Source organism: Paenibacillus stellifer, assembly GCF_000758685.1.
In the GTDB taxonomy this organism is placed as follows: Bacteria; Bacillota; Bacilli; order Paenibacillales; family Paenibacillaceae; genus Paenibacillus_AQ; species Paenibacillus_AQ stellifer.
The window spans coordinates 261,735-319,405 of record NZ_CP009286.1 but is presented as its reverse complement, the minus strand read 5'-3'; the positions used below and the strand labels follow the sequence as shown (position 1 = coordinate 319,405).

General features: G+C 55.4%; 45 protein-coding genes, 1 tRNA gene, 2 pseudogenes and 1 riboswitch (2 of these 49 cut by a window edge). Of the genes and pseudogenes, 16 read left to right on the top strand and 32 right to left on the bottom strand.

Annotated features, from left to right (window positions below):
- The 5 genes from PSTEL_RS01660 to PSTEL_RS01640 all read right to left on the bottom strand — a co-directional run.
- On the bottom strand, window positions 1–1,225 hold the 5' portion of the coding sequence (locus PSTEL_RS01660) for a Zn-dependent hydrolase (RefSeq protein ID WP_038693072.1). 5 nt of this gene lie to the left of the window's left edge; only the first 1,225 of its 1,230 coding nucleotides appear in the window; it begins with the start codon at window positions 1,223–1,225; its stop codon lies beyond the left edge, outside the window.
- 226 nt (window positions 1,226–1,451) lie between these two features.
- Entirely contained in the window at window positions 1,452–2,723 is a 1,272-nt protein-coding gene (locus tag PSTEL_RS01655; protein ID WP_038693071.1) for a PucR family transcriptional regulator, read from the bottom strand.
- Window positions 2,724–3,058: 335 nt separating this feature from the next.
- On the bottom strand, window positions 3,059–4,192 hold the full coding sequence (gene ald / locus PSTEL_RS01650) for an alanine dehydrogenase (protein WP_038693070.1): 1,134 nt from the start codon (window positions 4,190–4,192) through the stop codon (window positions 3,059–3,061).
- Between the two features lie 112 nt (window positions 4,193–4,304).
- On the bottom strand, window positions 4,305–5,399 hold the full coding sequence (locus PSTEL_RS01645; protein WP_038693069.1) for a threonine aldolase family protein: 1,095 nt from the start codon (window positions 5,397–5,399) through the stop codon (window positions 4,305–4,307).
- Window positions 5,396–5,734 carry a DsrE family protein gene (locus PSTEL_RS01640; RefSeq protein WP_038693067.1) on the bottom strand — a complete coding sequence of 113 codons (339 nt, stop codon included), beginning with the start codon at window positions 5,732–5,734 and terminating at the stop codon, window positions 5,396–5,398. Before PSTEL_RS01640 ends, PSTEL_RS01645 begins: the two co-directional genes overlap by 4 nt.
- Window positions 5,735–5,918: 184 nt before the next feature.
- Here PSTEL_RS01640 and udk point away from each other — a divergent pair, with 184 nt between their 5' ends.
- The 4 genes from udk to PSTEL_RS01620 all read left to right on the top strand — a co-directional run bounded on the left by udk (window position 5,919) and on the right by PSTEL_RS01620 (window position 9,161).
- On the top strand, window positions 5,919–6,554 hold the full coding sequence (gene udk, locus PSTEL_RS01635; RefSeq protein ID WP_038693065.1) for a uridine kinase: 636 nt from the start codon (window positions 5,919–5,921) through the stop codon (window positions 6,552–6,554).
- A gap of 267 nt (window positions 6,555–6,821) precedes the next feature.
- On the top strand, window positions 6,822–7,448 hold the full coding sequence (locus tag PSTEL_RS01630) for a TetR/AcrR family transcriptional regulator (protein WP_169744522.1): 627 nt from the start codon (window positions 6,822–6,824) through the stop codon (window positions 7,446–7,448).
- A 76-nt stretch (window positions 7,449–7,524) separates the two neighbouring features.
- Complete coding sequence (locus tag PSTEL_RS01625) at window positions 7,525–8,454, top strand: ABC transporter ATP-binding protein (RefSeq protein WP_038693062.1); 930 nt, start codon at window positions 7,525–7,527, stop codon at window positions 8,452–8,454.
- Window positions 8,451–9,161, top strand: a complete 711-nt coding sequence (locus tag PSTEL_RS01620; protein WP_038693061.1) for an ABC transporter permease — start codon at window positions 8,451–8,453, stop codon at window positions 9,159–9,161. Before PSTEL_RS01625 ends, PSTEL_RS01620 begins: the two co-directional genes overlap by 4 nt.
- Window positions 9,162–9,319: 158 nt before the next feature.
- Here the strand turns inward: PSTEL_RS01620 and PSTEL_RS01615 are convergent, their stop codons facing one another.
- The 7 genes from PSTEL_RS01615 to modD form a co-directional block, all read right to left on the bottom strand.
- Entirely contained in the window at window positions 9,320–10,039 is a 720-nt protein-coding gene (locus PSTEL_RS01615) for a YebC/PmpR family DNA-binding transcriptional regulator (RefSeq protein WP_038693059.1), read from the bottom strand.
- A gap of 118 nt (window positions 10,040–10,157) precedes the next feature.
- Window positions 10,158–10,943 carry a PaaX family transcriptional regulator C-terminal domain-containing protein gene (locus PSTEL_RS01610; RefSeq protein ID WP_038693058.1) on the bottom strand — a complete coding sequence of 262 codons (786 nt, stop codon included), beginning with the start codon at window positions 10,941–10,943 and terminating at the stop codon, window positions 10,158–10,160.
- A gap of 203 nt (window positions 10,944–11,146) precedes the next feature.
- The gene (locus tag PSTEL_RS01605) at window positions 11,147–11,878 is read right to left on the bottom strand and encodes a metal-dependent hydrolase (RefSeq protein ID WP_052098116.1); all 732 of its coding nucleotides are present in this window, start codon (window positions 11,876–11,878) and stop codon (window positions 11,147–11,149) included.
- A gap of 20 nt (window positions 11,879–11,898) precedes the next feature.
- The gene (locus PSTEL_RS01600; RefSeq protein ID WP_038693057.1) at window positions 11,899–13,122 is read right to left on the bottom strand and encodes an MFS transporter; all 1,224 of its coding nucleotides are present in this window, start codon (window positions 13,120–13,122) and stop codon (window positions 11,899–11,901) included.
- Window positions 13,115–13,849, bottom strand: a complete 735-nt coding sequence (locus PSTEL_RS01595; RefSeq protein ID WP_038693056.1) for an L-threonylcarbamoyladenylate synthase — start codon at window positions 13,847–13,849, stop codon at window positions 13,115–13,117. The genes PSTEL_RS01600 and PSTEL_RS01595 overlap by 8 nt, the downstream gene beginning before the upstream one ends.
- On the bottom strand, window positions 13,846–15,012 hold the full coding sequence (locus tag PSTEL_RS01590) for a citrate/2-methylcitrate synthase (RefSeq protein WP_084064567.1): 1,167 nt from the start codon (window positions 15,010–15,012) through the stop codon (window positions 13,846–13,848). Before PSTEL_RS01590 ends, PSTEL_RS01595 begins: the two co-directional genes overlap by 4 nt.
- A 320-nt stretch (window positions 15,013–15,332) precedes the next feature.
- Window positions 15,333–16,181 carry a ModD protein gene (modD, locus tag PSTEL_RS01585; RefSeq protein WP_038693055.1) on the bottom strand — a complete coding sequence of 283 codons (849 nt, stop codon included), beginning with the start codon at window positions 16,179–16,181 and terminating at the stop codon, window positions 15,333–15,335.
- 456 nt (window positions 16,182–16,637) lie between these two features.
- Here modD and PSTEL_RS01580 point away from each other — a divergent pair, with 456 nt between their 5' ends.
- From PSTEL_RS01580 to PSTEL_RS01570, 3 genes are all read left to right on the top strand, one after another.
- Window positions 16,638–18,539 (top strand): PrkA family serine protein kinase, encoded by a 1,902-nt coding sequence (locus tag PSTEL_RS01580; RefSeq protein ID WP_038693054.1) that lies wholly within the window; start codon window positions 16,638–16,640, stop codon window positions 18,537–18,539.
- Between the two features lie 74 nt (window positions 18,540–18,613).
- A complete protein-coding gene (locus tag PSTEL_RS28260; protein ID WP_038693053.1) occupies window positions 18,614–19,990 on the top strand; it encodes a DUF444 family protein in 1,377 nt (458 codons plus the stop codon).
- 82 nt (window positions 19,991–20,072) lie between these two features.
- Window positions 20,073–21,317: a SpoVR family protein gene (locus tag PSTEL_RS01570; protein WP_038693052.1), complete on the top strand. Its 1,245-nt coding sequence runs from the start codon at window positions 20,073–20,075 to the stop codon at window positions 21,315–21,317.
- A 198-nt stretch (window positions 21,318–21,515) separates the two neighbouring features.
- Here the strand turns inward: PSTEL_RS01570 and PSTEL_RS28790 are convergent, their stop codons facing one another.
- From PSTEL_RS28790 to PSTEL_RS27305, 4 genes and pseudogenes are all read right to left on the bottom strand, one after another.
- Complete coding sequence (locus tag PSTEL_RS28790; RefSeq protein ID WP_342666574.1) at window positions 21,516–22,040, bottom strand: radical SAM protein; 525 nt, start codon at window positions 22,038–22,040, stop codon at window positions 21,516–21,518.
- Window positions 22,029–22,724 (bottom strand): annotated as a pseudogene (locus PSTEL_RS28255) (ABC transporter permease); the annotation flags it as partial. The gene PSTEL_RS28790 and the pseudogene PSTEL_RS28255, both read right to left, overlap by 12 nt.
- Before the next feature lie 36 nt (window positions 22,725–22,760).
- Window positions 22,761–23,609 (bottom strand): ABC transporter ATP-binding protein, encoded by an 849-nt coding sequence (locus tag PSTEL_RS01560; RefSeq protein WP_052098114.1) that lies wholly within the window; start codon window positions 23,607–23,609, stop codon window positions 22,761–22,763.
- A 13-nt stretch (window positions 23,610–23,622) separates the two neighbouring features.
- Window positions 23,623–23,781, bottom strand: a complete 159-nt coding sequence (locus PSTEL_RS27305; RefSeq protein ID WP_156995741.1) for a hypothetical protein — start codon at window positions 23,779–23,781, stop codon at window positions 23,623–23,625.
- 258 nt (window positions 23,782–24,039) lie between these two features.
- Here PSTEL_RS27305 and PSTEL_RS01550 point away from each other — a divergent pair, with 258 nt between their 5' ends.
- Window positions 24,040–24,843: a glycosyltransferase family 2 protein gene (locus PSTEL_RS01550; protein ID WP_052098113.1), complete on the top strand. Its 804-nt coding sequence runs from the start codon at window positions 24,040–24,042 to the stop codon at window positions 24,841–24,843.
- 14 nt (window positions 24,844–24,857) lie between these two features.
- Window positions 24,858–25,952, top strand: coding sequence for a glycosyltransferase family 4 protein (locus tag PSTEL_RS01545; protein ID WP_052098112.1), 1,095 nt, complete (start codon window positions 24,858–24,860; stop codon window positions 25,950–25,952).
- Here PSTEL_RS01545 and PSTEL_RS01540 read toward each other — a convergent pair.
- From PSTEL_RS01540 to PSTEL_RS01530, 3 genes are all read right to left on the bottom strand, one after another.
- Complete coding sequence (locus tag PSTEL_RS01540; protein ID WP_038693050.1) at window positions 25,847–26,422, bottom strand: NifB/NifX family molybdenum-iron cluster-binding protein; 576 nt, start codon at window positions 26,420–26,422, stop codon at window positions 25,847–25,849. The two genes, PSTEL_RS01545 and PSTEL_RS01540, sit on opposite strands and share 106 nt — an antisense overlap.
- Window positions 26,423–26,706: 284 nt before the next feature.
- Window positions 26,707–27,120, bottom strand: coding sequence for a thioredoxin domain-containing protein (locus PSTEL_RS01535; RefSeq protein ID WP_038693049.1), 414 nt, complete (start codon window positions 27,118–27,120; stop codon window positions 26,707–26,709).
- 99 nt (window positions 27,121–27,219) lie between these two features.
- Entirely contained in the window at window positions 27,220–28,584 is a 1,365-nt protein-coding gene (locus tag PSTEL_RS01530) for an MATE family efflux transporter (protein WP_245625049.1), read from the bottom strand.
- Window positions 28,585–28,775: 191 nt separating this feature from the next.
- Here PSTEL_RS01530 and PSTEL_RS01525 point away from each other — a divergent pair, with 191 nt between their 5' ends.
- Window positions 28,776–29,567, top strand: a complete 792-nt coding sequence (locus PSTEL_RS01525) for an ABC transporter ATP-binding protein (RefSeq protein WP_038693047.1) — start codon at window positions 28,776–28,778, stop codon at window positions 29,565–29,567.
- Window positions 29,568–29,701: 134 nt separating this feature from the next.
- Here the strand turns inward: PSTEL_RS01525 and PSTEL_RS01520 are convergent.
- Together PSTEL_RS01520 and PSTEL_RS25940 are read right to left on the bottom strand one after the other, a co-directional pair.
- A tRNA-Leu gene (locus tag PSTEL_RS01520) sits at window positions 29,702–29,786 on the bottom strand.
- 79 nt (window positions 29,787–29,865) lie between these two features.
- Window positions 29,866–33,474, bottom strand: a pseudogene (locus tag PSTEL_RS25940) (alpha-L-arabinofuranosidase C-terminal domain-containing protein); the annotation flags it as partial.
- Window positions 33,475–34,046: 572 nt separating this feature from the next.
- Between PSTEL_RS25940 and PSTEL_RS25935 the strand changes: the two are divergent.
- Window positions 34,047–38,012 (top strand): S-layer homology domain-containing protein, encoded by a 3,966-nt coding sequence (locus PSTEL_RS25935; protein WP_052098111.1) that lies wholly within the window; start codon window positions 34,047–34,049, stop codon window positions 38,010–38,012.
- A 201-nt stretch (window positions 38,013–38,213) separates the two neighbouring features.
- Here PSTEL_RS25935 and PSTEL_RS01490 read toward each other — a convergent pair whose 3' ends face one another.
- The 4 genes from PSTEL_RS01490 to PSTEL_RS01475 form a co-directional block, all read right to left on the bottom strand.
- Entirely contained in the window at window positions 38,214–41,000 is a 2,787-nt protein-coding gene (locus PSTEL_RS01490) for a glycoside hydrolase family 3 C-terminal domain-containing protein (RefSeq protein ID WP_038693042.1), read from the bottom strand.
- Window positions 41,001–41,316: 316 nt separating this feature from the next.
- Window positions 41,317–41,508 carry a hypothetical protein gene (locus PSTEL_RS01485; protein ID WP_038693041.1) on the bottom strand — a complete coding sequence of 64 codons (192 nt, stop codon included), beginning with the start codon at window positions 41,506–41,508 and terminating at the stop codon, window positions 41,317–41,319.
- 79 nt (window positions 41,509–41,587) lie between these two features.
- Complete coding sequence (locus PSTEL_RS01480) at window positions 41,588–42,163, bottom strand: RBBP9/YdeN family alpha/beta hydrolase (RefSeq protein WP_038693040.1); 576 nt, start codon at window positions 42,161–42,163, stop codon at window positions 41,588–41,590.
- A 26-nt stretch (window positions 42,164–42,189) separates the two neighbouring features.
- Window positions 42,190–42,399 carry a hypothetical protein gene (locus PSTEL_RS01475; RefSeq protein WP_169744521.1) on the bottom strand — a complete coding sequence of 70 codons (210 nt, stop codon included), beginning with the start codon at window positions 42,397–42,399 and terminating at the stop codon, window positions 42,190–42,192.
- A gap of 331 nt (window positions 42,400–42,730) precedes the next feature.
- Here PSTEL_RS01475 and PSTEL_RS01470 point away from each other — a divergent pair, with 331 nt between their 5' ends.
- Window positions 42,731–43,360, top strand: a complete 630-nt coding sequence (locus PSTEL_RS01470) for a YfbR-like 5'-deoxynucleotidase (protein WP_038693038.1) — start codon at window positions 42,731–42,733, stop codon at window positions 43,358–43,360.
- A 196-nt stretch (window positions 43,361–43,556) separates the two neighbouring features.
- On the opposite strand, the gene atzF is transcribed toward PSTEL_RS01470, so the two are convergent.
- The 4 genes from atzF to PSTEL_RS01450 are packed head-to-tail and all read right to left on the bottom strand — an operon-like array spanning window position 43,557 to window position 50,421.
- Window positions 43,557–45,293, bottom strand: coding sequence for an allophanate hydrolase (gene atzF, locus PSTEL_RS01465; RefSeq protein WP_038693037.1), 1,737 nt, complete (start codon window positions 45,291–45,293; stop codon window positions 43,557–43,559).
- Window positions 45,290–49,036: a 5-oxoprolinase/urea amidolyase family protein gene (locus PSTEL_RS01460; protein ID WP_038693036.1), complete on the bottom strand. Its 3,747-nt coding sequence runs from the start codon at window positions 49,034–49,036 to the stop codon at window positions 45,290–45,292. The genes atzF and PSTEL_RS01460 overlap by 4 nt, the downstream gene beginning before the upstream one ends.
- Entirely contained in the window at window positions 49,029–49,697 is a 669-nt protein-coding gene (locus PSTEL_RS01455; RefSeq protein WP_038693035.1) for an urea amidolyase associated protein UAAP2, read from the bottom strand. Before PSTEL_RS01455 ends, PSTEL_RS01460 begins: the two co-directional genes overlap by 8 nt.
- A 1-nt stretch (window position 49,698) precedes the next feature.
- The gene (locus tag PSTEL_RS01450) at window positions 49,699–50,421 is read right to left on the bottom strand and encodes an urea amidolyase associated protein UAAP1 (RefSeq protein WP_038693034.1); all 723 of its coding nucleotides are present in this window, start codon (window positions 50,419–50,421) and stop codon (window positions 49,699–49,701) included.
- Between the two features lie 101 nt (window positions 50,422–50,522).
- Window positions 50,523–50,636, bottom strand: a riboswitch (guanidine-I (ykkC/yxkD leader).
- 257 nt (window positions 50,637–50,893) lie between these two features.
- Between PSTEL_RS01450 and PSTEL_RS01445 the strand changes: the two genes are divergently transcribed.
- Window positions 50,894–52,219 carry an APC family permease gene (locus tag PSTEL_RS01445; protein ID WP_038693033.1) on the top strand — a complete coding sequence of 442 codons (1,326 nt, stop codon included), beginning with the start codon at window positions 50,894–50,896 and terminating at the stop codon, window positions 52,217–52,219.
- Window positions 52,220–52,412: 193 nt separating this feature from the next.
- A complete protein-coding gene (locus PSTEL_RS01440; protein WP_052098110.1) occupies window positions 52,413–53,207 on the top strand; it encodes a hypothetical protein in 795 nt (264 codons plus the stop codon).
- Window positions 53,208–53,501: 294 nt separating this feature from the next.
- Here the strand turns inward: PSTEL_RS01440 and PSTEL_RS01435 are convergent, their stop codons facing one another.
- Window positions 53,502–54,809, bottom strand: coding sequence for a nucleobase:cation symporter-2 family protein (locus PSTEL_RS01435; RefSeq protein WP_038693032.1), 1,308 nt, complete (start codon window positions 54,807–54,809; stop codon window positions 53,502–53,504).
- Between the two features lie 498 nt (window positions 54,810–55,307).
- Between PSTEL_RS01435 and PSTEL_RS26625 the strand changes: the two genes are divergently transcribed.
- Together PSTEL_RS26625 and PSTEL_RS01425 are read left to right on the top strand one after the other, a co-directional pair.
- On the top strand, window positions 55,308–55,538 hold the full coding sequence (locus PSTEL_RS26625) for a ribbon-helix-helix domain-containing protein (protein ID WP_156995739.1): 231 nt from the start codon (window positions 55,308–55,310) through the stop codon (window positions 55,536–55,538).
- Between the two features lie 26 nt (window positions 55,539–55,564).
- Window positions 55,565–56,374: an alpha/beta fold hydrolase gene (locus PSTEL_RS01425; RefSeq protein WP_038693030.1), complete on the top strand. Its 810-nt coding sequence runs from the start codon at window positions 55,565–55,567 to the stop codon at window positions 56,372–56,374.
- Between the two features lie 52 nt (window positions 56,375–56,426).
- Here PSTEL_RS01425 and PSTEL_RS01420 read toward each other — a convergent pair whose 3' ends face one another.
- Window positions 56,427–57,068: a response regulator transcription factor gene (locus tag PSTEL_RS01420; RefSeq protein WP_038693029.1), complete on the bottom strand. Its 642-nt coding sequence runs from the start codon at window positions 57,066–57,068 to the stop codon at window positions 56,427–56,429.
- 30 nt (window positions 57,069–57,098) lie between these two features.
- Window positions 57,099–57,671: the end of a GAF domain-containing sensor histidine kinase gene (locus tag PSTEL_RS01415; protein WP_052098109.1), read on the bottom strand. Its footprint extends 1,560 nt past the window's final position; only the last 573 of its 2,133 coding nucleotides appear in the window; its start codon lies off the right edge, out of view — the gene reads right to left on this strand; its stop codon occupies window positions 57,099–57,101.

Below are 57,671 nucleotides of genomic sequence, written 5' to 3'. Positions count from 1 at the left end.
CTTCAGCCAGCAGAGTCAGCACGGTATCCAGCATGACGTTAACGCCTTTTTCACAATCTTCGTACGGTGTAAATTCCTCTTCGCAGTGGCTCTTCCCCCGTACGCTGGGCACGAAGATCATTGCCGACGGCAGGTAGCTGGCGACGAACTGGGCGTCATGTCCGGCGCCGCTGGCCATTTTCCTGGAGGAATAACCGAGCGTCTCAGCCGCCTTCTCAACAGCTCCGCACACCCGTTCATCGAACCAGACTGTATCCCGGCCCCACAGCTTCTTCTTACTCACCTCGCAGCCGCCAAGGGATTCAGGAAGTCCGTTAATGATCCTCACCACTTCCTCGATCACCGATTCATCCTTGTGACGCGCCTCGACTGTGAACACGACCTTGTTCGGAATGACCGTATGCACATTGGGATAGACATTGACCCGGCCCATTGTGAACACCAGCTCGGAGTCCAGACCGCCCAGCTTGCTCCGCAGCTCCGCCACCAAGTCGGTTGCGGTGAAGAAAGCATCATTCCGCATATCCATCGGCGTCGTACCGGCATGATTCGATTCCCCGGTCACTTCGATCTCGTAGCAGACCATGCCAACAACGCAGTCGACCAGCCCGATCGACAGGCCTTCTTTTTCAAGGACAGGCCCTTGTTCGATGTGCAGCTCCAGATAAGCCGAAGCTTCCTTGATGCGGTTGCTCTCGTCGCCTTGATAGCCGCTGGCTTCCAGCGCTTCGCCGAAGGCTACGCCTTCCCGGTCCTTGCTCTTCAGCATGGCATCCTTATCGAACTTGCCCGACAGCACGCCGGAAGCCATCATGGACGGCTCGAACCGGGCGCCTTCTTCATTCGTAAAGTTCATGACGGTGACCGGAATCTTCGGCTTGATGCCGTGATCCACGAGCGTCCGAACCACCTCAAGACCCGTGATAACACCGAGCACACCGTCGAAACGGCCGCCTTTGACCACCGTATCCAGATGGGAGCCCATCACAATCGGAGGCTTATCCTCGGTACCCTCAAGCGTTGCGTACATACAACCCATATCATCCACCTTGACGGTCATGCCCAGACTCTCGCAGCAGGAGCGGAAGTAGTCCCGCACCTTGATATCCTCTTCGCTGAAGCACAGCCGGGTTACCCCGTTCGCGGGCGTGCGTCCGAAATCGGCAAAGGCCTCTATAGTTTCCTTGAGACGGGCTCCGTTAACGAAAATGTTTTGCGTCTGCATTCGATCTCCTCCGTCCAGTCTTAGTCATACCTCAACTCTATGTTACGGCCCGTATCCTCTCATTTCATTGTACAGAATGTAATAAGATTGACCCGGAGGGAGTATTTTTATGTGACATTCATGTATAGATTTTCTTCCACCAGTAGCTTGAATCCGCCACACATGACACATACCCTACATGTAAAAGAGGCAGGTTGCCCATCGAGGCGCGTTATTGCGCATATTTTTACAGCGAAGCCCCATTCTGCGCGAACCACTGATTCAACTGACGGGTCTCTTCCGTTAAAATATCAAGGTAAATCGAGAAGCGGTAATGGGTATCCTTCAGCTCGCGGCCCGTAATCTCCGCAATCCGGTTCAGCCGGTACATCAAGGTATTCGTATGGATATGCAAAAAAGACGCGGACTCCTTCAGATTCCCGTTAAACGTCAGGTAGACGGCAATTGTCTTGACGAAGTCCGTCTTGTGCAGACGGTCATGCTCCTTGAGCGGATAGAGCAGCGGACTGCGGCGTCCCCGGCTTCGCTTCTGTTCTATGATAGCGGGAAGATGGGCCCAGAACCCTATACCTTCATACAGCAGAAGCTCCCGCGCCTGAAAAGGCAGCAGCCGCTTAATCTCAACGATGGACGCCGCCTCCGTATAGGCAACAGCCGCCGACAAATACTCTCCGTAGTACAGGCTGCAGCCGCCGGAGATGCGGCAGTCCTCGCTTTTGCCAAGCTGACCGGCGATACTCTTCATATAAGAAGAAAGGCCTTCCGACTCTTCCACATGCGGCTGCAGGGTGAACAGCAGGATCACCCGGTTATGCTCGGTGGTAAGAAAGACCGGCGTTACGCCCGGGATACCGCCCGCCGCCTGCCGGAACTTCATCAGGAACGACTCATCTACAATTCTGTCCGTCTCTGGCTCGAATACACCGATATAGAACCCGCGCGGAAGATCAATGCCGTCCTCGGCGGCGTCCCTGCGAATATCCTGTTCTGTGCCATAATGCGAAGTCAGAAGCTTCCAGAAGAAATCCTCGCGCGCCTGGTTCTGCTTGCTCTTCCAGCCCCGCTGCTTCAGCAGATAGCGCGCAGCGGTCGATGCCGCCCGCTCCACGATCCCCTCGGCATAGCCTTCGGCCAGATTGCCGGCATCCACTACCCAGATATAACCCAGCACTTCCTTCTGATGCTTGATGCACATGGCCAGTCGTGGGCCGAGCCCGATCTCCATCACGCCGGGAATCCGGATGGGATGGGGGGTATTTTCAAGCTGACGCATAATTCCCTTCTTGCGCAATCCAATGATGACCGAATCTGGCACCCGTTTGCCGATAATCGTTGAAATCCGCGCCGGATCGCTCTCGAACTGATGGGAGCTGTAGCCGACCACATGGTGATTGTCGTCCTCAATGGTCACCTGGGACCGCAGCGATTCGCTGATCGCATCCGCCAGTGACTCCATATTGTCAAAAAAACGGTCAAAGGATACGCCCGCTTCTGTCATAATCCCCCTCCAGCCTTCAGAGAATGCCAAACCTTATAAGTACGTAATAGGTTTTTCTATTATAGTACGGCGAGCCCCGGCCTGACTATAACCGGAAGGGCTGTCGTGGCAGAAAATCTGCCATCATTATATAGCGACGGGCCGTGATGGCCGTTAATGCGACCGACCGGTGACCAGGCTCCGGATATGAACGCCCCTTTTCCCGGAAAAAAAGAACAGCGCCGCATAGCGGCCGCCGTTCTTCATGGGTTCCTTCTCTTCATTGGAATCGTCCGATCATCTCTGGACTCTCTCTGTATATTAGGGTTCTCTTTATGGGGTTCTCTCTATATGTGTTAAATCAAGGTGAACTCTTGGGACATCGCCTGAGCGACCGTAAAGCATTCTTCGCCGAGCGCTTCAGCTACGGCCTTACAGGTGATCTTGCCGTTCGCAATGTTAACGCCGTTCAGCAGGCCTTCACTCTCCTGTACGGCTTTCAGCGCGCCCTTGCCCGCGATTTGCAGCGCGTAAGGAACGGTTACATTCGTCAGAGCGATAGTCGAGGTCTTGGCTACAGCGCCCGGCATGTTGGCTACGGAGTAGTGCAGTACGCCATGCTTCTCGAAGACCGGATTGTCATGTGTAGTAACATGGTCGATCGTCTCGACGATACCGCCCTGGTCGATCGCCACGTCGACGATAACGGAGCCCGGCTTCATCGTCTTGACCATTTCTTCCGTCACCAGCTTCGGTGCTTTGGCTCCCGGAATCAGTACAGCGCCTACGAGCACATCGGCTTCGGCAACCGCTTTGGCGATGTTGTACGGGTTCGAGATCAGCGTGTTGATCTGCGCTCCGAAAATATCGTCAAGCTGGCGAAGTCTGTCAGCGCTGAGGTCAACAATCGTTACTTCCGCTCCAAGACCGATCGCCATCTTCGCCGCATTCGTTCCGACCACGCCGCCGCCGATGATGCTGACCTTGCCTCTGCTTACACCAGGAACGCCGGCAAGCAGGATGCCCTGTCCACCGTAGTTCTTCTGCAGGAATTGGGCTCCGAGCTGTACGGACATGCGTCCAGCCACTTCGCTCATCGGAGTCAGCAGCGGCAGAGTGCGGCCTTCAGTAACCGTCTCGTAGCCGATTGCGAACACGCCTTTCTCTTTCAGTGCAGTCGCCAGAGCGGGCTCCGGAGCCAGATGCAGGTAAGTGAACAGAACGAGACCGGCACGGAAGTAGCCGTATTCGCTCTCAAGCGGCTCCTTCACCTTCATCACCATCTCGGCGCTGCTCCATACATCGGCGGCGCCTGCAATCAGTTCCGCTCCCGCAGCTGCGTATTCCGCATCCGTAAATCCGCTGCCAAGGCCCGCGCCCTGCTCGACCAATACCTTGTGACCTTCCTTGACAAAGCTGACGACTCCTGCCGGCGTAATGGCTACACGATTCTCGTTATTCTTGATTTCCTTAGGTACTCCGATGATCATTCTACACATCTCCTGTCTTTGTGGATGTCTCTTATGTGAAGAATGATAACATACCCTGCGGCTTTTCCTTTTGGTGAAATCTCAAAACTTTATCTGCCATGATTGTGTTTTATCACAATGCGGCGGTTAGCCGGTCGTTCAGAAGCGAGAATGACGAAGCCAATTTGTCCTTCGGAATCCCTTCGTAACGGTCACCGATACTGACCTCGAAATAACAGGAATTCTCGCCGTTTTCCCGCAAATAATGCGTAATACCAAGGCCTGTCTCTTCATACAGCCCGATCAAGAGAGGCTCCACCGCCTGCTTGGACAGGCCAAAATGCACATGGAACATGTTGGACACCGGAGTCTCTGGAAGCGTGGTCACACCCTTGCATTTGTGAAATAAACCCGCGAGCTCCCGAGCCCCCTCGTAGTACCTTTTCATGTTAGGTAATCTCTCTTCAAAGTAATAATCGGCCGAGAGAATATACGGATACAAGCTGATGAGGTCGCCGCCATGTCTTCTTTTCCAAATCTTCGATTCCTCCGTCAGCCCGGCGTCTCCTGCCAGAATCGCTCCGGCAATTCCGCCAATCCCCTTGTAGAAGGAAATATAGACGCTGTCGAACAGGGCGCACACCTCAGCTGCGGTCTTCCGGTAATAGGGCAGCACCTCGAACAGTCTTGCTCCGTCGAGATGCAGAGCGATTCCGCGCCCGCGGCAGTAAGCAGAAATCGCTTCAAGCTCGCTGTAATCCGGAAGCTGGCCCCCGATTTCCCGCTGGGGCAGCTCCAGGAGCAGGCAGGATATCGACTCGTCCAGCGCCCGGACATCATCCAGGGTAATCAGCCGGTCTTGGCCGCCAAGCAACACCGGCTCAATGCCGTGCAGCTCGTGAAGCCCCCGCTGCTCGTGAATTTCCAGATGGCACAGCGGGTGATAGGCAACTTTCTTGACGCCTTGGCGGTCACACCAGATCCGCAGCGCAATCTGCTGCGCCATAGTGCCGCTGGGGAAGAACACGGCCGCTTCCTTGCCGAGAACACCGGCCATTTTATTCTGAAAATCTTCAATCAGCTTCCCCGAGCCGTATACGTCGCTGTCCAATCCGCCATCCCAGGCTTCCAGCGCGTTCTTCAGCATCTGCACATTCCGTCTTCCATGACCGCCCAGGGCATATTCCGCCCGATTGAACGCTTCCAGAAGCGGATTCGGGCTTGTCATGACAAGGTCACCACTTCATACTTCGCCGACAGCTCGATAAAATGCCCCATGCTGGACACTTCACCCGCATAGAGCTGATCGCCCACGCCATAATAGTTGACGCAAGTGGAGCAGGCCAGCACGGGAACGCCCCGTTCCTGAATTTCCTTCAGATGCAGAGAAGCCATCGATTTGCCTGTCAGCGCCAGCACGCCCCGGTTCACGCAAAAAATCGCGGCCGGCAGCGTTTCCTGCTGCTTCAGCAGGGTGAAATAGGTCTCAAGCAGCTGTTCGCCGAGCCGGCTGCCTCCCGTTCCCATTGTATCGGTTGTCAAAAAGATTACTTTTTCGTTCACAGAGAATCATCCTTCCGTCAGTTATGGCATTGAAGCGCTTATCCGCGCACATGCCGATGTTACTAGTATATAACATGCTTTATGGCTGCGGGACGGTAAAGCTCATAGATGAAAATTCGGGGCCGCTGTGCTACAATACTGGAATTGGCTAAGGGAAAGTCTTAGGGAGGTTTATTAATACGCCATGCTTATTATTGGGATCGCCGGCGGAACAGGGTCCGGCAAAACAACGGTCGCAAGGTCGGTAATCGAACGGCTAGGGGCCGGTGAAGAAGTCACGTTCATCTCACAGGATAATTACTATAAGGATCATTCGCATCTCAGTATGGCCGAACGCGGAGCAATCAATTACGATCACCCCTTCGCATTCGACAATGAGCTTCTGATCGAGCATTTGAAGCAGCTCAAATCGGGACAGGCCGCCCATGCGCCGGTCTATGATTTCACGGTCCACGCCCGCTCCACCACCGAAACAACCCTGCTCCGGCCTAATCATATCATCATTATCGAGGGGCTGCATGTGCTGTCCGACGAGAATCTGCGGCAGCATCTCGACATCAAGGTGTTCGTCGACACCGATCCCGATGTCCGCATTCTCCGCAGAGTGCTGCGGGATATCGAGGAGCGCGGCCGCACAATCCAGTCGATCCACCAGCAGTATTTGACGACAGTCAAGCCGATGCATGAAGCGTTCATCGAGCCCTCCAAGAAATACGCCGATCTCATTATTCCGGAAGGCGGACATAATGAAGTCGGCATCCAGCTTCTCGCCGTTCTGACAGAGAAATACTTGACCGGCGAGAAGTGGACAGGCGCCTAAGCAGCAGCACGGGCAGCACGCCTCCAATGAACGGCATCTGCGAATATCGCCTGCTGCATACAAGCCCCGCCGCGTTCCTCCACAATTGGGTAGTGCCACAATTGGGAGCTGGAAGCAGCGGGGCTTGTTTTGGGATCAGCAGAAATCAGGGTTACCGGCGCCCCCGTTCTCCGGCTTGCTCACCCCACGGAGATGTGATTTGACTTGGGCCTCAGGAAGCACTATTATTTACTCAACGATCGTTTAGTGAAAGTGAGGATGCTTGCTGTGTCTGAACCAAGAAGCAAAAGAATGACCAACCGGGATATGCAAGCTGCAGAGCGAAAGCAGCAAATCCTTGAAATCGCCAAGCGTTTGTTCGCGGAGAAAGGCTACCACGCGACCTCCATGCGTGAATTAAATAAAGAAATCGGCATGGCGGAAGCTTTGACCTATCATTATTTCCCCGGAGGAAAGCTCGAAATACTGAAATCCGTTCTCCAAAGCGCCCAGGAAGAGAGAATTTCCAGCTTCGTAGCGTTGTTCGGCGAGGCGTTTGATGATGGCGGGCCGCTTGATCGGATCCTTCTGGACCTGATCGATGGGATTGCCGGACGGCTGATGAAGGACCAGCAGTATTTCCAGATTCTGATCCGGGAACGCAGCTTGCTGGATCATGAGCAAAAAGAGGCTCTGGAGTCGCTCACCAGACAGCCGTTCCGTACCATGTCCGCCTGCTTAATGGAGCTTGCCTCCCGGGAGCAGCTGCGCCCTATGGATTTTGAAATGGCCGCCTCCCAATTTTTGTCCCATGTCGTGGTCCTTATCGTTCAAGAAATGATCAACGGACGGGTCATGCCGCATGCGGAAATGAAGCGAATTGCTGATTTTTATGTCCAATTGTGGTCCAAGTAATTTTTTTAAGAATTTAACTCAACGATCGTTCGGTAAGTTAAATCTTTGAATTCAACAAGAAAGGGAGAGCTGCAGCATGAAGGAAATGATCCGGACGGAGCGCCTGACCAAACGCTATGGAAACAGAACCGTCGTTGACGAAGTATCATTATCGGTTAGCCAAGGGGAAATCTACGGATTCCTGGGACTGAACGGCGCGGGTAAAACAACGACAATCCGCTCCCTGCTCGGAATGATCAAGCCCACATCCGGTGAGGTGTATCTGCTCGGGCAGCGGCTTGCCGAAGGGGGAAAGCAGCTCTGGAACCGGGTTGGCTATATGGTAGAGGCTCCTGCCGCGTACCCCGATTTTACAGTGAGGGAGAACCTGCGGCTGTTCGCAAGAATGCGTCGAATCCCGGAGCGCAGAGCCGTCGAATCCGTTATGGAGAAGCTTCGCCTGAGTCCCATGGCGGATATCAAAGCCAAAAATCTATCCTTGGGCAACATGCAAAAGCTGGGGTTGGCCAAGGCTCTCATGCATGATCCGGATATCCTGATTCTGGATGAGCCGACCAATGCGCTTGATCCGGCGGGTATTGTCGAAATCCGGGAATTGCTTATCCACCTCGCCGCTCAGCAAGGGATTACGGTCTTCATTTCCAGCCACATTCTGGAGGAAATTGCGAAGATGGCTTCAAGGATCGGCATTATTCATCAAGGCGCACTCCTTCAGGAATTGACGACGAAGGAATTCGAGGACATTCGCCAAAAACGGCTGTATATCGGGGTATGTGATCAAACAGCCTCCGCCCTTTCCACGCTCAAGGAGAACGGTTATCGCGCACAAATCGGTGAGGGCGGATGGCTGGAGGTATATGACGAGCTAGCTGTACGCCATCCGGAAGCTGTATCGAAGCTGCTGGCCGACTCGGGCCATCCGGTATCCATGCTCAAAGTGGAGGAAGAAGAGCTGGAGTCCTATTTTCTAAAAACAATCGGTGCGAAAGGAGCATGGGAGGCATGATGTCCTGGCTTGCGGCAATCCGCGTGGAAAACACCAAATTATATCGTTCCTATGTCTTCATTGGCATTCTGGCATTCTTTCTGTTCGTGACTGTTATTCGCGCAGGTGAGAGTGATTGGACGGTCTATCTGCAAAATGTTGTCTTTATGTTCAGCAGCGTGTTCGGGATCATCGGCTTTGGCGCGGTCGTGAGCTGGACGTTCGGACGCGAATACAGTGATCGGACCTTCAAGGATTTGCTGGCCCTTCCCGTCTCGCGCGGGACGATTGTGATGGCCAAGTCGGCAGTTGCCGCTTCCTGCTGCTTCATTCTTGCCCTGATTACTTTCGGTTTCGCTATAATGACCGGATTCATCGCGGGCATGCAAGGCTTCTCGACGGTCGAGGTGAAGCATTATTTGATCCAGCTATTAATTGCAGTCTGTCTTCATGTGGTGCTGTGCGGTCCTGTCGCCTTCATCGCAAGCGCATCACGCGGTTATCTGATGCCGATCGGGTTCGCTTTCACCACTCTTATGGTCGCTTTGATTGCAGGCTCGACGCCACTGGGAGCTTATCTGCCCTGGTCTATACCGGCACTTCAGCTAGCCGGAAGCAGCATCTCGGCGTTCCCGCTAAATGCGGTGAGTTACATGATTCCCGTTATAGCCGGTACGGCTGGCCTGGCAGCGACCTGGGCCTGGTGGCGCTCGGCAGATCACAAGTAGCACAGCGGAGAGCACAACGGCATGAAAGCAAGAGGTTACGGAGCCATCGGCTAAATGTTACTGCTAAAAAAAGAACCGTCGGGTATTCCCGAACGGTTCTTGAGTATGCGCTAGTCCCCTGTTCCGCCGCGCCCGCAAGACGGTGAACGGCTGGCTGTTTAGTCTTCGGAATCGACGTTGTGATACACCTGCTGCACGTCTTCCAGATCCTCCAGCACATCGATCAGCTTCTCGAACTGGGCAACGGAATCTTCCGGCAGCGTCACATAGTTCTGCGGAAGCATCGACAGTTCAGCCACCGTAAATTCGGTGACGCCCGCATTCTTCAGCGCTTCCTGCACTGCATGGAACTGCTCCGGCTCGGCATAGACGATGACAGCTTCATCCTCTTCGAGGATGTCGCGCGCGTCAACGTCTCCTTCCATCAGAATTTCCAGCACTTCATCGGCGCTCTTGCCAACCAGGCCGATAACGGCCGTGGAGTCGAACATATAGGAGACCGAGCCGCTGACGCCAAGGCTGCCGCCGTTCTTGCTGAACGCGGCACGGACTTCGGAGGCGGTGCGGTTGACGTTGTTCGTCAGGGCGTCGACGATGATCATCGAGCCGTTCGGGCCGAAGCCCTCATAACGAAGCTCGTCATAGGTCTCGTCGGAGCCCCCCTTCGCCTTCTCCAGCGCGCGGTCGATAATCGCCTTCGGCACGTTATAGGTCTTCGCGCGTTCCAGCACGACCCTCAGCGCACGGTTCGATTCCGGGTCCGGCTCTCCCTGCTTGGCCACCACATAAATTTCACGGCCAAATCTTGCATATATACGACTTGTGTTGGCGTCCTTCGACGCTTTCTTCTCTTTAATATTGTTCCACTTGCGGCCCATACGTATCGCTCTCTTTCAACTGATATGATTACCAAAAATTAAACGCAGTCCTATATATTATACTCCTGTCATTATATCTATTAAAGGGGGAGCCGGGCAAATCGTCCGACTTTTCCCCTTATACGTTCACATATTTGCGGTATACCGAATCACTGTGAATCGCCTCGCCGATCCGGCGCATGGCAGCGAACATCTCATTCAGCAGGTCATTCCCCTTCCAGGAATCAGGGAGCAGACAAGCAGGCAGGACAGGATCAAGGAGGCCGATTTCGCTGATGACATTGCCGATTTCCAGAAACAGCAGGAACGCCCCGCGGTCATCGGCCGGTATATTCTCCGCCTTGGGCAGAAATTCTTGGCGGAACCAGGCTTCCTTCTCTTCATAAATAAGGCGAATGTCCCCGATCGGCCAGATTTCGCCCGCTCTGCCGGGAGCATCCAGGCCGGGGACCGCGCAGCCCGACGCGACCGACAGACAGGAGGCCAGACGATTCTCGGCCGCATACTGCGCCAGATTATCCGAGTGGTCCCATGGAGATATGTAGACGCTATCATACAGACGCCCAAAGCCAAGGTCGCGCAGGTGATTGACCAGCATTTGGCGCTGCCTCCTCAGACCGTCCGGAAATTCGAACATGACAATCTGCCATTTATGATCCCACTCGGCCGCCGGCAGCTGCGGCTTCCGGTTAAATGAAAGGACGAACGACTTGCCGACCTCGGTAATGCGGTAGCGCGAACGCTCTGCGGACTCAATGTACCCCATCTTCTTCAGCCGGGCCAGCACATTGCGGATGTACTGTCCGGACCGGCCGTCCGCTTCATACAGCCGGACCAACTCCTGCGCTTCAATCACATCAGCACAGGAAATCAGATAGACAATCTGCTTCTCGATGGACAGCATGGACAACCTCCGGAATACAACACACCATTTTCAACCAGTATACCCGATGAACAGGGGTAAAGAAAACCACTACCATGCAGGCGGCCAACCCGTAAGTCCTCCGATGCGGCCATCGGCTTCCGGTTGATAGAGGACGTCCGCCTGTCCGAGGGCGCACCAAAGCCGGCGGATTGCTCCGCCGGCCGGCTTGTTGCAGTTCTATGCTATTCAGCCGTGGCGCTTCCGCTCAAAGTGGTGAGTCCTCCCGCACCCAGTCTGCATGACTCTCCGGGTGCAAGGACCGCTCCTTTCCGTCCCTGGCTCTCCAGGCGCTTCAGCCAGGCGGCTGCGTCCTGGATAATCGGCGGAAAGGTATTATAATGCATAGGGATATATGCCCCCGCCTGCAGCCATGACGCCGCAATGAGGGAGTCGTCCGGCCCCATTGTGAACACATCGCCGATCGGCAGCGCCGCCGCATCGAGCCTGTTCAGTTCGCCGATCAGCTTCATGTCGCCGAACAGGGCCGTATCCCCGGCATGGTAGAAGGTGAAGCCGCCCATCGTGAGCACGATTCCGGCCGGCATGCCGCCTTCCTTCACCCCGCCTCCCTCAAGCTCGATGCCTGAGCCATGAAAGGCTTGCGTAAGCTTAACCGTGCCCCAGGGGAACGAACGGGTACCCCCGATATGCATTGCTTCCGTTGCCACCCCCTGCTCAGACAGGTGGAGACACACCTCATAATTCGCGATAACCGGACATCCGCAGCGGAGCGCGATAGCGGCGGCATCCATCATATGGTCCATATGACCGTGTGTCACCAGAACGGCATCAACCTTAATATCCTCCGGCTTCGCAGCCGCGAGCGGATTGCCCGACAGGAACGGGTCGATAATGACAGCATAGGATTCATGGCTGACCAGAAAGCAGGAATGCCCCAGATAACGAATATTCATCATAATCTCTCCTCGGAATTTTAAGATGGCAGTTCTCCGGATACGGAGTGCGGAGCCGAAGAACCGGTGCGGCGCATCACATAGGACACTGCAGATACCAGCAGGAAACCTGCGGCCAAGCCGAGCATCAGAACGCGGAAGCCGAACTCATCCAGCGCGAACCCGCCCGCGACGAGCAGGAAGGCGTTCCAGAATCCGTACATCCGCTCCATGGAGCTCAGCACGGCCGTACGTTCAGCCGGCTTCATTCCCGGGCCGCTGAGCTGCCCGACAGCCAGCGGCCTCGCCCCTCCCGAGGCGAGCCCCATAACCGCTACGGCCAGCGCCGCGCTGGCAATATGCGGAGAAAGAGCGAGCAGAAGCATAGACGAAAGCGACAGTACCGTCGTGAGTATAACAAGCTTGTTCTCGCCGATGGCGGCTCCTACGCGGACGGCGTATCGGGCCGATACGAAGCCGAGCAGAGTGAACAGGCTGAGCACAAGGCCGAATTGCAGCATCCCGATGTTCAGTGTCCGGTTCAGCAGGAACGGGATAAAGCCGACAAAGGGAGCCAGCGTAAAGGCCCGGACAAGAGAGTAATATCTCCTCCAGAACCGTTGGCCGCTTGTCAGCTCCAGAGCAGGCCGAGCTGCCGCGCCCCCCGTCTCCGGCTTGGCTGCCTGTGCTGCTTCTGCGCGCGGCGCAGTCCGGCTCCCCGACGACCCGGCTTCCCGAATGCCGAGAATGACAGCAGCCGATACGGCATTGGCTGCGATCGACAGATAGAAGGGAATGCGCATGCCGCTCTCCATCAGGACGCTTCCCACAATCCCCGCCAGAAGAACGGACAGGAACATGAAGCTCGCCGACGAAGATTCGGTTCTGCGGTATTTCTCCTGATCCCCTTCCTCGAAGAGCGATCGCAGCAGGCTGGAGTCCGTTCCGGCTGCCAGACTGTACCCAAGTCCGCAGACGATCTGTCCAGCCAGAAGAACGGCGGGATGCGGAGCCGTGATCAGCAGCACAAGCCCCAGCCCCTTCAGGCACTCGCCGAGGGCGATGACCTTCGGCTGCGCCATCCTGCGCATGGCCTTCACGTTCCATTTCGCGGTCAGCATGACGACCAGGCCGTAGGCCGCGAGCATCAGCTCGATCACAGGCAGAGACAAATCCTGTCTGTAGAAGAAGATAAACAGAATCGGCAGATGGAAGTAACAGCGCGAGACAATTCGATATACATAGAAAAGAGCGACATTACTCATGGGTGCCTTCTCCCCGGGAGCTGGAGGCGGCGTTGCGCGCCCGAAGCAGCTCCGGGTACACGGACGGATCTTCGATCAGACCAGGGAACCGGCCGCGGACCCGTTCCAGCGGAACCAGCCCCTGCCGCACAAGCACCGGCGGCTGAAACGACAAATCGATGATCGTATTGCCTTCAATCTCTTTTCCCGGCGCCTTATCGGGACTGGCGGGTGGACCCTGCAGAATGAGGTCGACTTTGCCCCTCATATGCGCCAGCGCCTGCTCCAGGTCAACCAGGCCTGTGCCCATGCCCGACAGATTGGCTGACGTTACGGCAATCGGATGACCATAGGCCGCGGTCAGCGTCTGCATTGCGGACTCGCCCTGCCAGGTCAATCCCACGGTTGGCGCGCCGCAGGTAAGCCGTTCAGGGAACGGATAGTTTTTGAAGAAGATCAGAGTGAGCTCGCTCGGCCACACTTCCTGCAGGACGCCTGGGTCGAGCGTGTCAGGCAGGGTTACCAGATCATCAAGACCCTCAAGTGAGGCGATCGACACAGTCAGCGGGCCAAACTTGGTCCGCTTCTTCACCTCGAATACGCGCTCGACGGCCTGTTCATTTCTGGGATCACACATAATATTGTAGTTGGACCGGGACGGGCCGATCACCAGGCCGCCCGCCTTAAGCACCGATACTGCCTGCTCAATGGACTGCCCGCTTACGGGAAGGAGTTGCTCCTGCATCATAACACCACCTCCGGCGCAAGGACCTCGCCAGCGCGTCCGGCAAGCGCATGACCAAACCACGTATCCGGTCTTCGCTTCTGGGTCTCGCTCCTGTAGATGGCTTGCGGATAAATAAGCCGATTGTGCACTGCCTGCTCCATAATGTGGGCGCACCAGCCGACGCAGCGGCTGACGGCAAAGGACGGAGTAAACAACGATTCGTCAAGCCCGACGATATGAAGCACCACGGAAGCGTAATAATCGACATTGGTGACAAGCTGCCGGCCTGGCTTATACTCCTCCAGAAGGCGATGCGCCGTCTCTTCCACCGACACAGCCAGCTTCAGCAGCGGATGCTCCGGCGCATGGCGGAGAGCCAGCGCCTTCAGCATATCCGAACGGGGATCGCGGTTCTTGAAGATCCGGTGGCCGAAGCCCATGATGCGGCGGTCGCATTCCAGCGCCTCGCGAATCCATCCCTCCGCACGCTCGGGGCATCCGATCTCGCGGAGCATTTCCAGAACCTCGGCGGGTGCGCCGCCATGCAGCGTCCCCTTCAAGGCTCCGATAGCCGCCGAAGTAGAGGAGATCAGATCGGACCGGGTCGATGCGACTACCCGGGCAGTGAAGGTAGACGGGTTGGAGCCCAGCTCCTGGGTCAGCACCAGATAGGTCTCAAGCATCTGCCGCTGACTGTCTGACGGTTCTTTTCCGAATAACATGTAGAGGTAATTGGCAGTATGGTTCAAGTCCAGCCTTGGCTCAACAGCTTCCCGGCCCTCCAGCCGGGCTCTGCGGTAGGCAATGATGGCCGGGATTTTGGAGACAATGCCGGAGGCCTGCTCCCATGACGGAGGCCAGACGCTCTCGCAATCCTTCAGCGCAGAGACGGCGGTCTGCAGCACACTCATCATGTCGACCTCCTCCGGAAGCTGATCCAGTGTCAGCTTGACATGCCGGGGAAGAAAACGGCGCGCCGCGAGAATGCGCTGGAACTCCTCCAGCTTATCGGCAGCGGGCCATTTACCGTACCAGAGCAAGTAGGCTACTTCTTCAAAATTCCGGTTATGCTGTAGTTCCTCCGCCGGATATTCCCGGTACATAATCCGGCCTTCGTCACCGTCGATACAGGATAATCCCGTTTCAAAAGCGGCGACTCCCTCCAAACCCTCGGCAACTAACATTCCTCTCTGCACCTCTACCACTCCCACTCGCCCTTTTTATAATTAATAATAAGTCTGCAGACTCGTTTCGGATTATATTATGCCGGGTTTCAGGTTGTCAATAATTTCCTTTACATATTTTAATCATGTACACTCTTTCTTCCAAATTTCATCCCAACAAAAAAGAGCGCTAAGGTCTCCCCTAACGCTCTCCTTGTCATATCGCCCTATGTATTAAGGGCTGCACCCTTGATGATGTGTAGTTCAGGCCATAGCCCCCATCAGGCTCGGCCGGTCCGCCCGGCTGTGAAATCCGTGGGTGCCGGGTAACGTCTAAGGCCCTACTCGGCCGGCAGCAGACGCACGCTCATATCGAGCGGCTTCGCGAAGAACAGCGCCGTCGTCACCAGCACATCGACGCCGGAGGCCGCATAGCTTGGCGCATTGTGCTCGTCGATGCCGCCCGCCGCCAGCAGCACGACTCCGGGGTTAATCTCCCGGAGCCTGGCGCTGGCCGCAAGCAGCTCCTCCGGCGGCAGCTTGTCGAACTGCAGGCAGTCCGCCCCCGCCCGGCACAGGGCCAGTGCGTATTCCACGGAATCGGTCTCGACGACCAATTTCTTCTCCGGAGCCTTCGCCTTGATGCCGGGGATCACGTCCAGCAACGCCTCCGGACCGCCGCAGAACGCCGCGTGCTCTTTGAATACGAGCACGGTCTCCGACAGCCCGAGCCGGTGAGGCGAGGCGCCTCCGCACAGAATGGCCTTCACGCTCAGCGCCTTCGTACCAGGGAAGCTCTTGCGGGTTGAAGCCACCGACACTTCCGGGTTAACAGCCTTCACGCTATCAACAACGCGCTTTGTCTTCGTCGCAATGCCCGAGCAGCATTCGAGCAGGTTCTGCGTCACTTTCCAGGCCATCTGAAGCGCGCCCGCCGTGCCTTCGGCCGACAGGAACACCTCTCCCGGTCCGACTTCCGTTCCCGAGGGAAGGCTGAAGACCGGCGAAACGCCCAGCTTGGCGAAGATGCGCAGCACCTCCTCCGTTCCGCATAGAACCGCTTTTTCTCTGGAGTAATACTCAATCTTCCCTTTGTAATCGCCGATGCCAAGAGCCCATGTGGTCAAATCCAGGTAAGGAATATCCTCTCCGATCATCTTGTCGATGGACTCATCGGGTATGTATATCATGATCCCGCCTCCTTTCGCCGCTATCGCTATCCAAACGTTATATCATGAGGTATGGCAACATTGTATTATCCCGGTCCAGAAGAACAAATGAGCTAACTCATACTCCGTCCCTAAATGTCAATTATTCTGACTTCGGATTCGTGAACGAGGCGGAAGGCTCCGTGTTTTTTCCATATAATCAGAAATCTCTGTTATTCTATATCACATCAAACCTTAAAATTATTTAAATTTTTTGTGAAATGCGCCATTTGCCTGTAAATATTGCTAATCGTATTACTTTTTTGTTGTCGCTAGATGATAGAGTTTATGCTACACTTTATAGACAACTTCATATAGCAAGAACCAATGTCTCTACTGCTCTGTCGGCATGGACGCGCCTTATCGATAGCACGGCGCTGCATCTGTCACCTGTACCTTTTCACGAATGACATTTTCACAAAAAGGGAGGCGGTAAGCATGACGTTCTTGGAAAAATTGTTAACGTATCGGGACAAAGAGAACGACCTCAATTGGGAGGGCTCTTTTCTCGATTACTTGCAGCTCGTTAGAGAGAATCCGCGAATCGCCGGGACATCGCACGAACTGGTCTACCGGATGATCGAGGCGGCAGGTATCACCGAGCTGGGAGACGGACGAAGAGAGTATGCGTTCTTCAGCGGAACACTCTTCGGTCTCGAAGACGCGATTCAGCTGCTTGTGGAAGAATACTTCCGGCCTTCAGCCCAGCGGCTTGACGTCCGCAAGCGCCTCCTGCTTCTCATGGGGCCGGTGAGCGGCGGCAAGTCAACGCTCGTCACGCTGATGAAGAACGGTCTGGAATCCTTCACCCGCACGCCGGAAGGCGCGGTGTATGCCATTAAAGGCTGCCCGATGCAGGAGGAACCGCTTCATCTGATCCCCCGCGAGCTTCGCGAGGAATTCCGCAAGGAATACGGGGTGCATATCGAAGGCGACCTCTGCCCGGTCTGCAGGATGACGCTGGAGCAGGAATACGGCGGACGAATCGAGGAGATGCCCGTTGTCCGGGTGCTGTTCTCCGAGAGCGACCGGACGGGAATCGGGACCTTCGCTCCCTCCGATCCGAAGTCGCAGGATATCGCCGATCTGACCGGCAGCATTGATTTTTCAACCATTACCCGTTACGGTTCGGAATCGGACCCCAGAGCCTACAGGTTCGACGGGGAGCTTAATAAGGCCAATCGCGGCCTGATGGAATTTCAGGAAATCCTGAAATGCGACGAGAAATTTCTATGGAATTTGCTCTCCCTGACGCAGGAAGGCAATTTTAAAGCGGGACGCTTTGCGCTCATCTCCGCCGACGAACTGATCATCGCCCATACGAACGAAACCGAATACCGCGCATTCATCTCCAATAAGAAGAACGAAGCCCTCCACTCCCGCATGATCGTCATGCGCATTCCCTACAATCTCAAAGCCGGACAGGAAGAACGCATTTACCGCAAGCTGGTGGACGCCTCCGGGCTGAACAACCAGGTGCATTTGGCGCCAGGCGCGCTCTGGACCGCCTCCGTTTTTACCGTCATGTCCCGTCTCAAAGAACCCAAGAAGCCCGGAATCGATCTGGTCAAAAAAATGTATCTCTACGACGGCGTCGAAGTCGACGGCGTCAAGAAAGCCGATGTGGACGAGCTCATGCGCGAGCATCCCGACGAAGGCATGTCCGGCGTTGATCCCCGGTATGTCATCAACCGGATCTCCAGCGCCCTTATCAAAGGCAGCAAGTCCTGCATCAATGCGCTGGATGTGCTCCGCTCGCTCAAGGAGGGGCTTGACCAGCATCCGTCCATCTCCAGAGAAGAGCGCGAGCGCCTGCTCAATCTCATTACCCTGGCCCGCAAGGAGTATGACCATAAAGCCAAGACCGAAGTCCAGCGCGCATTCGTCTACTCATTCGAGGAGTCGGCGCACACGATGCTCAACAACTATCTGGACAATGTCGAGGCCTACTGCAGCGGCCATAAAATGAAGGACCCGATCACCTCCGAGGAGCGTGATCCCGACGAGAAGCTGATGCGCTCCATCGAGGAGCAGATCGGTGTCACCGAGAACCAGAAACGGGCTTTCCGCGAGGAAATCCTGATCAAAATTTCGTCGTTCGCCCGCCGCGGACGGCAGTTCGAATATACGTCACACGAACCGCTGAAGGACGCCATCGAGAAGAAGCTGTTCGCCGACCTGAAGGACGTCATCAAAATCACAACCTCAACCCTCAACCCCGACGAAACCCAGGTGAAGCGAATGAACGAAGTCTCGAAGCGTCTGATTGAACACCACGGGTACTGCGCGACCTGCGCCAATGAGCTGATGAAGTATGTGGGAAGTCTACTGAATCGGTAACGGGCAGTATAGCCCGGTCCGTATTCAGTCTGCTGAATCGGTAACATCACATGATAATCCGGGAGGTGGGCGGCATGGACAGCAGCAGCAACCGCTTGTTCGTGATCGCGCGCGACGACTGGTCGCTGCACCGCAAGGGAGAAATCGACCAGGAGCGTCATAAGCGCAAGGTAAAAGAAGCGATTCGGCATAACCTTGCCGATCTCGTAAGCGAAGAGTCAATCATAATGCCCCAGGGCGATAAGGTGATCAAGGTTCCGATCCGCAGCCTGGACGAGCCGAAGTTCCGGTTCAATACGCGGGACAAGCCCCAGGTAGGGCAAGGGCAGGGCGGCACACAGGTCGGCGATGTCATCGGCAAAGCCGGCCAGGGCGATCCCGGCGCGCCGGGACAAGGGCCGGGGAAGGGTCCCGGCGAGGCCGGCGACCAGCCCGGCGTCGACTACTACGAAGCCGAGCTGACGATCGACGAGCTGGCCGAGCTCGTATTTGAGGATTTGAAGCTGCCGAGGCTCAAGCCGAAGGCGGCGCCCGATATGACCGTGGAGGATGTCCGGTTCGATGACGTCCGCAAGCAGGGCATGATGTCGAATGTCGACAAAAAGCGCACGCTGTTCGAGGCGATCAAGCGTCAGGCGCTGAGCGGCGGCCTGTCCGGCGGCGGGGCGGCCGCCTGGTCCGATTCCGGCGGCTGGGAGCCGGCGGAGGATGGCGGAGCCGCGCCGGGTGGCAGTGGATACCAGGGCGACTTGACCGCCCTCGGTCTCACTCTCGGGCTTGGGTCAGCTTCCGCCGGCGTCCCCTCCTTCCCCTCCGCCTTTGCTCCGGAGGCCTCGGCATCCGTCCCTGTCCTCGGGCCTATTATCGGGGACGACCTCCGCTTCAAGACCTGGGAGGATATCCAGAAGCCCCAATCCTCGGCCGTTGTGCTGGCGATGATGGACACCTCGGGTTCCATGGGCACCTTCGAGAAATATGTGGCCCGGAGCTTCTTCTTCTGGATGGTCCGCTTCCTGCGGACCAAGTACGAGAACGTGCAGATTCGCTTCCTGTCGCACTGTACGGAGGCAAAGGAGGTCGACGAGGAATCCTTCTTCCGCAAAGGCGAAAGCGGCGGAACGAAATGCTCCTCGGTCTACGATCTGGCCCTGAGCATTCTGGAAAGCGATTATCCACCCGGCCAGTTCAACGCCTATGCCTTCCATTTCTCCGACGGGGACAATCTGGACAGCGACAATCCGGTGACCATGAAGCGGGCAGGTGAACTGCTGGAGAAGGTCAACATGCTCGGCTACGGCGAGATCCGGCAGCATATTTACGGAAGCAAGCGGCTGTGGGAATCGCTGGCGGGCATCGATTCACCGTCATTCGTCCGATCGGTGCTCAAGGAGAAGGAAGATGTCTTCAAGACGCTGAAGGCGTTCTTCGGCGACGAAGTGGCGGCAAGCTGACCATCTAAGCTGACTATACAAGCTGACCATACCCGAGTATTGAGGCTTACCAAAACGTACGTGTCAGGAGGGACAGGCGATCATGTTGGAACAGGATGCACAGCAGCTGGAGCAGGCGGCGGACCGCCTGACGGAGCTTGCGCTTGCAAGCGGGCTTGATTTCTTCCCGATGCGCTATCAGGTATGTCCGGCCGAGGTGCTGTACTCCATCGGGGCCTACGGCATGCCGACCCGGTTCGCGCACTGGAGCTTCGGCAAAGCCTACCAGCGCATGAAGATGGAATACGATCACGGCCTCAGCAAAATCTATGAGCTCGTCATCAACTCCGACCCCTGCTATGCGTTTCTGCTGGACAGCAACACGCTGCTGCAGAACAAGCTGATTGTGGCCCATGTGCTGGGCCACAGCGATTTCTTCAAGAATAACGCGATGTTCGCCGGCACCGACCGCAAGATGGTCGACCGCATGGCTGTCTTCGCCGACCGGATTGAGTCGTTCAGCCATGATTACGGCGCGGATGAGGTCGAAGCCTTCCTGGATGCCGGAATCGCCATCCAGGAGCATGTCGACCCCTTCGTCCGGTTCGGCACAAGCGACGGATTTCGTGAGAACGACGGCGGGATCAAGGACGTGATCGGCTACATTGCCGGCAACAGCCGGTATCTGGAGGAGTGGCAGCGGGAGATTCTGTACATGCTGCGGGCGGAAATGCTGTACTTCTGGCCCCAGATGGAGACGAAGATCATGAACGAAGGCTGGGCGAGCTACTGGCATCTGAAGCTCGTCCGGGAGCTTGAACTCAGCGACTCGGAAATCGTGGAGTTCGCCAAGATGAACGCCGGCGTCATTCAGCCCTCTCCGGGAAGCATCAATCCGTATTATCTCGGCCTGATGATGCTGCGGCATATCGAGAAGAAGCAGGGCCAGGACGCTCTGTTCGAGATCCGGGAGATCGAGTCGGATGTCTCGTTCATCCGCAACTATTTGACGAAGGAGCTGGCCGAGGAGATGGATCTGTTCGTCTTCAAGCGGGAAGACAGCGTCTACCGGGTGACGGCCAAGGATGTCGATGAGATCAAGGACAATCTGATCCGCTCCCGCACCAACGGCGGCTTCCCCTACCTCACGGTCAAGGACGACGACCTTCACGGCCGGGGCGAGCTCTTGATCGACAACCGCTTCGAGGGCCTGGAGCTGGACCGCAAATACGTGGAGCGCACGCTGCCGATGGTGTACCGGCTCTGGGGCCGGAGCGTGCATCTGCGCACCGTCGTCGACGGCCAGGAGAAGACGTACGTATATGACGGCAAGCAGCTGGCGGGATAAGGGCAATGCAGGAGATCAGGGGATTCTGGCCCATGGAAGGACAGCGGCGCCCCTGCATCCGATAGCCCCCGGGCTTTCCGATTCAGCCGCATATAATAGGCCAACCAGAAGCCTCTGGCGGTCCTGATAATACGAAAGAGGCGCTCCGCCGGGACTCCGCCGGGCGCCTCTTTCTTTTGTGGCTAAACCATTGCTCCCTTAGACCGCCGCCGATTCGCTGCGGAAGACGGGAAGCCGCTCCTCCTCGATTTTGTAAATATCATGCCACAGGCCGTCCGCCGACGCGCTGCAGTCGTACAGCTGCTCGTACGTGAAGCCCGCATTTCGGAAAATATCGACGATTTTATACGCCACATCCAGATGCCACTCCGGCACAGGCGACCGGTGGCCTTCATATTCGGAGCCAAGATTCGGAATCCACGAACCGGCATAGGCGATGACGCCCTGGGAGGCCAGGTAGGAAATCCCCTCCAGCAGCGATTTCTTGGGCTCAATGCCGCCGACGATGTTGGAGCGCACGCGCCCGTGTCCGAAGACGGCAGCCGCCCGCTCCAGCGCCTTCACCCAATGCTCCCACCCGCCGCAGTGGATGACCTTGCCGGGGCAGACGGAATTGAAGATATGTTTATCCCAGATTTCGATATTCATCGCAATGGTGCGGTAGCCAACCTCCTTGTACTGCTCGATGATGCCAAGATCCAGCGGAGCGCCGATAAAGCCCATCAGCCCCAGCAGCAGCAGGCCGACGAAGATCCAGTCCGTCTTTGAATACAGTCTTGAGGTCCAGATCAGATAGCCTACGCCCTCATTGGCTGCGATCATTTCCGCGCCGACAATGGCCATAAAAGAATTGCCCATCGCCAGCCTTACGCCGGTGAAGAACGCCGGAACGGTAGCGGGAATGATCACATGCAGCATAATCTGGCGTTCCGACGCCCCGAGCGAGCGGGCCGAACGGATTTTGTCATCGTCGACGTTCACCACACCTGCGGCTGTGTTCAGCACGACAATGAACAGCGTCGCATACATAATCAGGATGACTTTAGACTGCTCCCCGATGCCGAACCAGAGAATGAACAGCGTAATAAACGCGAGCGCCGGAATGAAGCGGAAGAAGTTCAGATACGGCTCGACCAGCTGGCGCAGCCATTTGAAACGGCCGATGAGGAGACCTGCCGGTATGCCGAGCAGACTCCCCAACGCCCAGCCGAGCACAACCCGTCTGAAGCTGATGAAGATATATGACAGCAGCGAGTTATCGCTAATCAGCTCGCCTGCTCCCCGAACCGTCTCGACCGGCGTAGGAAAATAGTCGGGATTCGATCTCATCGCGATCAGCTGCCATAACACCAGAAACAGCAGCCAGGAGAAGATCCCCGTCTTCAGACCCTTTCGGACAAAGCGCATTGGTGCGCCCTCCCTTCTTCTAACAATGATTTAAAATTACAGGTGAAAATAGAGATCATCCTGAAAAATACCCTGCAGCTTCTTCTGAATGAGATTAAATTCCCGCGAGGTCAGATCGCGCGGATAGTCAAGGCCGTTCTCCATAATCTCAAATACACGGGAATCCGGGCCTATGGACATAATTCCGATCCGGACTCCGAGAAGCACCGCCTCCTGAATATCATGGGTGACGAACAGAATCGTCTTCTTCGTCTCGCCCCATATCCTCACCAATTCCTCCTGCATGACCCTGCGGGTAAAAGCGTCCAGCGCGCCGAGCGGCTCATCCATCAGCAGAATATCCGGCTCGTTCGCCAGCACCCGGGCAATCTGTACCCGCTGCTTCATTCCTCCCGACAGCTCGCGGGGGAATTTGCGCTCATGGCCCTTTAGCCCCGCCAGTTCGATATAGCGGGCGGAGATTTCGGCCCGCTCCTTCTTCTTCATGCCGCGCATCCGAAGCCCGAATTCGATATTCTCCCTGACGTTCAGCCAGGGAAACAGGGAAGCGTCAGCATGCTGAAACACCATGGCCCGCTCCTTCTCCGGGCGGCCAATGGGCCGGCCGTGTACGAGCAGCTCGCCCTCGGTCTGCTTCTCGAACCCGGCGATGAGGTTCAGCAGCGTCGATTTGCCGCAGCCGCTGGGCCCAAGAAGAATGAAGAACTCACCTCTCCGGATTTCCAGATCGACATCCTTCAGCACCTGGTAACAGACCGTCTTCCGCCTGCTCCCGGTTTCAAACGACTTTCCAAGTCTGCGGATCGAAATGATTGATGACTCATTATCCTTGTTAGACGAACTATCATTATCCGAACCTGGCGACCACACCGTATTGCTCGACATCGGCCCACTCCTTTCAAATGACGGGAACAGCGGAAGCGGCGCCGCCATTATCGGACTGATCCGGGAGAGCCCAGCCCCGAAATCCGATATCAAAAAGGCCGAGCCCCGCTTCCCGGAAGGAAGGAGATTCGGCCTGCGGCGATCCGCTCAGACATCCCTGTTTTATATCCAACTTACTTGATAGGATTATATATTTGATTTTCATCCCGTCAATTACACGTCAAGGAAAATAGTGATATTTTCAGGAAAATTGTTACAACTATGTGATTAGGCCCAAAATCCGATATACAGGAGCAAAATCCTATACCTAGGGGGTAAATAAGGTGCACTATGGAGGTATATACCCCGCCTCGTTCAAGCTTTAAACTAGAGTTAAAACACGTTTTTCGGGTATCAAAAAATCCCAAGAACCAAAGAGGTGAACCAAACATTGACTGACTGCAAACCATTGTCCGTCGTCATCATCACACAGAATGAGGAGGAAAAAATCGAGCAGGCTATCCTGTCCTGCCGTCCTTTCGCGGACGAAATTGTCGTCGTCGATGGAGGAAGCACGGATGGAACGGTTGCGATTGCGCAGCGGCTGGGCTGCGATGTCTATCATAACCCGTGGCCGGGCTACGCCAAGCAGCGCATCTTCGGGGCTGACCGGGCCCGGAACAACTGGATCTTTTTTATCGATTCGGATGAAGAGGTCAGCGCAGAGCTGCAGAAATCGCTTCAGGATTGGATGACCCGTCCGGAGGATGACATCAAGGCCTACAACATTTACCGGATCGGAGACTTCATGGGTAAATGGATGCCGAAAGGCGAAAATATCGTACGGCTCTACAAAAAAGACGAGGTTGCGATGAAGGACGTGCTTGTGCACGAGGGCCCAGATGTCGACTCGTCCAGCGTCCCCGTTCTGGAGGGGGTGCTCTGGCACCACGGTTACCGCAGCATTCAGGACCATGTGCAGCGTTTTAACAAGTATACCGACCTGGAGGCCCGGAAGGATTTCGACAGACGACGCCCATTCAGTCTGATGAGACTGCTGTTCAGACCCCCGGCGAAGCTTGTGTACACCTTGTTTTTCCGGAAAATGATAACAAAAGGCGTTGCCGGATTCAGCGTCGCTTTCTTCTGGATGTACTATGAGTTCCTGAAGGAAATCAAGCTCTATGAGCTGCACCGCACGGAGAAGAAGCAGAAACCCGTGTACATCGTCGAAAGCGAGAAACATCCGGTATAAAGGAGGAGAACCTGATGCGTATTCTTCACATTGCCAATCATGTCAAGGAGACAGGCAACGGTATTGTCAACGTCATGGTCGACCTGGCTTGCGAGCAGGCGTCAAGAAATCATCAGGTGGCGGTCATGTCGGCTGGCGGCCATTACGAGGATCTTCTGGCCAAGCATGGCATCCGCCATTTCCGCCTCGACCAGACACGGAAGCCCGCTCAGATCATGCGGGCTGTTTTTCATTTCCGGAAGATGGTCGCCGATTTCTCGCCGGACATCATCCATGCCCATATGATGACGGGCGCGGTGCTGGCCCGCTACCTCAAGGGGTTCCGCAAGTACAAGATCGTGACCCATGTCCATAACGAATTCCAGAAGAGCGCCGACTTCATGAAGGTGGGCGACCGGGTAATCGCGGTGAGCCAAGCGGTATCGCAAGCGATGGAAGGACGGGGCGTCCAGAAGGACAAGCTGCGCGTCATCCTGAACGGAACGATCGGCAGTCCGCGCGATTCGGACCCCGCCCCCGTTCAGCTGGAGGGCCGGCCCATTGTAACTGTAGCCGGCATGTATGAGCGCAAAGGGATCGCCGACCTGATCGACGCCTTCAACCTGACGGCCCAGGAGCATCCCGACGCCAGGCTGTATATCGTCGGCGATGGACCGGACCGGGCGAAGTTCGAGGAGCGGGCCGCAGCCTCTCCCGCGGCAAGCCGCATTATCTTTGCGGGCTTTCAGCCCGATCCGCGCCGCTGGATGAAGGGGGCCGAGATCTTCGTGCTCGCCTCGCACAAGGAGCCGTTCGGGCTTGTGCTGATCGAAGCCCGGGAATCGGGCTGCGCCATCGTCGCCAGCGGTGTGGACGGTATCCCCGAGGCGCTCGATCACGGCGAGGCCGGGCTGCTCGTGCCGCCCCGCGAGCCGAAGTCGCTAGCCGGAGCGATCAGCAAGCTGCTTGGCGACGATGTGCTGCGCCAGCGCTACCGGACCCGCGCCGCCGCGAACCTGGAGAACTACCACGTCGGACGCGTGGCAGAGGAGATGCTCGGCGTGTACGGCGAGCTGCTTCCGGCGGCTGCCCTGCCGGCCCAGGCAGCGGGAAGCAAACCGGGCATGTAATAGCCGGGCCATATAACGGCAGAACACATAACGGCAGAACATATAACAGCAGAACATGTAATGGCAGAACATGTAATGGCAGAACATGTAATGGCAGAACATATAACGGCAGGCCGGAGGCTGCCCGCCGCCGGCTGCATACAGTGAACCCAAATCAGCTTATCCTGCGCATGCTTCAGGGAGATGTAATCGGTGCTGAACGCGATGCCGCGCTCCTTCAGTTCCTCTCCCACTCCCATGCCGATCCGGCTGACCAGCACAAGGCCGCAGTCAGACACCAGCTCCAGCAGCTTCTTGAGCTGCTCCTCGCTGTGTCTGCCGCTGAAGCCGTCTGTCCCGGTCTGGCGAACCTCCACGAGCTTCCACTCTGCTTCCTCCGAAATGTCGTACACGACAAACTGCTCGCAGCTTCCGAAATGCTGATCGATCCACTCTCCGTCGCTGCTCCCAAGCGCTACCCGCTTCGCCATATGGTCTCTTCTCCCCTTCCTGTATCCTGGTTATGAACAACACTATATCGCCTGAGCATCCAAAACCCAAGACCGTTCAAGAAAGCGTTGGAAAGAGCGGCAGCTATGCTGACATTAGGACCTGTCTCCAGGCAAGGATAAACGCCTTACGGCGTCACTAGACGCCATGCGTTTACCGAGAAATTGAAGGCTGTGATAAGCACGCAGCTTATACAATCTTATAATTCAGCAAGAAGGCCAGCCGGATGCTTCCGGCCAGCCCTTAAGTCTGCATTGAAGTTGAATCAGGAAGAACAAGCTCCGGCCTGATCGTTCATCTGGCAGCCGGTCTGATAGCCCTGGGGCACCTCACCTAGTCCCGACGACTTGATCTGATCAGCATCAAAGCCGGCCACGAGCCGCCCTTCGATATTCATCAGCGGACGCTTGATCAGAATCGGATCGCCGCACAGCTGCAGGAGCGTCTCCTCCGGCGGCAGGGCTCCCGGAATCACCCGGCCTTCCTTGACGGCAGGAGCGTTCGGATTGAACCATTCCTCCACAGCCAGCCCGTCCAAATAAGGCAGCAGCGTCTCCGGAGTCCATGTCTCGTCCAGCAGAGAACGCTCCTCCACCGTATGCCCGAAGCTTTGGAGCAGTTCTTTCTGCCGAATGCCTCCCCGGCATCCCGTTTTGGTATAGAAAATAATATGCGCCACCCTGACACCTCCCTAAGACGGTTGATCTTCCCATCTTAAGAGTTGCCGCCGGGCGGCGCAATGAAGCTTCTCATATGTTATCCGCTGAAATACGAACGTTTAGATAACGCGGTGTCTGTACCATTTTTGACCAAGGAACCGTTTGAAGAAAATACCGCCCCTGATCGCCCATTCACAATCCATCGCGAGCCATACGCCGAGAATCCCCATATTGAACACGATGCCGAGCAGGTAGCCGAGCACGATGCGGAACAGCCACATGGACAGCATGGAGACTAACGACGTGAACTTGGAGTCCCCAGCCGCCCGGAGTGCGGAAGGCACGATGAAGCTGATGGACCAGAGCGGAACCTGCGCAATCGTATTGATCAGCACAATCAGGAAGATGTCATCCACAATTTCGGCGGGCGGGTGGAACAGGGACAGAATTGGAAGAAAGAACGGAAGAACGAGCAGCCCCATGACCACAAAGGAAAGCGAGGACACCCCGACAAAGGATTTGACGAACTTCTTCGCATCCTTGACATCTCCCCGTCCCATGCATTGGCCGACCACCGTAATGATCGTAATGGACAGCGCATTGGCCGGAATCTGCATGACCCCCGCGAAAGAAGCGGCTATCGCATTGATGGCAATGGCGTACGTGCCCATGCTGACGATAAAGATTTGGGTCAGGATTTTGCCTCCATTGAAGAACATCTGCTCTGCGGCGAACGGCAGCCCGATGAACATGATCCGCTTGAGCATGGACAGATTGACGGCGATAATGTCCCGGAGCTGGATCCGCAGGGTGCTGTCCATCCGGAGCAAATAGAAGAGTGCACAGAAGGCCGCCAAATAGCGGGCAATATTAATGGAAAGAACCATGCCGTGAATGCCCATATGCATCAGGTTAATAAAGACCAGGTTAAGCGCTACATACACCAGATTCATGATCAGCGACAGCACGAGCGACGCCCGGGTCCGGCCGATGCCCCGCATCGCGCCGCAGACCGCCTCCACAACCGCAATGCCAAGATAGGAGATGCTGCTTCCGATCAGGTATACGCGAGCGTTGGACATGACATCCGGCTCCGCCGCCCCGAACAGAATATTCAGCAGCGGACCATGAAACACAATGCCGAACAAGCCGATGACGAACGCGAGCAGGGACACGGAGGACACGGTTCCGGCAGTCGCCTTGGAGACCATGGCATCGTTGCCGCTGCCTTTATATTGAGCTACCACCACAGTACCGCCGGTCGACACTGCAATGAACACGCTGATCAGAAAAATATTAATCGAATCGATCATATTGACCGCGCTGATTGCCGCAACGCCCGCCGAGCTGATCATGGCCGTATTGATCAGGTTAAGCCCTACTACAAAGATCTGGTCGATCAGAACCGGAATAAAAAGCGCGATGACCTGCCGGTAATCGATCGCTTCGCCGGAGAAATATTTGTCCAGGAATCCTTGTTTCACGTTTGCATTTGGCTGTATCAATGCCTTCACTTCTTTTCTGATTGAATTTGCAGGTTCCGAAGTCCGTCATGGTTAACGCAAAGTCCGATCTTTCAGCCGCTCTGTAAAACATTGTTCATATTATATTAATTTCTATATCATTATATTTAATTATAATTAAACATATTTAGATTCCGGAAAAGAGTGATTCGATGAAACTCGATATCGTGAATGCAACCTGCGGCTATAATGGAACGGAAATTGTCCGGAATATTACCTTTTCGGTGCAGACCGGAGATATGGTCTGTCTGCTCGGACCGAACGGTGCGGGCAAGACAACCCTGTTCAAGAGCATTCTGGGCTTCCTGCCGCTGATCCAGGGAGAAATCCTGCTGGACGGGCAGAACATGACTTCCTTGCCGCCCCGTGTTCTCGCCAAAAGTGTCAGCTATGTGCCTCAGGCCCATACACCGCCTTTTGCCTATAAAGTGCTGGATGTCGTCCTGATGGGCAGAACCGCCCACATTGGAATGCTGTCCTCTCCGTCGAGCAAAGATAAGGAACTGGCCGCGCGGATGCTGGATGATCTTCGCATTTCTCATCTGGCGGGCAAAGACTATACGCAGATCAGCGGGGGAGAACGGCAGCTTGTTCTGATCGCAAGAGCCCTCGCCCAGGAGCCCAAGCTGCTCATTATGGACGAGCCCACCGCCAATCTGGATTTTGGCAATCAAGTACGTGTATTGGAGGAAGTTCAGAGGCTGTCCCGTAAGGGGCTGGGAATCCTGATGACCTCCCACTCCCCCGACCACGCATTTCTGTGCTCAACCAAAGTCGCGCTTATGATTTCAAATCAAGGCTTTCTCTTCGGCGAAGCGGCGGATGTGGTGACGGAACAAAATCTGAAAGCAGCCTATGGGGTAGAGGTTAGATTGACCGAGGTGAAAGACTCACTCGGACGCACGATCCAGACATGCGTGCCTCTGCTCAATCAATCAATATAGGGAGCGGGTTCCGGCGCGCGCACGCTTCCCGGCATGCGGGTGCCGCCTCCATTCCCTTCCTGAGTAAGGATAAAAAACGTGCAAAAAAAGCAAAAACCCTTCATCATCAAGAAGGGTTTAAGGTAATACTTGAATGCGGTCGAGAGGACTCGAACCTCCACGGGGGGTTAGCCCACACGGACCTGAACCGTGCGCGTCTGCCAATTCCGCCACGACCGCTCGCAGGAGCACTAATCATGCAGCCACGAGAAATAATATAACATAATTCATAGAGAAGAACAATAGGAATTTTTCGTAGCAAATTAAGCAGTGAAGCTTCGCCGGTTAAGGTGATCAGCTCCGCCTCCGCCTGAACATCCAGAGTCTCCAGAATCAGCTCGATTCTCTTATCCACCCCGTCCGCATTCACCAGCTTCACGTAGATTTGGCGGTCATCCTTCGTAACCGAATGGAAGACTTCCCGGTTGTAGGCTTCCAGCTTATAATCCAGAACGCGGCTCTCCGTCTCTCCGTCCGTGTAGGAGCAGATCAGCCGGTCGCCTGACTTACCGCCGTAATTGACTGTCACTGTATAGTCCGTCATCACGGCAAGCGGTTCGTAACATGCCGCTCTTAGATTGCCCGCCGCGGTGCTGGAGGAATAATCGCCGAGCGTATAGGCCTCAACGCCTTGCTTGAACACCTTCACACCTGTGGTGTTGCCGCCGTATCCGACCGCATACTCCAGCACATCCTTGTTCGCCGGGGCAATATCGGTCAGGCCCGCGCCGATGGTGAAGCCGTCCTGACCGCTTATTTTGGACAAAACCACCGTAACGGTGTAATCCGACCAGTCCTCATTCAGGATATACAGACCGTTCAGCCCGTTGTCCTGGGCTTTCAGCACAATTCCTTCGCCTTCCTGGACCGTGTAGCCGGCCGATCCGGGAATGGTCTGCCACAGCGGATTCAGCGGCTCGGCAAAATGCTGATCGAGCAGCACGCCGCCATCCTTGTTCGAAGTAACCGTCACACGCTTCACCAGCACCTCCGCGCTGCCTGTTGCAATCTCGATTCCGCCATGCGGCTTCAGCTCTGTCTGCCGGCCCTGCCGGTAAGTGGAGAAGGATGTTCCAAGCACCGTGTGCCCAATGTACTTGGCGTAGAGCTGCTGCACATAGTAGTTCGGCGTGAACCATACTGTCTCATCATCGAACCAGATGCAGTCCGGGGTCCAGCGGTAGGTGCCGTCCGTCAGCACCTTGTTGAACAGCGGAGCGTAGGCCGCCAGGCGGACAACGTCGGCATTGTTCTCAAAGCCCGTCATTAATGCCGCTTCAGCCACCGCGCCTGCGAGCGTGTTTTTGTCCGTGGACGCATACTCTCCGACGAAGACTTTGGAGGTCTCCTTCCAGTTGAGGCTGCCGTCCCTGTTGTACGCCCGGTAATAGTAGTTGTAGCGGTCCGCATTGCGCAGCAGATAGTCGTTGGAGCGGTAGTAATGCTCATCTGCAATGGTATCCATATAGTTCGGCTGCTTGGCGTACCAGGTTACCGTCTCTTCGATGACCTCATGGCCGTCCGCAAAAGCGATCTTCGCCGATCCTTTCAGATCGCCGCTCAGGAACTTCCAGCCCTGCTGATAGGCATCATCGTCCGCCTGGGCGCCAACAGTAGAGATAATATGCAGCTCGTAGCCGGGATAATGCTCCTCCATATACGCGTCAATCGCCGTCTTGAACACCTCGAAATTGGCAAAAAACTCGGTGCCCCAGTTCTCGTTCCCCACGCCGAGATAGTGAAGCTTGAAGGGATCCCCATGCCCCATCTCCCTGCGCAGCGCCGCCCATTCATTATTTTGAAAATCAGTGCTGATGGCAAAATCGATCAGGTCCGTAAAGTTCTTGATGTAATAATCCCGCAGTCTGCCCCCGGCCGGATGGGCGTAATCCGAACGCGCCTGGCACAGCACTCCGCAGGCCATGACGGGCAGCGGCAGGGCGTTCAGGTCCTCGGCGAGCTGGAAGTATTCCATATACCCGAGACCCATCGTCATCATATAGCCCCAGACGTTATAGTTCTCCTTGCGGAGCTCGATGCGTCCGACGGAATCCTTCCAGTCATAGACGTTCTTCCAGATGAAGGAGCCTTCGGAGATGCAGCCGCCCGGGAAGCGCAGAAACTTCGGATGCAGATTGACGAGTGCGTTCACGAGATCCGGACGCAGACGATAGTTCGGATTGCTGAGATAGTTGGCATGAGCCGACAGAGAGTGTTCTTCCTTCCTCGCGCCCCATACCTCCTGGGGCATGAGCGAAACCATGTCGATGGAGATGTCTCCGGCAAAAGTCAGTGCAAGCTGGCCCAGCGTGGTGCTTGTTCCGGTAAGGACGAGCGTGCGATCTGTGCCGTATTTTTTCCACTTGCCGCCGCCCTCGACTTCGAGCGCAACCGCAACGCTGATGGGAGAGCCGTCCGGTCTCTGAAGCTGGAGCGTAATGCTTCCCGCCGACTCGGCCTTTGCCCATATGGTAAAGTCATACCTGGCGCCTTCCCGGATCGACATCGCGCAGTGTCCGTTGGCGTCGGCGAAGCCCCGGTTGCGGATGGTCGCTCCATCCGCAACCGTGACATAATAGGCGTTCGCGTCCGGATCGTTCACGCCGAAGAGTTCATTTAAGCCGCCGGAGGATTGCGGCGTCATCTTGTCCGTGTCGCCGGACCAGGCGAACAGCGGATCGCGGGTCCGGCCCGTCGAGCAGCCGCATTCGCCCGATGCATGCGAATACGTGTCGAACGCGAAGGACTCGAAGGAGCGGTTCTGCACAAGCTCCGCATAGATGCCGCCGTCCGCCGCGTTGTTGATGTCTTCATAGAACAAGCCGTACATGACTTCGCTGACATCGGTGATTTCTTTATCGCCGTGGATGGTCAGCGTATAGGGCGGCACGTCCTGCGGAACGACCGACACCTCGAAGCTCTTCTCCAAAGAGCTGGAACCCCGGGTCAGTACCGCCGTAAGCGTCACTGCGGCAGCGGAACCAATCGGCTGTACCTGCCCGCTGTGAAAGAGCGCCTCCGGCTGGCTGGAGGTCCAGTGGACGCTGACCTTGCCGCCCATCAGCGTCTGAGGCAACGCCACGTCCCTGGTTATGATATTCGCCGAGAACGTCAGGTATTTGTCGCGGGCCAGCCGGATAATCTCGTCATCGCTCAAGGAGTCGCACATGACTTCGATCACTTCATCCTCGGATAAGCCCGCAGCATAGATGCGCACGTCCGACAGAGCCCCGGCCAAATCGTCATCGGCCCCGTACTGCGAGCGGCCCAGATAATTCCGGCTGTAGCTGTCCCGATCTTCAAAGGTCGCGAACCAGCGGCGAAGCTGGGCGTAGTTGCCGCTCGAGGTCTGGCTGATCGAGCCGTCGGCGATCAGTTCTCCGTTCACGTAAATAACCGGACCCGCGCTGCTGAGCGTTCCGCCTTTCGTGCCGGTAACCGACAGCGCAACATGCAGCCATTCGCCGGACGGGAAGCCCCTGCCGGGGTCCACCGTCAAATCCCCGCCGGAGGACAGCGTGCCGCGCAGATTGCGGGTCAGGAACAAATAGGGCCCTTGTTCGCCCTTGCCGAAATCGAAGAGGCGCTCCCACACGCTCGTTCCCCTGCTCAGATTAATCCAGGCCGTTACCGACATGCCCGTGTTATCGCTTACACTTTGCAGCAGATCAGCAGGCAGCTCAAGATAGGATGAACCGCTTCGTCCTCCCTTTAATATGACAGCCGGTCTGCCAGCGACGGCCCCGATCTCCGGCGGATTGCTGCCGCCAGCCTTTCCGTCTCTCCCCTGCCCCGAGCTGTCCTTGCCCGTTTGGCTCACGTCGTCGAACTTGTAATGCGCAATCAGTTGATCCCGGTAACTCGTCATTCGCTTCTCCTCCATTTATTTAAAATATATATGAAATGATTCATGTTTTTATGACTTATATCCCTATAGTACTCTATTCATGTAGAATATCAAGAGAAACTGTACGAAAAATGAGATTTCATTCTGTTATGTTCACAAAGTTATAAAATAAAAGATCACCCCATCCCTTTCCGGCAATGAGACAACCCTGGGAATCACCGTTAGACCATGCCCGAACATGGCATTTAATATGCATTTTGTAGCTCAACCTTCCCATCATTCGATGATGACGCATTTTTTTTGCATAAATATTTAATTCCTTTTTATTTCATTCATTCTATTGTTTTATTATTTTGAGAATATATAGAGCAAAATTCTTTACATAATATAAACAATCCATTCACACGTTGTTGACGAATCCGCACTAGTATTAAAATAGGCCTTTGAAATTTTATGTAAAATTCTGTATAAAGATTGAGTCAGAGAATCCTTTTTACAAAGTTTTCAGAGGGCTGGAGAAATGCCTTTGCCCGAATGGGCAAGAGCAGCATCAAAGGACTACATATCATTACAACTATGTGGGAGGTAGAGTTTTGTTTACAAAGCCAAGGTTTCACAAAGTATTTGCAATCGTTTTGATCAGCATGTTGTTGTTAGGTGTATTGACGCCGGGAGGACTTCAGAGAGTCCACGCTGCCGATGGCGGCGGAACCGTAACCAGCCCGGAGTTTAACGGAGATGGAACGGTTACCGTGAGCACCTATTCCCCCAAGAGCGAGATGTATATCAATGGTAATTTTACGAATTGGAGCACATTTAAGCCCATGTCCTTAACGGGCACTGTCTTGGTAGACGGCGTGCAACAGAACGTATTCTCCTACAACCTGAGTACTCAGGACTTCAATAATACAGGAGGAGTCGTTCAGTACAAATACATTCCGCAGGCTTCCTGGTCGGGAGATTATACTGACTTCTTGAATGCCAGCCCGAAGGTTAGCGGAAACTCTGCGGTCTATTTTTTGAAGCTTGCCCTTAATCAGAAGCAACTGCAACCGGGTCAAAGCACACCGGCTGAGGCATTTCGCTACTTGTCAGACGGAAATAAAGCCGATTTAACTGGTTCTGTAAATTGGACAAGCAGTGAGCCGGCTTTTGTTACAGTCTCGAATGGAACTGTCCTGGTTGCCCCTAACGCTCCACTGGGAACGGTGACCATTACCGGTGTTTATCAAGGGGTTAGCGCGACAGCTACCCTTGAAGTTGTTGAATCATTGCCTGTTCCGAAAGTAAAATCAGTAGCCGACCTGACGGATTTAAATGACCGGCTGATGATTGGTCAACCGACTCCGGAGATCACAGGTGAGGTTGAGGTCGAGGATATCACGAACGGTGCCGGCAAGGGGAATAACCTTATCGCCCAACTGGGATATCGTTTCGAAACAGATCCGGATTATACATGGGTAAATGCGGTTTATAAAGACGATGTTGGCAACAGTGACCGGTTCAGCGCACAGTTTACTCCTGATCGTGCAGGCAAGTGGTATTATGCCATGCGCTTTTCGTTGGACAACGGCTTAACATGGGATCAGAAAATATTGGGCTACAAGGTTAATAAGTTCTTTGACGAACAGACTATTGTCAAACCGTTCGACGTTATGCTGACTTGGACTCAAGACGCGAAAACTACCCAGACCATTACCTGGAAAACCGAGTCGAATGTTAGTGAAAGCTACGTCCAGTATGCCGAGAAGTCCAACGAAGGGTCTTTCCCTGGTGTGAACACCTCGGTGATGGCGGAAGGAAAAGGGTACAAAACGCAATATGTAAACGTTAGTGCAAGTGTGCATACCGCTACACTGGCGGGTCTGAAGCCGGGTACAGCTTATGTATACCGGGTTGGAACGGGTACGAATTGGAGCGATACCGCCACCTTTACAACAGAGGCTTCTATTGCCGCGCCATTTCAATTTCTGATCTTTGGTGATAGTCAAAGCGGAAGACAAGAAGAGTCGGATTATGCGAAATGGGGAGAAACGGTTAACGCGGCTTATCAAGCGAATCCAGAAGCCAAGTTTATTATTAATAACGGTGACCTGGTGGAAAAAGGAAGCTATGAGCATTGGCATAAATGGTTTGAAGGAGCAGAAGGTGTAATCGAGAACATTCCCGAGATGCCTGTCACGGGGAATCATGAATATTACTCCACCTATGGTGTGAATGAACAGGCGGATAATTTCAAGATGCAATTCAATCTCCCTCAGAACGGTCCAGATCGCTTGAAGGGCCTGGTCTATTCTTATGACTATGGCGATGTGCATATCTCCGTACTGAACTCGCAGAATACAGAAGCTAACACAGACCAGACCGAGAAAATGGGTGACATTCTTGCGGAACAAGCGGCTTGGCTGGACCAAGACTTGATGAGCACGGATAAGAAGTGGAAAATCGTATTCTATCATAAGGCATCCTACTACAGCAGAAGCAGTCGTGCAGCCGATGCGGAGAAAGTAAAATTGGCGTTCCAGCCGGTAATCGACAAATATCATGTGGATCTGGTATTCGGCGCCCATGACCATACCATTACAAGAACTTATCCGATTAACAATAATAACTTTGTTGACAATACGACCAAGGGTACCGTGTACTATATAACCGGTCGCTCGGGCAATAAAAACTACAGTGATCCGTTTAAACAGGTATGGGATGCGTATTACAAAAACGATACGGATGACACCAACTATCTTACGGTGAATGTGAACGGAGATAAGCTGACGGTTAAAGCAATTGAGAAGAATGGTAACGTGCTTGACGAGTACACCATTGATAAAACGTCCGGAACTCCAAGCGTAGAATTGCCAAATATTCCGATCGCAAAAGCAGAGAACTTGTCTGCACTGTCGAATGAACAAAATGCAGGTACTAAAACCGACGACATTACGGCAGAAGTGAATTCACAGAATGTGACGAATTATACGGGACGCGGAGTTCATATTCAAGCGCAATTAGGATACAAGCTCAGCGAAGACACTCAATATACTTGGGTGGACGCCGTTTACGCTCAGGACAATGGCAACAACGACGTCTACCGAGCTAATTTCGTTCCGGATAAAGCCGGTAATTGGGAATATGTAATGAGGTTCTCAGGAGATGGCGGCAACACCTGGACAAGTACAGAAGCCAAGACAGTCAAGGCAATCTCCAGCAATACCGGAGAGGAAGGTCCGGGACCGGCACTCTTGACCGGATTGTCGGTGGATCAAGGAACGATATCTCCGGCATTCTCTTCATCGGTATTCAACTATCGTGTTGATGTAGCGAATACCGTTTCCAGTCTCGGGATCTTCTTGAATACAGGAGACTCCAGTCCGGTTCTGTCGGTTACGGGTGCAACATATGCCTCGGTGACTGGCAGCGTGTACGAATATCACGCTGCGAATCTGGCTGTCGGTCCGAATCCAATCGAGATTAAGCTGTCGAATGAGAACGGCTCGACGAATTCCTATACGCTGATAGTGAACCGTGCCCAGAGCAGCAATGCAGATTTGAGCAGACTTACGCTGTCGAACGCCACAATTAGTCCAGTCTTCGGAGCCGGGATTACATCGTACAGCGCCAGCGTTGCGAACGGGGTCGCCAGCACCAGTGTAACGGCTACTGCATCTGACAGCAATGCGACGATTACAGTAAATAATACAGCGGTTGTAATCGGTCAGGCCAGCGAATCAATCGCCCTGAGCGTTGGAAGCAACGTGATTACGATTGCAGTAAAAGCGCAGGATGGCACAACGAAGAGCTACACGGTAACGGTGACCCGGGAAGCTGCACCTAGTTCGGTAAGCGGCGGACAACCAACCGCGACGGCTCCGACTACACCGACGACACCAACGACAGGCACAAAGCCGGAACCTGCCAAGATTAATCCCTTCCAGAGCAAGGTGATTAACGTGGAAGCTGTAATTCAAGCCATCAGGGAATCGATTGCCGCCACGAAGAATACGAGCATTTCGTTCAGCGATATCGCGCAGCATTGGAGCCGCAATGAAATTGTTCTGGCCGTGAAGCTGCGTATCATCAACGGTTACCAGAATGGAACGTTCCGCCCCGATGCTTCCGTAACAAGAGCAGAGTTCGCAGCTATGGTATGTCGTGCTTTCGGACTGGAAGCAGGCCAGGGTTCGGCGTCGTTCCGCGATACGACAACGAATTGGGCTTCCGACTACATCCGGACATTGGCTGAAAAGGGGATTATTAACGGTTATTCCGACGGAAGCTTTAGACCGAATGCAGCAATTTCCCGTGCAGAGATCGTTACGATCTTGGCCCGAGTTCTTGATCTTGGCCAACTGGCAACCGGTAATTCGGCTTCTTTCACCGATGTCGGCAACGATCATTGGGCTAAGAATGTCATTGGGGAAGCCTACAAGGCCCAATTGATTCAAGGGGTAACCCCCTCTGCATTCAAGCCTGATAACCAGGCCACACGCGCTGAAGCCATAACCGTCCTGCTGCGCGCATTAAAGAGCGACAGCTCCATTAAGGAACTTATTGAAGGAATGTAAAAAAAGCAACGCATAAACAAGGCTGCCTGAAGTCCTAACTTCAGGCAGCCTTGTTTTTAGGTTTGAGCCAGACTCATGAATGGCGAGCGAGAGATTGTCTTTAAAATGTACTGGTTCATGGCATTCGTAGTCGAACAAATGAGCAATTTCCACTTTAGTGATGATCGGAATACTTTTAGCAAACTTAAGCAAGCCATACCCCTACAACTGCTTGAACTCAATCCAGTCGATCACAAGACCCGGCTTCACGAAGTCCAGCTTCAGCTCATAGAGCCCCGCTTCGAGCTCCGCCTTCACCAGCTTCTGGCGGACCCAGCGGCCGTCCGTTCCGTTCGTCTGGATAGTCGTCATCAGCTGGCCGTTCAGCGTCACGTTGCAGGCACTCTGCGCCAGATTCGATTCCGGCGACATGAGCTGGACGAGGGTCCGGTACACGCCGGACTGCTCAACCTTCACAATAACCGGTCCCGCCGGGTCCGGCTTGATTTGGCTTCCATCCGCCAGAGACTCTGCCTGCTCAGCCGCAAGCGACGGATTCGCCTTAAACGCTTCGACCGTCTCCTCAATTACCTGCTCGCGCGAGAATACCGGCGCATGCATCAGGAACCGGCAGATGTTCATGGCGCTGCGCTGCAGCTCGCCCCGGGTCAAGGTTCCGTTCTCCAGGGACTCCAGTGTGTTATCCTCCATGGCGTTAATCTCTGCGCCATAGTTGCTGACGACCATATACAGATCGTTCTGCGCACGGACCATGAAATTGGTGAACCGGGCGTCCGCCGTACCGCCGGATTCCGCATCGTTCATCTTGGCCCACCAGTCCGTCATTACTATACCCTGGAAACCCCACTCTCCGCGAAGAATCGTCGTGTTGAGATCATAGTTCGATGCCGCCCAGTGTCCGTTCACCGGATTGTAGGAGGTCATGATCGAATTGGCTCCGGCCTGCTTCACGGCGATTTCGAAGCCCTTGAGATAAATCTCCCGCACGGCGCGCTCGGATACGACGGCATCCACCTGGCTGCGGTATTTCTCCTGATTGTTGCAGGCAAAATGCTTCAATGTCGCGTTCGATCCGCCCTTCATAATTCCGCGGGTACAGACGGCCGCGAACACGCCGGTAACCAGCGGGTCCTCGGAGAAATACTCGAAGTTCCGTCCGTTCAGCGGACTGCGGCGGATATTCAGCCCCGGTCCAAGCAGTGTGTCAATCTCATTCCGGAGCAGCTCCCGGCCTTCCATAACGTACAGCTCCTCGACCAGCTCCGGGTTCCATGTTGCGGCCAGCAGCGTGCCGATTGCCACCTGGGTCGCCTTCTCTCCGCTGTCCATCCGGATGCCGGACGGGCCATCCGCCGTACATCCCACCGGGATGCCGAAGCCGAACAGCGAATCGCTCACTCCGCCAAAGGCCGATGCCGTACCCGATGTCACCAGCGGGCTGCTCATGCCTTCGCCGCGGACAATCGCGGCCAGATCCTGGTCGCTGAGCTGGGCGATGAAGTCCTCCATGCTAATCTTGCCCTCATGCACATCTTTGAGCTTGTATCCTTTGTCTCCGGTCTGCTCCAGCGTCACCGGCAGCTTGCTCTGAATGCGCTCAGCTAATGAGATTTTCTGCTTCGGCGCTTCCGTGAAGATCAGCTCGTACGTGCCGTCCTCCCGCCGCGCTCCCGGCTTCATCCGGGTGAAGCTCGCGGTCGGAGCCAGCGCCTCTTCCAGCTGCTCGACTACGGTGGTATCCGCCACCGTATATCCGCTTTGACCTTCAACGCCGAGGCTGATAAGGCTGCGGACATTGCTGCCTGCGAACAGGTTATACGTTCCAGCCTCCAGCACATAGGCGGAAGGGAAGCCCGTAACGCCTTCGTCATCGTAGGATGCCATAATGTGAACGGGGAAGCTGATAGTCAAGGTCTGCGACTCGCCCGGCTGAAGCACCCGTGTTTTGCCGAATGCCGCCAATGCCTTGGCTGGCTTGCCCAGCTTGCCCTGAGGCGCTTCGTAATACACCTGAACCGACTCTTTGCCTGCAAATTCACTGCCTGTGTTGGTAACGGCTACAACGAGTTCAATGATCTCTTGTCCGTCACGATTCGCCAGCCCAGCCTCTTCCGCCTTCAGTTCAAAGGTTGTGTACGACAGGCCGTAGCCGAACGGATACTGCACCTTCTCCGGGCAAAAGGTTTCAAAATACCGGTAGCCTACATAAATGTCTTCTTGATATACGTTCGTAAATTCATCCCCGTAATTGCGGGTCGACGGGTAGTCGTCCAGCGAGTAGGCGATCGTATCGGTCAGCTTGCCGCTCGGGGCTACCTCTCCGGCCAGCACGTCGGCAATCGCATTGCCGCCTTCCATACCGCCATGCCAGGCATAGATTACGCTTGCAATCGGGTGGATATAGTCCGCGTCATTCAGCCAGCTCATATCGATAATATTCGACACATTCAGCACGACAATCGTCCGCTCGAAGTGGGCCGTTACCTGCTTCAGCATGTCCTTCTCATCATCGGTCAGCCGGTAGCTTCCCTGCTCATTGGCATTGTCCTGATCCTCGCCCGCCGTACGGCCGATCACCACGATAGCTTTATCCGACTTCCCCCTGGCTTCAGACACCAGCTCGCTTGTCAAAGGCATTTCCTTCTGATGCCAAGGCTCTGCGGCCCAACCGCCTCCCCCGTTATCGAACGGGTTGGCCTCGATCCATTTCTCATACACAGCCGCCAAATCTTCATTAACCGTGATATTCTTCTTGGCGCGCAGGCCGTCCAGCAGATTGGTTGTATACGCCACATTGACGCTACCGCCCGATCCGGTGCCGCTCCGATAATAGTTTACCTGTGTTCTTCCAAAAATCGAAACGCTTTCGCTCTTCCGGATCGGTAGAGCGCCCGCATCATTCTTCAACAGTACGGCTCCTTCTGCGGCCACAGTCCGGCTGAATTCTGCAAACCCTTCCAAAGGTACTCCCAATTTCCTTGTATTCAAGGCTTTCTCCCCTTAACTGTAGTTGTTCAACATCTTACTACAAAGCTTTTCACATTCATAGGGAAGGAATCAGTTGAAAAATCTTAGAAAAAACCGAATTCGCATCCCTGTAAGGAGTGCATCGGCGCATGATTTACATTTCCAGGTAAAAACAAACGAACGGCTCGAGCATCGGGCGGAGGTATCGCAGACCACCCGTCATTGAATGCTGACAGCATCCAATCCCCTCAAGCCAAAAAACCTCCGACTGCTTCCAGCCAGAGGTCTGACGACACGCTCAACAGAAAAGCGCTCAGCTGAATCCGTGACGGCAGCCTTACCTCTTCCTACCGCGTTTGTTGAACCGGTTGTACATCACAAGGGCGGCGATGATCATGCCGATCATGCCGATATTGCTGGCAGCATCAGACGCCACACCGAACATGAGGCACAGATTGGTCACCAGCATATTTGTAAGCAGGGCGACGATGATCAACATTAAGGGGCGTACGATATTATATCCTCTCATCCGCACTCTCCTGACTCTTTTTTATAATCATATCGGGACTAGAGAGCCATTTCAACTCCGGGAGAATTGCCCCACTGAGCTACCCTTGTTCCCACAAGGGGAAATGCCCGTTGAGGCATAGCTCCAGCATATCCGGCCAAGGCCCATATCCGGAGGCCACGTTCAGATGGCCCACTCCCGGCAGCAGCACAGACGGCAGATGGAGACGCTGGTAAGGAATATGATCTTCCATCCGGCAGTAAGGGTCATCGGTCGACAGGACGACCACGCCGGTATTGGCGCTTTTTCCCACCATATCCAAGGAATCAGGCACCGGGAAAAAGCTGGCCACTTCCTCCAGCCGGGTATGTATGGAAGGCGGACAGACGAGAATCAGCCGGTTCGCCAGCTTGACTTTGGCCGCTATGGCATAGTGAATCCACAGAATGCAGCCCAGACTATGGGCGACTACAGTCAATTCCTCCTCTTCCGGAACCGTCTCCAGCACTTCTGCCAGCCGGCGCAGCCACTCCTCCTTAATCGGATGGTCGTAGTTCGGGAAATCGGGGTAATAGACCTTCTCCCCCCGGGCAATCAACTCTTCATACAGCCACGACTGCCAATGCTCCGGGCCACTGCCGCCCAGTCCATACAAAATCAGATAGCTTCGGCTCATGCCGCATCCCACCATTCTTTTTCAAGTTAAATATCATAGAAGCCAAAGGTTCTCTCGAAATAATCACCCAGCGCTTCGCTCAGCATATCCTCCCAGCTCTCAAACCCGGCACCCTGGGCGATGAAGCGGTCCAGCCTCTCCTTATCCAGCCGCACAATCTCCTCCAGCTCTCCGATCTCGAATCCCCCTGAAGCCAAAAAATCAGCCAAACTCTTGTACGCCGTATGTTTTTGCATGAATTTTCCGTCAAACAGAATCTTCCAGCTTACCTGTCCATCCCGTTTATCCAACCTGAAGCACACCCTCTCTCCCGCTCCATATGTCCGTACAGACGCTTCACCTCTATATTCCTCCGCCAAAAGCGCCTATGCGCCTAAATACGAACCGGTGGCTAACCTGTTGAATCCGTATAACCAAAACGGGAAAATATAGAATATCGGCATATTCACATTCGCGGTCTGCCCGGGCCGGAAGGAAGCGCCGTTTAAACTCCGTTAATTCTGCGTTGACATAAATAAAGTATAGTCGGCTCATACCCTAATTCCAACACAAAGGATGCGTGCACATATGGGAATTCACGCCTACTTTCGATCTTTGAACGATCTTGAACGTATCATCCGCGCCCCCGGCAAGTTTAAATTCGAGGAGCATAGCGTATCCGCCCATTCCTGGAAAGTGGTGCAGTACGCCAAGACGCTCGCCGATATCGAAGAGCTGCACGGGACGGCGATTGATTGGAAGAAGCTCTATGAGATTACGAGCAGCCATGATTACGGCGAAATTTTTATCGGGGACATCAAGACGCCGGTCAAGCATTATTCCCTTGAGCTTCGCTCGATGCTCCAGCAGGTGGAGGAGGGCATGGTCCGGCATTTCATCGACGAGAATATTCCGGAGGAATTTCAGGCGATTTTCCGCAGGCAGCTCCGGGAAGGGAAGGACGACTCCGTGGAAGGGCTGATTCTGGAGGTGGCCGACAAGCTGGATCAGGTCTACGAGGCTTTTGCGGAAATGCAGCGGGGCAATATGGAAAAAGAATTCATCACCATGTACCGCGGCGCCCTGGTCAAAATCAAAAATATCGATCTGGAATGCGTCCGCTATTTCCTGAACCGGATTCTTCCGGACATTATTGAGGAAAGCAAAGCTTCCCCCATCGATATCAAGCGCATCACCGAAGAAGCGCTGGCGCTGTAGAATGCTGGCGGGCGATATGCGCCGTTTCACATCCCCCGCCTTGTCCGGGAGTCCGGCTATTAAAAATGACCTCATCCTCCACTTCTGTGTGGATTTTGAGGTCATTTTTCGGTTCCCGTCCAGCGCCGAACACTATTGAGACAGCCGTGGTGGTACTTCAGCTTACGCGCAGGCTGCCAGATTCCGGAGGATTCCGCTAAATGTTAAGCTCCATCGCCTTTCTCCAGCCGCCGAACGATGTCAGCTCATAAGCTCCCTCCACCGCATAGGCTTCGCACATGAAGCCGGAGACGGTCCGACCGTCTTGCAGCTCAATTTGGCCGATGCCGAGCGGCGACGGGATGGATGCCGTGAACAGCCCGAAGGAAGTCGCCGGCATATCCCACAGCTCAACGGCAATGGACGCCCCTCCTGACGGGACCCGGACCAGCCCCGGCTTGGCCGGCTCGGTAGGCAGCTTATACAGCCGATAATTCTCCGAGGTCGCGGTCTCCTCCACGAACACCGCACCATAACCGGTCATCTGCGGTTCCAGTCCCATGCCGCGCATATGCAGCCCACAGACGGCTACCCGGATGGTATCCTGCTGCCGCATGAAGTGCCGGGAGGCCGGAATGAGATTTCCTTCTTCCTCCGGAACCGTGAAGAGCGTAATGCCAAACGGCAGCTTCGGCCCGGCCATTCCGGCGGGAATGGCGATGGCGCTTAAATCGAGCAGATTGCAGTGGTTAGTGTAGAGACCCATTTGGCTGTTGGTCGCAATGGGATCGGCTGCTGCCTGCTCCCTTGTCCATGTGCCGCCGCAGGTCGGCAGCACAAGCACCGCCCGCCGGAGCCACTGGCGGGTGAGCGCCTTGATCTCGGCCAGCCGATGCTGGGCCTTGAAGAGGGCGCTTGCCGTGAACTCCGCTCTCGCCCCCGAGCACAGAATCGTCTCCGTCACCGGCAGAGCCGCACCTGGATGCTCTTCAATGAAGGCATCCAGATCGCTCCACCGCTCGGCGACGAGCGGACCTTCGTACAGCAGGGCTGCCGCTTCCTGCAGCAGACCGGCGTCCACCTGCTTCACCGTTACGCCTGACCGGAGTATCCGCTGCTTCGCCCGCTCCCACGCAGCTTCATATTCCGCTGCGAAAGGGCCGTAGAACTGCAGCGGATCTGCGGGGAGCAGCCATACGGAAGGCTGCTCCGGGAAGTTCAGCGGGCGGGCGGCGGAATACGGATCGCCCGCCAGCGGTCCGCGGACGGCCTTGTCAACGGCCGCCGCATCCTCTGCGGACCGGGCGAACACGGTCACGCAGTCAATGCTCCGGCAGGCGGGAATGACGCCCGCCGACGGCCAGGCCGAGACGGCCGGCTTGTAGCCGACGAGGCCGTTCAGGGCCGCGGGTACGCGGCCGGAGCCGGCGGTATCGGTGCCGAGCGAGAAAGCGGCCTGTCCGCGGGCCACCGCAACGGCTGAGCCGGAGCTGGAGCCGCCGCTGATCAGTTCGGGGCGCAGCGCATTATGCGTGTCGCCGTAAGGGCTGCGGGTGCCGACCAGGCCGGTGGCGAACTGGTCGAGGTTCGCTTTGCCCACGGGCACCGCGCCTGCCGCGATCAGCCGTTCCACAACCGCCGCATGACGGTCCGGCACGTATTCGAAATCCGGGCAGGCCGCCGTAACCGGCCAGCCCGCCACTTCAATATTGTCCTTCACCGCGAACGGGATGCCCCACAGCGGATAATCGGCGGGATTCATCGCCTTCAGCCGCTCCAGATAAGGCGCGATGCGCTCCAGGGAAGGCTCCAGGATCCAGATCTTCATGTCCCGGTCCCGTGCCGCACGGCCCGTTACCGCCGCAATCACCTCTTCCGGCGTAAAGCTGCCGGACAGATAGCCCTTACGGAGTGATTCAAGAGTAAGTTCAAAGGGAATGGCCTGTATGCTCATGATGCAGTCGCCTCCTGTTCCAGCTCCAGTGGATAAATCGCCGCAATGCAGTCTCCCGCACATACCTGATCGCCGGATTCGACGAAGACGGATGCGATAACGCCGTCGAACGGAGCGAACTGCGAGAACTCCATTTTCATACTTTCTTCTATTATAATGGTGTCGCCTTTCAGTACCTTCTGGCCCGGCTTCACCAGCACCTTCCAGACGCTGCCCGACATCGAGCTGTTCACGCCCTGGCTGCCGCCAGGGAGCGCCTCCTGCTCGTGGGAAGCGGAGCCTTCCGGCTCGGATACATGCTCGGCGATGCCGAGCCGCTTCCATAGATCGCGCTCTTCCTGGAACGATGCCTGCTGCAGCTTCCGGAACGCGGCCGATTCTTCCTGAATCTCTTCGAGCCAGCTTAAGTATTGACCCAGGTTAAACGTAGTCTCTTCAACTTCAACCGTGAACTCTCCCCGGGGGAACTCGTCTCTCATCCGAAGCAGCTCCTCCTCGGAGACCGGATAGAAGCGAATCTGATCGAAGAAGCGGAGCAGCCAGGGCTTGCCTTCCACAAAGTTCGCCGTCTGGCGGAACTTGTTCCACATCTGCACCGTGCGGCCTACGAACTGATAGCCGCCGGGGCCTTCCATGCCGTAGACGCAGAGATAAGCACCGCCGATGCCGACGGCGTTCTCCGGCGTCCACGTACGCGCCGGATTGTACTTCGTCGTCACGAGCCGGTGTCGCGGATCAAGCGGCACGGCGACTGGTGCGCCGAGATACACATCGCCCAGCCCCATCACAAGATAGGAAGCGTTGAATACAACCTCGGCGACTTCCTCCAGCGAGCCCAGACCGTTCATCCGGCGGATGAACTCCAGATTGCTCGGACACCATGGGGCATCCGGGCGTACATTTTGCTGATAACGCTCAATGGCCAGCCGGGTTGCCGGGTCGTCCCACGACAGCGGCAGCTTCACAATCCGCGACGGAACTTCGATGGAATCGAGGGACGGCAGCGCAAGGTCGATCTCCATGACCTTCGCGGCAGCTTCCTTGACCGTGATCCGGGAGGCATCCAGATGAATCTGCAAAGAGCGGATACCCGGCGTCATTTCAATATAAGGAATGCTGCCGCTGTCCTTCACGGCCTGCATCAGCACATACACCTGGAACCGGTACAGGAGATCAAGCTCCCGATCTCCGTATTCCACCAGGATGTTCTCGTCGCCGGAGCAGCGAACCGCGATCTTGAAGCGGCGGCCTTCTTCTTCGTAAGCGATGAGCGGCATGTAATCGCCGCGCGAAACCTCAGGCAGCTCCGGCAGCTTCGGCATTTCAGTCATTTCAGTCATTTCAGTCATTTCAGTCATTTCAGACAGTTCCGTCGGTCCCGTCAACCTCGGCAACTCCGGCAACTCCGGCAGTTCCGGCATCTTCGACGGCCCCGGCAGCTCCGCTTTTTCCCCAAGCCGCTGGAGATACAGCTCTTGCGCCGCCCGCAGCTCCTCGGCTTCCTCAACGGTAATCAGCTTGAAGCTGACTTTGTCGCCCGGACGAAGCTGGCCGATCTTCCACAGCTCGGCGGTAGCCGTCGTTACGGGGCAGACGAACCCGCCGAGGCTCGGGCCGTCCGGTCCGAGCAGGATCGGCATGTCACCCGTCAGATCCAGCGCGCCGACTGCGTAGGCGTTGTCGTGAATGTTCGACGGGTGAAGTCCGGCGTCTCCGCCATCCTCACGCGCCCAGAGCGGCGCAGGCCCAATCAGGCGGACGCCGGTGCGGGAGCTGTTGAAGTGAACCTCCCACACGGTGGAGGTAAGCTGGTCCAGATAGGCGGGCAGCACATATTCCGCCGTACAATGCGGACCCGGGATGACGCCGATGGTCCATTCGTTCGCCGTCTTCGGGATGGAGGCGGCATCCAGCGCGGGCAGCGGCTTCGTTGCTCCCTGGTGGACGCGCAGTACGGCTCCCGGCCGCAGCGCGCCGCCCATATGCCCGCCGAAGCCTCCGAGCGTGAAGGTCGAAGCGCTGCCCAGCGTCAGCGGCATATCGAGCCCGCCTGCGACCAGCAGGTAGGAACGCATACCCGCCGCAGCTTCAGCAAGCGTCAGCACGGAGCCAGCCTTCGCCTGCACCGGGGTATACAGCGGTACGGACACCCCGTCCAGCTCCGCGTTCATATCCGCTCCCGTCAGACAGAAGAGTATGTCATCCCGAAAGCGGTACGAGCCGCCGCGAAGCGTCATCTCAAGTCCCGACGCCGATTCTTCGTTGCCCAGAAGCCTGTTGCCGATGCGGAACGCCAGCCGATCCATCGGACCCGAAGGCGGAACACCGATATCCCAGTAGCCGATCCGTCCCGGAACATCCTGAACCGTTGTCTGTACACCGCCGTCCAGCACCTCGATTGCATGCTCTGCCGGAAGGAAGCCGTTCAGCATGTTTGTATAGACGAGCCCTTCCTTGAAAGCCTCCGTCTGCAAAAAAGCTTCTATATAAGACTGGTTCGTCGTCACCCCGTATACGCGCAGCGTCTGCAGTGCGTTCACCATTTTGGCGATGGCTTCCCGGCGCGTACCGGCATGCACGATAATCATCGCCAGCATCGGATCGTAGAGGGTCGTGACCTCCAGACCTTGCCGAATCCACGTCTCGATTCTCGCTTGCTCCGGCCAGATGACGGCATCGATACGGCCGTCGCCCGGACGGAAGTTATTGGCGCAGTCCTCTGCGTACAGGCGCACTTGCAAGCTGTGGCCTTGAGGCTCGCTGACCCTCTCCTCCAGTCCTTTGAGCGTACCGGCAGCCTCCAGAATCATCCACTCGACCAGGTCGATGCCGAGCACTTCCTCCGTTACGCCGTGCTCGACTTGAAGTCTCGTGTTCACTTCAAGGAAGTAATAACGCCGGGCATCCGGATCATAGAGAAACTCCACCGTTCCCGCACTGCGGTAACCAGCTTCCTTCGCGAGCCTGCGCGCACTGTCATGCATATCGCGGCGGACCGCCTCCGGCAGCAGCGGCGCCGGCGTCTCTTCAATAATCTTCTGGTTCCGCCGCTGCACCGAGCAGTCCCGCTCGCCAAGTGCAACAGCTTCCCCTTCACCGTTCCCGAAAATCTGCACCTCGACATGGCGGGCGCGGGCGATGTATTTCTCCAAAAACACCCCGCCGTCGTTGAAGTTGGCTGCCGCAAGCCGGGTTACCGAGTCGAACGCATCCCGAAGCGCCGCTTCATCCTGACAAATGCGCATCCCGATTCCGCCGCCTCCTGCGGTACTCTTCAGCATTACGGGATACCCGATCCCGTTCGCACGGTCAGCCGCTTCAGCCGCGTCTGTGATCAGCCCCGTTCCGGGCAGCATCGGCACTCCCGCCTGCTGCGCCATGGAGCGGGCCGTATGCTTCAGCCCGAACAGCTCCATATGCTCCGGCGACGGGCCGATGAAGGTGATGCCATGCTCCGCGCAGGCCTTCGCGAAAGCCGCATTTTCGCTCAGGAAGCCGTAACCCGGATGAACCGCATCCGCGCCCGTCTCCACCGCTGTACGAAGAATCAGCTCCGCATTCACGTAGCTCTCTTTGGCAGGGCCGTCACCGATCAGCACCGCCTCATCGGCTTGCTCCACATGCAGGCTGTCTCTGTCTGCCTTCGTATACACGGCAACCGATGCAATACCCATAGCGCGAAGCGTGCGGATAATCCGGACGGCGATCGTTCCCCGGTTGGCGATCAGTACTTTTTTAAACATGGCTGCCGCCTCCTTCAACATCCCAGATCAGCACCTGCGCCGGCGTCGGGTTGTAAGCATTGCATGGATTGTTAAGCTGCGGGCAGTTGCTGATCAGCACGGTGACCGGCGCGAGCGCCGTCAGCTCCACATAGCGTCCCGGACCCGACACGCCATCGGCGAAGACCAGCTCTCCTTCCGGTGTTACCGGCACATTCATGAAGAAATTCACGTTCGGCGCCAGATCGCGCTTGGTGAACTCGCTGCGTCCCGACAGCATCAGCATGAAGGTATCCCGGCAGTTGTGCATCGGCAGTGTATCATGCGAGTAGCGCACCGTGTTGCTCTGCGCGGAGCATGCGCCCCCGATCGTATCATGACGCCCGCATGTATCGGCTGTTATCTTCAGCAGCTCCCGTCCCGACTCGGCGACAAGCACCGATCCGGTCGTCAGGTACAAATTATGCTGGCGGGTAATGGTCCGGACGGCGCTGTAATGGTCGCTCGGATCTTCCGTCGAATAGAACAGCGTATCTACGGCCTGATTGCCTTCCACATCGATGATGCGCAGCACCTGGCCCGGGAGCAGGTCATGAATCCATCCTTCTCCGGCCGGGATGATTCGGTCATAGACCGCCTCGGCTGCCGTCTTCTCGCTCACTACCGGTTGAAATGTACTCATGTTAGTTTGCTCCTCTCATCAATGCGTAGGCATTCCATGTATTTTCAAAAGCCCGCCGGTTCTCCCCGCAGTGGTTAACACAGAGATCATCCTCAAGGACCGGCGCGGCATCCGCGACACAGATCGTTACAGCCGACTCCGGATAATCCTTCGACGGATTCAGGGGATTTGGCGTATTCGAGAATACCATCAGCACATCCATTTCCGTCCGCAGCGCAACCGACCGCCCCGCCGTCTCCTGAGGGATATACCGCATGGAGCCGTCCAGCTCGCAGATCACCTTGGAGAAAAAATTGACCGGTGTGCTCAAATCCCGAGGCGTCAGGTTATGACGATACAGCTCTACAACCAGATTCTCCTCACCGCTGCGATGCCAGGCGTTCCGTTCCTGCTGATAGGAGGTCGAGCCGTACTTGCTGTCCGTGCCCACCCGGTTCGTGTACCCGCCAAGCGGATCATGCCAGCCAACCGTATCCTCCGTGACCGAAGCCAGCACCCTTCCCTGATCGCTCATCAGCACATGTCCGGCCGTATAAAAAGCGGTGTGCTGCGCCTTGAGCGAATCCGGCATATTGTAGCGCTCGGAAGGATGAAAGGCATCGTACAGCAGAGCGGAGAGATTCGCACCGTCTCCGGCCGCCGTCAGTGTAATGGACTTGCCCTTGCCGATCCGTGCGGACCATTTGCCTCCAGGCTGCAGCGTAATTGAGAATGGTGATGTCATCTTAATTCCCCCTGTATGCGGATTTGGACTTGAACTGCCTGAACACTTGCCGAAAAAAAATAAAAAAGCCCGGGAGAAGCATCAAAGCTGACTTTGATGGATTCTCCCGGGCTTTTTTCCCGCCGTGTACACCAAGGCGACTAACGCGCCGATGCGCCTTCTCTCGGACCAGCCGACTCCCCAGAGGAGAGCCCGGAACCCTAGAAGACCTTGTTATGAAATTGCTTGTGTAACGAATCCTAACACAATTTTGGGACCTGCGCAATAAACCTTACGCATTTTTCCGAAAAAAAGACGTGCGATCTCCAAAAATCCAGGCGGATTGTATGGAAAACTCACTCTTTCAAACATATGTTCGTCTTATTTTCTGAAAAAAAGACTTGATTTTTCGAAAAACCCCTGCAACAATGTGAGGTGTCATGACATAGCCAATGTTTCACTGCTGTTTCTCAAATTTGGTGGAGGGATGCAAATGTCGAATAACCTAACATTAAAACGGAATCTGTCTTTATCCCATGTCGTGACTATGGGTCTGGCCTGGATGTCGCCCATGATCTTTTTTACAAGTTTCGGTGTGCTGCTTGATGGTGCAAAAGGCATGCTTCTCGCGGCTTATATGCTGGCCTTCGTGGCCATCGTCTTCACGGCTGCAAGCTACGGACAGATGTCGCGCGCCTTTCCCGTCTCCGGCTCCGCATATACGTATGTAAGCAAAGCGATTCATCCGTTTCTCGGCTTTCTGGTAGGCTGGGCGGTGCTGCTCGACTACCTGTTCTCCTGCATCATTGCTGTGCTGATGTTCGGTATTAACCTGAACGCCCAATTTCCCTCGGTTCCCTCCTCGGTGTGGATCGTGCTGCTCACCGCTGCCGTCATGGTCATCAACATCGTCGGCATCAAGGAATCCGCCAATGTGAGCAAGATATTCGTGCTTATGCAAATTGTGTTTATCGCGGGATTTTGCGCCCTTCTTGTCTACAAAGGTCTCCAGGGCGGGATTACGGCAGGCTTCAATCCTTTTGCCGCGGGAAAAGGGGTATCCTTCTCTTCCATCCTGGCCGGCGCTTCGCTTGTCTGCTTCTCATTCCTCGGCTTTGATTCCATCACCACGATGGCGGAAGAGACGAAGGAACCAAGCAAGACTATTCCCCGCGCCATTATTATCATCGTCGTGCTGGCGGGTCTGATGTACTTCGCCACAGCCTATCTGATTCAGCAAATGTACCCGTCCTTCACCTTCACCAACATGGATTCGGCCGGTTTTGAGCTTATGCAGTCCATCGGCGGCAGTATGCTTGCTTCGGTGTTCACCTTCGTTATCATCTTCTCGATACTGTCCCAGGGCATGTCGTCCATGACTACGGTCACCCGGCTGCTGTTCGTCATGGGCAGAACGTCGCTCCTTCCCAAAGCATTCGCTTCCATTCATCCCAGATTCCGCACACCTGTGTTCAATATCATCCTGGCTAGCATTATCTCCCTGTCCGCTCTCTTCATCAGTCTGGATACGGCTATCAAATTCGTGAACTTCGGCGCGCTGACGGCCTTCCTCTTCGTCAACTTGTCCGTTATCTTTCACTATATCATCCACATGAAGCAGCGGTCCCCGAAGGACCTGCTCTTCCGCCTGCTGTGCCCGCTCTTCGGCGCCGGATTCGTCCTGTATCTCATCACGCTGCTCGATATCGACTCTCTTATGCTCGGAGGCAGCTGGCTTGCTATAGGCTTGGTATTCTATTACCTCCGGAGCGCCAAGTCGCTGAAAATGAGCGGGGCCGAAGCCGAAGGCGCAGCTTAATCAACAAACATTTGTTCGTAAAAGTGTTGACAATTTCCTGGTTTTTCTTGTATAGTTGGGACAAATCACATCGTTCGTGTCAGGGAAGCACCCTGCGGAAGATAGGCTGAAAGGCCTTGTTCTGCAGGGTGCTTTTTTGCGTTCGCAACGTGGCGATGTGGATTCTATTACGCATTTGGAGGAGATGCTAGTGTTGACCATCTTACAGAATTTTGCCCGCCGATCAATCATCGCGCTGTGCATTTTTGGCGCCCTGCTTGCCGCCCTGCCTGGTCTCGCCATCCCGGCCCATGCCGCCGCGTTCGAGCCGGAATTCGCCGCCGCCATCGGCAGCATCGATCAGCTCTATGACGGCTACACCGCGCTGGAGACCGCCATCAAGCTTCAGAAATCGCAGATTCAGGAGCTGAGAAGCCGCAACGATGACAGGCAGAAGAGTGTTGCCGCCAAGGCTAAGCTGATCGACAAGGCGAAGATTGAACAGCTGAATTCGGCGTCCGTGCAAGTCTCCGGCAAGCATGCAGCGCTGCTTCAGCAGTACAGCGATCTTGGCAAGCGCGCGGCGGCAGCGAGGAAGAGCAAGGACAAGAAATCCGCCGACCTGCTGGATCTGCAGCGGAACAAGCTGAAGCCGTCTGTCGAAGCCGCCCGGCTGGAGATCAAGAACGCCAAGGAAGCCTTGGCCGCAGCCAAGAAGTCTGCTTCGGCCAAGGGCAAGCTCGTGACGGACGCCCTCATCCCGGTGCAGAATCTCCGCAAGCAGGTCACGGCGGAGAACAAGAAAATCGCGGCCGCCAACCGAACGCGAACCGCCGCAAGCAAGAGATACCGGCTCGCCGTCAAGCAGGGCGCGGCGATTACGGCGGCAACGGAGATGGCGCTGATGTATAATGAGCTCGGCAAAATCAATGCCTGCTGGAAGACCATCTACGGCTATGAGAAACAGATTGCCGCCGCCTTGAGCACGGCCGAAGCCAAGCTGCCGTAATTACTTACCGTAATTATTTGCCGTACTTATTGGGCCACGCCAGAACATTTGCAACATTGGTAGGGACATCAGGGATTCACTGACACCATTTTATTGTTTGGGGCTGATTTGCCATTGTTTCAACGATGCATCATTCCGAAGCCCGCTCCGGAGAGCGGGCCTGATGAAGCAGCAGAGCCGGGGTATATTAGCCGAATATATTAGGCCGGATCACACGGGCAATGCGCCCTGCCATAAAGTACGGATTGCCGCTTCGTTCATAACGGAGATTGCGAAGACTGCCAAGGCCTGGCCTCAGGATACCTCTTTCACCTGCTGAACCGGTATGCTGGTCTTTTTGGGGCCAAGGTTGAAGAAGACATTGAGCAGGATGGCGGTCAGACTGCCGGTGATGATGCCGTCGCTGACAATGATCTTGATGCTCTGCGGCAATTGGGCGAACAGATCCGGAACCGTTGTGACACCGACGCCAAGGGACACGGAGCAGGCGACGATCAGGAGATTCGACTGCCTGCCGAAATCTACGGTCTGCAGCATTTTGATTCCGGATGAGACGACCATGCCGAACAGGACAACCGTCGCCCCGCCCAGCACGGCGCTGGGGATGATCGTGGCAAACGCCGCAATTTTAGGAATAAGCCCGAGAAAGACCAGAATGCCTCCCGCAACGACGATGACGTTGGTTGTCTTGACTTTGGACAGCTGAACAAGCCCTACATTCTGGGCGAAGGTATTATACGGGAAGGCGTTCAGAATCCCGCCGAGCACAAAGGCCAAGCCTTCGGCGCGGTAGCCGCGGGCCAAATCCTTGTCGGTCAGGGGCTGGTCGCAGATTTTGCTCAGCGCCATGAACACGCCGGTCGATTCAATGATGACGACCATGCCCACAATAATCATCGTCAGGATGGGTCCGATCTCAAAGGACGGCGCTCCGAAGTAAAAAGGCCGCGGGAGGTGAAACCAGGAAGCATTCTGAACCGGAGAGAAATCAACCTTGCCCATTAATGCAGCCGCCAGCGTGCCGATGAGAATTCCCGCAAGCACGGACAGCGATTTGATGAATCCGCGGGAATACCGGTTAAGCAGCAGAATGAAGAGCAGCACTCCGAAGGACAGCGCCAGATTGTCCAGGCTTCCGAAATCCTTGCTGCCGTTGCCTCCGGCCATATTTTTAATACCTGTTGGAATCAGCGAAAGACCGATCAGCGTCACGACCGTACCGATCACAACCGGCGGGAACAGCTTGACGATCTTACTGAAGAAGACCGCACCCAGCATGATAAAGAGACCGGCGGCAATGATGGAGCCGTAAATGGCCGTGACCCCGTACTGGGAGCCGATGGCGATCATCGGCGTCACTGCGACGAAGGAGCTTCCCAGCACCGCAGGCAGTCCTACACCCAGATATTTGCCTTTGCGCGCCTGAAACCAGGTCGCGATGCCGCAGGTCAATAAATCGATCGATACCAAGTAAGCCAATTGCTCAGCGGTCAAGTTAAGAGCCCTTCCCACTATCAAAGGAACCACTATAGCTCCTGCATACATTGCCAATACATGCTGCAATCCCAGTGAGAACACCCTCATGCCTTTCGCTTTCTCCATTCACCCTTACCCCCTGATTTGAATTATCAGTCAATCGGCCATCCATCATGTGAAGTTGATTCACATTATATAAAGAATTAGCCGCATCTATAACGAGTTCAGGTGCATGATCGTTACACCAAACAAAGAATTCCCGAACTTTTGGGCATCATTCACAAAAAAACGTATGCCTTCTAGAATTATCACGTTAGTTTTCATGACAAAACTCAAGAGGGCGTAGTCAACGGGATTACCCTGGACACCTTCGGGCCTAAGGGCATCTCCAACCGGGTCCAAGCGGCTCCGACGCTCTTGCTCTTCTTATTCACCTCTGATTCCAGAAGCATAAGCTCCCTGGCATCCAATTGGCTTTTCGATACAGAAGTCTCCGCTTGAACCTCCCCTTCCTTTTTTACCCCAGGATTAACATTCCAATATAAGGGATTGCTAGACAATTGATTAAGGTAGCAATAATTGACTGCTAATCAATGATATGGAATGATAGGGTTGGGTGATGGGATGATGGAGATGAACACACGCAAGGCCCCGGTTTCTCAATCCGGCAAGAGGGGAGGCCATCGCAGGGGAGCAGGCCGCAAGCCAATAGGCATAACTCGAAAAATCTCATTAACCCTGCCGCAGGAATGCTGGGATGAGATTGATCGCTGCTGCCATAGAGGTGATTATTCCGTTTCCGAAGTGCTGCGGGCGATAATTGCAGACAATCTTCATAATGCCGATTTCCTGTAAATGAGCAGGCAAGGAGAGTTCATTCGATGAAACATGACTATTTGAATGATTATTTGAACCTGGACGATGGTAAGATCTTTTATTCGATTTCAGGAAAAGGCGATCCGATCATCCTGCTGCATGGCAACTTCAATGATCATCAGATCTGGAACGAGCAGGCAGAGATTTTATCCGCATATTATGAAACCATCCGTTATGATCTGCGGGGATACGGCCTTTCCAGCACCCCCGATTCCTCATTCTCCAATGTCCACGACCTAAAAGCGCTGATCGATTTCCTGAAGTTACCCAGCGTCACTCTGCTCGGTTCCTCCTCGGGCGGCGCCGTTGCTATCGATTTCTCCCTCACTTATCCGGGGCTCGTTCGCAGCCTTATTCTGGTCTCGCCTTCGGTAACCGGCAACTCTTACCCGCTTCCATTCATGTGGCATGGATTGATCAATTACATGAATGTCACTCTAAGGGGACGGGAGAAGGCCGTTGAAGCGTTCATCGCAAGCCCATTCTGGCGGTATTATTTTCCTCCCTTGAGCAATGAAGAAGCCCGGAATAAAGTTCTCCGCAATGTTCGAAATACGGACAACTTTTGCCGGGTCCCGCCCAAACTCACTATCGCTGCCAAGCCTTACGCTATCAGCCGTCTGGAAGAAATTAACATACCGACGCTTATCTTCATTTCTGATCAGGACCATCCTTTTAACCTGAATACGGCCGAAATTCTGAACACAACCATCAAGCACTCGTCCAAAATCATGATGCAGGGCTGCGGCCATCTACCTTTTATCGAGAAACCGGATGAATTCAATGAAAGGGTCCTTGCTTTTCTGTCCCCGTGAATCAACGGCAGATTCTCCCCTGCGGCCAGATCCAGCGCGCTCTGCTGCGCCATTAATCCTCCCGCGAGTCCTGTAGCAGTCGCTTCGCTTCATTCCTGTCCGACACCTGCAGCTTGTTCAAGATCGTGGAAATGTTGTTGGCTACTGTTTTGATGCTGATAAAAAGGCGGGTGGCAATTTGCGCATTACTCTGGCCTTCGGCAATGCACTCCAGAATTTCCATCTCCCGCCTGGACAGTTCGGCCAAAGCCGGGTGGTCTCTCTTCATGGCTGGCTTGGGCGCCGCAAAATAATGGATCATCCGGGCCGCAATGTCCGCGCTGAAGACCGCTCCGCCGCTGCCCACCATCCGGATGGATTGCAGCAACTCGTTCTCATCCGCATCCTTCAATACATAGCCCTTGGCTCCGGCCCGCATCGCCGTAAAGACAGATTGATCGTCCTGGAACATCGTCAGGATAAGCACTTCGATATGCGGGAAGCGTTCCTTGATCAGCCGGGTCGCCTCAATCCCGTTTAATCCGGACATGCGAATGTCCATCAGGATTAATTCCGGCTGAAGCGCGGCAGCCAGCTCCAGGGCTTCATCTCCGGTGGAGGCTTCGCCTACGAGCTGCAAATCCTCTGTCGTCCCCAGCAGATTGCGAACCCCGCTCCGAAACAATGGATGGTCGTCGGCGATGACAATTTTCATACTCACCTCTCCTTTGCGCTAACGCTTTTCTCAAAGGGGAAAAACGGCAAAAACCCGTGTGCCGCCATGCTCCAGTCTCTCAATTGTGCAATATCCGCCAAGCTCGGCGGCCCGCTCCCGGATCGATTGCTGGCCGATGCCGCCTTTACCGGAGACGGAGGCTGCAGTCCATATCCCGTCGGCGTTGCCGTCGTCTGTAATTTCCACCGTCAGCTTGTAAGCGGACGGGAGGTCCAGCCGGACCATGCATGACGTGGCTCCGGCATGCTTGATCACATTCACGACCGACTCGACGACGATCCGGAATGCGGCAACTTCCACCGCTGCGGGCAGTTCAGGAAGCGGCAGCGGCGCATGGAGCCTAATCCGCAGCGGCTCATTCCCCTGCTCCGCAGCAAGCAGCTCCGCCGGCTTCGACAGCTCGCGAATCCGCTCCTCGATAGCGCCGGTCAGACCCAGCTCATCCAGTGTCGGCGGACGCAGATCATGAACCAGGGTGCGGATCTCGCTTACGGTAGACCGAATAACCTGCCGGAGATCAGTCAGCATGTCGACGGCTGCCTCCGGGTCCTTCTCCACATATTTTTGGGCCGTCGCCGCATT

What these genes read in the sequence shown, in the direction of transcription:
- PSTEL_RS01655 (WP_038693071.1), bottom strand. Translation starts at nt 2,723, where the DNA reads ATGACAGAAGCGGGCGTATCCTTTGACCGTTTTTTTGACAATATGGAG.
- ald (WP_038693070.1), bottom strand. Translation starts at nt 4,192, where the DNA reads ATGATCATCGGAGTACCTAAGGAAATCAAGAATAACGAGAATCGTGTA.
- PSTEL_RS01645 (WP_038693069.1), bottom strand. Translation starts at nt 5,399, where the DNA reads ATGACAAGCCCGAATCCGCTTCTGGAAGCGTTCAATCGGGCGGAATAT.
- udk (WP_038693065.1), top strand. Translation starts at nt 5,919, where the DNA reads ATGCTTATTATTGGGATCGCCGGCGGAACAGGGTCCGGCAAAACAACG.
- PSTEL_RS01625 (WP_038693062.1), top strand. Translation starts at nt 7,525, where the DNA reads ATGAAGGAAATGATCCGGACGGAGCGCCTGACCAAACGCTATGGAAAC.
- PSTEL_RS01620 (WP_038693061.1), top strand. Translation starts at nt 8,451, where the DNA reads ATGATGTCCTGGCTTGCGGCAATCCGCGTGGAAAACACCAAATTATAT.
- PSTEL_RS01615 (WP_038693059.1), bottom strand. Translation starts at nt 10,039, where the DNA reads ATGGGCCGCAAGTGGAACAATATTAAAGAGAAGAAAGCGTCGAAGGAC.
- PSTEL_RS01610 (WP_038693058.1), bottom strand. Translation starts at nt 10,943, where the DNA reads ATGCTGTCCATCGAGAAGCAGATTGTCTATCTGATTTCCTGTGCTGAT.
- PSTEL_RS01605 (WP_052098116.1), bottom strand. Translation starts at nt 11,878, where the DNA reads ATGAATATTCGTTATCTGGGGCATTCCTGCTTTCTGGTCAGCCATGAA.
- PSTEL_RS01600 (WP_038693057.1), bottom strand. Translation starts at nt 13,122, where the DNA reads ATGAGTAATGTCGCTCTTTTCTATGTATATCGAATTGTCTCGCGCTGT.
- PSTEL_RS01595 (WP_038693056.1), bottom strand. Translation starts at nt 13,849, where the DNA reads ATGATGCAGGAGCAACTCCTTCCCGTAAGCGGGCAGTCCATTGAGCAG.
- PSTEL_RS01590 (WP_084064567.1), bottom strand. Translation starts at nt 15,012, where the DNA reads ATGTTAGTTGCCGAGGGTTTGGAGGGAGTCGCCGCTTTTGAAACGGGA.
- modD (WP_038693055.1), bottom strand. Translation starts at nt 16,181, where the DNA reads ATGATATACATACCCGATGAGTCCATCGACAAGATGATCGGAGAGGAT.
- PSTEL_RS01580 (WP_038693054.1), top strand. Translation starts at nt 16,638, where the DNA reads ATGACGTTCTTGGAAAAATTGTTAACGTATCGGGACAAAGAGAACGAC.
- PSTEL_RS28260 (WP_038693053.1), top strand. Translation starts at nt 18,614, where the DNA reads ATGGACAGCAGCAGCAACCGCTTGTTCGTGATCGCGCGCGACGACTGG.
- PSTEL_RS01570 (WP_038693052.1), top strand. Translation starts at nt 20,073, where the DNA reads ATGTTGGAACAGGATGCACAGCAGCTGGAGCAGGCGGCGGACCGCCTG.
- PSTEL_RS28790 (WP_342666574.1), bottom strand. Translation starts at nt 22,040, where the DNA reads ATGGGCTTTATCGGCGCTCCGCTGGATCTTGGCATCATCGAGCAGTAC.
- PSTEL_RS01560 (WP_052098114.1), bottom strand. Translation starts at nt 23,609, where the DNA reads ATGTCGAGCAATACGGTGTGGTCGCCAGGTTCGGATAATGATAGTTCG.
- PSTEL_RS01545 (WP_052098112.1), top strand. Translation starts at nt 24,858, where the DNA reads ATGCGTATTCTTCACATTGCCAATCATGTCAAGGAGACAGGCAACGGT.
- PSTEL_RS01540 (WP_038693050.1), bottom strand. Translation starts at nt 26,422, where the DNA reads ATGGCGAAGCGGGTAGCGCTTGGGAGCAGCGACGGAGAGTGGATCGAT.
- PSTEL_RS01525 (WP_038693047.1), top strand. Translation starts at nt 28,776, where the DNA reads ATGAAACTCGATATCGTGAATGCAACCTGCGGCTATAATGGAACGGAA.
- PSTEL_RS01485 (WP_038693041.1), bottom strand. Translation starts at nt 41,508, where the DNA reads ATGAGAGGATATAATATCGTACGCCCCTTAATGTTGATCATCGTCGCC.
- PSTEL_RS01480 (WP_038693040.1), bottom strand. Translation starts at nt 42,163, where the DNA reads ATGAGCCGAAGCTATCTGATTTTGTATGGACTGGGCGGCAGTGGCCCG.
- PSTEL_RS01475 (WP_169744521.1), bottom strand. Translation starts at nt 42,399, where the DNA reads ATGCAAAAACATACGGCGTACAAGAGTTTGGCTGATTTTTTGGCTTCA.
- PSTEL_RS01470 (WP_038693038.1), top strand. Translation starts at nt 42,731, where the DNA reads ATGGGAATTCACGCCTACTTTCGATCTTTGAACGATCTTGAACGTATC.
- atzF (WP_038693037.1), bottom strand. Translation starts at nt 45,293, where the DNA reads ATGAGCATACAGGCCATTCCCTTTGAACTTACTCTTGAATCACTCCGT.
- PSTEL_RS01460 (WP_038693036.1), bottom strand. Translation starts at nt 49,036, where the DNA reads ATGTTTAAAAAAGTACTGATCGCCAACCGGGGAACGATCGCCGTCCGG.
- PSTEL_RS01455 (WP_038693035.1), bottom strand. Translation starts at nt 49,697, where the DNA reads ATGAGTACATTTCAACCGGTAGTGAGCGAGAAGACGGCAGCCGAGGCG.
- PSTEL_RS01450 (WP_038693034.1), bottom strand. Translation starts at nt 50,421, where the DNA reads ATGACATCACCATTCTCAATTACGCTGCAGCCTGGAGGCAAATGGTCC.
- PSTEL_RS01445 (WP_038693033.1), top strand. Translation starts at nt 50,894, where the DNA reads ATGTCGAATAACCTAACATTAAAACGGAATCTGTCTTTATCCCATGTC.
- PSTEL_RS01435 (WP_038693032.1), bottom strand. Translation starts at nt 54,809, where the DNA reads ATGGAGAAAGCGAAAGGCATGAGGGTGTTCTCACTGGGATTGCAGCAT.
- PSTEL_RS26625 (WP_156995739.1), top strand. Translation starts at nt 55,308, where the DNA reads ATGATGGAGATGAACACACGCAAGGCCCCGGTTTCTCAATCCGGCAAG.
- PSTEL_RS01425 (WP_038693030.1), top strand. Translation starts at nt 55,565, where the DNA reads ATGAAACATGACTATTTGAATGATTATTTGAACCTGGACGATGGTAAG.
- PSTEL_RS01420 (WP_038693029.1), bottom strand. Translation starts at nt 57,068, where the DNA reads ATGAAAATTGTCATCGCCGACGACCATCCATTGTTTCGGAGCGGGGTT.